Here is a 57,671-nt window from a genome sequence, read left to right on the forward strand (position 1 = left end):
ATAACCACAAAAGAGCGATTTGGGTAATAGGATAAATATGTATACCTGAAAAAGATAAGTCTATACTTACTGCTATAAGAGCTGGAATTACAAAATAATTTTCTTTAAAATTCCACTTTATTCTTTTTAAAATATTCCAAATGACTAAAATAAGAAAACCAAATCCAATTAACCCTGTTTCAGTTAGAATCTGTATAAATAAATTATGTGGATGCGCGGGAATTATACCTGAATACAAATCTAATTGATAAAATCCGCATCCAAAGAGTGGATTTTGTAACCAGCACTGAAATGCACTTACCCAAAGCTCATAGCGGCCACTCGTTGACTCTCTAGCAATTGATCTTACACCAGAAGCTGAATTGCTTGAAAAAAATAGAATAGAAAAATATGTTAACCATGTGGCGATATAAGTGAATAATATTTTCAGTCGTGCTGTACGGTTAAACATGCATATACATGCAATAAAAATACTATACGCTAAATTTGCTGAACGACCGCCATCTAAAAGAATAGATAAGAATGCCAAAAATAAAAAAAATAAATAAATATTTTTAAATTTTTCTTCTTTTAAGTAGAACCAAACAGAAAAAATAGAAAATACTAAAAAGTAACTATTATATATTCTAATATTCCATGGCATAGGATACCAATTTTGATAAACTCCACTTACTAAAAACTCAGCGACAGCAATGGGAAACATTAAAAAAATAGAGAAGCTTAGCCAAATTATAAGCTTGGATAGAAACTCATTGTAATTTAAATCAAAAAAAGCCTTATAAAGCAAATAGAATAAAATAAACTCATAAAGAATATAACTATAGTTTGACCAACATAAAAAACCCAACAGAATGAAAATAAAAAAACAAAATTCATACTTTGAAAAATATTTTTTTTTATGAGTTAAACCATAAAACCCTAAACCAATTAATAGAAAAACTTCAAAAATTCTTAATTCATTATAAAAATTAAAACTGTCTATAGAAAAACCCGCGATAAATAACAAAAAATAAAGAGCTATAAATAGCTCTTTATTTTTAAAATGTTTAATTAAATTAAACATTAGGTCCCACGACAATTAGCAGGAAGGAATTTACCTGGAGCTGTACCACCCTTACAAACCCATGATACACCTTTAGCTGTATCACCAGTGCCTTCTAAAACAATAGTTTTGGTATTTGCTTCACTATTAATATTAGCAAGAGTTGCAGAAATCTTTGATACTGTATCACTAGTTTTTGTATATGCAACAGCGCTAACATATTGACCAGCAGGTGCTGTATTAATTCCTGCTTGTGTAGCATTCGTAGGCATTACCCCTTGAGACGTAAAATATTCTGATACGCTTGTTTTCGCAGATGCTAATGCACCCACAGCTTCAGTTACTTTAGCACGCGCTGTATAGTCAGTGTATGCTGGAATCGCAATTGCAGCCAAAATACCGATGATCGCTACAACGATCATTAATTCAATGAGGGTAAAACCCTTTTGTACTGTATTCATAACATTCTCCACAAATGTTTTTGTTTATTTATAAGCCTGAAGAAAAAGCTCATTTAGCTTAATTTTATATTAAGCACTAAGTGTGCCAAGTTTTATTATAATAATTTTGACAGAAAAAACAGCACTTTAAAAAAATATTTTTTATTTTTGTAATCATTGTGTTTTATTTTGTGTAACTAACTGACAAAAATTGTCAGTTAGTTGCCTAAAATCACCCCAGAATAATCGGTTTATTCCCCAATTCATTTTCTAAATCATCTATTTTACGGTCATAGTACTGATCTAGCACTTCTCCAATCTGCTTAACCCCTTCAATTACACCTTCTTTAAACTTCTGCTGGACTAAATGCTGAATAATATTTTGGCAGATTTCATCCCAGACTTGCTGGGTCGTTGCATTTTTAATTCCACGGTCAATCACAATTTCTACCTTATGCTCGCAGAGGTTCAAATACAGCAGTACCCCACTGTTATATTCGGTATCCCAAACCCCAATCTCAGCAAATAACTGTCGCGCACGGCAGAGCGTATCCTGATAATAAGCAGAACGAGAAGGTAAAGATCCTTCAATCACGACCTGAATTTCCCCCACATGCCCATGCTCGGCTTCTTCTACAGCTAATGCAATGGCATGCTGATCCTGCTTGGAGAAAAACCGCTTGGTTGCTGGCATATAACAGAAGTGCTTAAGCCAGCGCTTAAAACTTGGTTGGGCATGTTCTTCCAGCTTAGGCTGCGTGACAATTTCTGTCGTATCTGTTGTTGTTACCATGAACCTGATGCTCCTCCCCCACCAAAACCACCGCCGCCTCCACCGAAGCCGCCGCCTCCAAAACCACCACGCCCACTACCACCGCCACGGCCTCCACCTGCCATAAAGGCATGCAGGATTAACTGAGCAAGTGAGGTCACGAGCAAAAAGAAAACTCCAGCACCAATTAATAGGCTAGCGACCAATCCCATACCATTGACTAACCCGGCTGCGGTACCCGCTACTGCAGCAGTGGCCGCACTCAACTTCCTGCCAAAAATCATGGAACCAATGACACCAGCGACGATAATAAAAACAACCGAACCAAAAGTCGCTTGAGAGGCCTGTTGCGCTTTGTAAGCCTGCTCCTGACGTTCTTTAAGCTCAGCTGCTGCTTGAGCTGCAATTTCTGGATCCAGATTTAGAATACGCTCAATTTCTGCCAGCCCAGCATCTATCCCTTGCGCATACTGACCCTGCTTAAACAAAGGTGTAATTTTGTTATTAATAATCCGTCCAGCCACAATATCTGGCAGAACGCCTTCCAACCCATATCCAGTTAAAATCTGAATACGATGATCATTTACCGCAATGGTCATTAACAGACCATTATCATGCTCTTTTGATCCTAGTTGCCAGCGATCTGCCACACGCATGGAATAGTCAAAAATATCTTCCTGACCCGTGGTAGGTACAATTACCACGCCGATCTGAGCCTTACCTGCCTGATAGAGGTTAATGATTCGTTGACTAAGTTGCTGTTTTTCTGCTGCCGTTAATAAATTTGCCTGATCAATGACTGGCTCATTCATGCTGGGCAAGTCGCGCTGAACCTGACCTTCTGCCATATCATTGGCAATTTGGGGCCGCGGTGCTGTAGCTGCAGATTCTACATTTTGATCCGTAGTATTCGTTTTAGGCTGCAAAATTTCACGTGCAACAATGATTTCTTCTGTATCGGTTGCCGTTGCTGTTTCACTCCAAGCAGGGTTCATCAGGCTCATAATGAGGCTAAGAAATATCCCTGTACAAAGTTTTACAGCGCTTATATGCATCATTGCAGCCACCTTATTAGCAGATTACCCAAGATTAAGCTTAGTCAAATGAAACCTTAGGTGCCTGTTGCGCACTCTGCTCTGCACTAAAGTTTGGCTTGGTATCCATCCCAATGACTTTGGCCGTCATTACCTGCGGGAACTGACGTGCATAAGAGTTAAAATCTTGTACAGTGGTAATATAGCGGTTACGTGCTACCGCAATACGGTTTTCAGTACCCTCAAGTTGTACCTGCAGATCACGGAACTGCTCATTGGCTTTCAGATCAGGATAATTTTCAGTTACTGCTAGTAAACGTGACAAAGCACTCGTCATTTGTGCCTGAGCTTCCTGATAACGCTGGAACAGTTCAGGATCTTCCAGCACTTCACGATCGACTTTCAAACCTGCAACATTGGCACGTGCCTGAGTCACTTCAGTCAATACCTGCTCTTCATGCGCCGCATAGCCTTTGACGACATTGACCAGATTCGGCACCAAGTCAGCACGGCGCTGATACTGGTTCTGCACTTCAGACCATGCCGCAGTTACTGCCTCATCCTTGACTTGTAAGGTGTTATAGCCACAACCTGTAAGTGTCAGGGTACTGGCTAACATCAGAGCAATGAAAGATTTTTTTAATTCAGGGACCATCTTTTATCCTCAATTCTTTATTGATATTTATTTAATTAATTTGATTTTAAACAGTATTTTCTAAAGTTTTGTTACTTTTTATAATCTTTTTAATGCTTCCTATTTTAAGTTTGGAAATAATTAAAGATTAAAAAACCCGCAGTAGCGGGTTTTTTGAAATGCAGAACTAAAGTAGATTAAACATTAAGATAATCTAGAATACCTTCTGCAGCCTGACGACCTTCCCAGATCGCAGTCACGACCAGGTCAGAACCACGGACCATATCACCACCAGCGAAGATTTTTGGATTTGAAGTCTGGAATTTGTACTGCTGCTGTGCAGCTGCAAGTACGCGGCCTGAACCATCCAGGTTGATTTCTACATCAGTAAACCAGTCTGCTGGGCTAGTACGGAAACCAAATGCCAGCAATACTGCATCTGCAGGTAGAATTTCTTCTGAACCTGGAATTGGTTCCGGACTACGGCGGCCACGGCTGTCTGGTTCACCCAGTTGAGTCGTTACCACTTTTACGCCAGTCACTTTGCCATTTTCACCCACGATTTCGATAGGTTGACGGTTGAACTGGAATTCCACGCCTTCTTCACGCGCATTTTTTACTTCACGACGTGAACCCGGCATGTTCGCTTCATCACGACGATAAGCACAAACCACTGACTCAGCACCTTGACGGATTGAAGTACGGTTACAGTCCATCGCAGTATCACCACCACCCAGGACAATCACTTTTTTGCCTTCAACGCTGATGTATTCTGATGGGTCTTTTTCCCAACCCTGGCAACGGTTCACGTTAGCAATCAGGAAATCCAGTGCATCATACACACCATCCAGATCTTCACCAGCAAAGCCACCTTTCATATAAGTGTATGTTCCCATACCCATAAAGACAGCATCGTAGTCAGCGAGTAACTGATCGATGGTGACATCGGTACCAATTTCAGTATTCAGACGGAATTCAACCCCCATACCCGTGAAGATTTCACGACGGCGTTTCATCACGTCTTTTTCCATCTTGAATTCTGGGATACCGAAAGTCAGCAGACCACCAATTTCAGGACGTTTATCAAATACAACTGGCTTCACACCATTACGTACCAGAATATCAGCACAGCCTAAACCAGCAGGACCCGCACCAATGATGGCTACTTTTTTATCAGTCCATTTCACATGAGACATGTCTGGACGCCAGCCTAAGGCGAAAGCAGTGTCATTGATATATTTTTCAGCATTACCAATTGTGACTGCACCAAAACCATCATTTAAGGTACAAGCACCTTCACATAGACGATCTTGAGGACAAACACGGCCACAGACTTCTGGCAAAGTATTGGTCTGGTGACATAGTTCTGCTGCCTGGAAAATACGGCCTTCTGCAAGTAACTTTAACCAGTTTGGAATGTAGTTATGAACCGGACATTTCCATTCACAGTACGGATTACCACAACCTAGACAACGATGTGACTGATTTGCAGCCACTTCTGTTGTGAAAGGTTTATAAATTTCCACAAATTCTGCTTTGCGGACGTCAATCTCTTTTTTCTCTGGATCTTGGCGTGCGACATCCAGGAATTGAAAGTCATTATTTAGGCGCTCTGCCATCTCTCTCTCCGTGGGTAGACCCAAGGCTTTATTCGCATTACCTTAGGTCTGCCTATATCTGCAGTAGTGGAATTATTGTGGATCAGCTTGAGTTGTTTTCAACAAGGTCAATAAGTTAGCTGCTTTTGGTTTTACCAGCCAGAACTTACGACTATAGAAATCAAACTCATGGCGGATCTTGTACGCCCAAGCACTACCTGTTTCTGCAATATGTTCATCTAAAATGCGAAGCAAGAAGGTCTGATGTTCCTCCATCGCTTCAGTTGAGATACGGTTCAGCTCAATCAACTCATGGTTGTAATGATCTACGAAATCATTGTCCAGGTCCAATACATAAGCGAAACCACCGGTCATACCTGCACCGAAGTTATGGCCTACTTTACCTAGGACTGTCACGATACCGCCAGTCATGTATTCACAGCAGTGATCGCCTGCACCCTCAATCACGGCAAAGGCACCTGAGTTACGAACTGCAAAACGCTCACCTGCAGTACCCGCAGCAAACAATTTACCACCAGTCGCACCATACAGACAGGTGTTACCAATGATGGCAGTATTTTGGGTCTGGAACGGAGAACCTTTTGGCGGGAAGATCGAGATACGGCCACCAGCCATACCTTTACCCACGTAGTCGTTCGCATCACCTTCAAGACTAATGTGCAGACCACCGGCATTCCAAACACCGAGTGACTGACCCGCTGTACCAGTCAGATTTACTTTAACGGGATGTGCTTCCATACTCAGGTTGCCATAACGTTTGGCAATTTCACCTGACAAACGTGCACCAATCGAACGGTCACAGTTACCTACGGTAAAGCTGTATTCACCACCTGTACCTGCTTCGATTGCTGGAAGAATTTCTTCTACCATCTTCTCAGCCAGAATACCTTTATCGAATGGTTCATTACCCTGTACTTCACAGTACTGTGCTTTACCTTCTGCTGCTGGATGTGACTCTAGCAGTTTGCTCAGATCAAGGTGAGCATGTTTGTCAGTTTCACCTGGCAAGATTTCCAGCAAGTCGGTACGACCGATCAGGTCTTTCAGGCTAGATACACCCAATGCAGCCAACCATTCGCGAGTTTCTTCAGCAATGAAAGTGAAGAAGTTGATCAGCATTTGAGGTTCACCGATGTAGTGCTCTTGGCGCAGATGATCCTGCTGAGTCGCAACACCGGTCGCACAGTTATTCAAGTGACAGATACGCAGGTATTTACAGCCTAAAGCAATCATTGGAGTCGAACCGAAGCCAAAGCTTTCTGCACCCAAGATCGCTGCTTTTACCACGTCAAGACCAGTTTTTAAACCACCATCAGTCTGAACGCGTACTTTGCCACGCAGGTCGTTTACACGAAGTGCTTGATGCGCTTCACTTAAACCTAATTCCCATGGAGAACCCGCATGGTGAATCGAAGACAATGGAGATGCTGCTGTACCACCGTCATAACCAGAAATGGTAATGAAATCGGCATACGCTTTCGCAACACCTGCCGCAATCGTACCTACACCCGGTTCAGATACCAGTTTCACCGATACCATCGCTTGTGGATTAACTTGTTTCAAGTCAAAGATCAACTGTGATAAATCTTCAATTGAGTAGATATCATGGTGTGGTGGTGGCGAAATCAGGGTCACGCCCGGAACTGAATAACGTAAACGGGCAATCAAGCCATTCACTTTACCACCTGGCAACTGACCGCCTTCACCCGGTTTCGCACCTTGAGCCACTTTAATCTGCAGTACTTCCGCTGATGTTAAGTAAGCAGGAGTTACACCAAAACGACCTGATGCAATCTGTTTGATTTTCGAGTTACGAATCGTGCCATAACGCGCTGGATCTTCACCGCCCTCACCAGAGTTAGAACGACCACCGATAGTGTTCATGGCAATCGCAATGGCTTCGTGTGCTTCAGGAGATAAGGCACCCAAAGACATCCCCGCAGAGTCAAAACGAGGCAAGATATCCTCTACAGACTCAACCTGATCCACCGGAATTGAATTGTCAGTTTTCAGCTTGAACAAGTCACGGATGGTTGCAATCGGACGATTGTTTACCAGCTCTGCATATTCTTTAAAGTCAGCATAATTACCAGAACGTACTGCTTTATGCAGTGAGTTAATCACATCCGGGTTAAACGCATGGTATTCCTTGCCGAAGACGAATTTCAGCATACCGCCCTGATCAATTGGCTTACGGTTTTTCCAGGCTAAATCTGCCAGTTGCTTCTGGTCATTTTCAAGGTCAGCAAAAGTTGCACCCTGAATACGACTCGGAACACCTACGAAGCATTTGTTCACAACTTCATTGGATAGGCCAACTGCTTCAAACAGCTGACCGCCACGGTAAGAAGCCACAGTTGAAATACCCATCTTAGACAGGACTTTCAGCAAGCCTTTTTCAATCCCCTTACGGAAATTGTTTTGGGCATATACTGGATCACCCAGCAATTCACCTTTAGCCACCAGATCATTGATCACGTCATATGCCAGGTACGGATAAATTGCTGTCGCACCAAAGCCAAGCAGAACGGCAAATTGGTGTGGATCACGTGCAAAACCGGTTTCAACAATCAGGTTCGCATCAGTACGTAGGCCAGTATTGATCAGATGATGGTGTACTGCACCAGTGACCATCACAGCATTGGCTGGCAAGAAACCTTCACGGATTTTCTTGTCTGAAAGTACCAATAAAGTTTTGCCGTCACGAATCGCTTGCGCTGATCCTTCGCAAATACGAGCAATCGCAGCTTCTAAGCCTTCGGTTTCAGCATAGTTCAGATCAATATCCGCAATCTCATAACCTGTACGGCCTAGCGTGCGGATCTGATGCATTTTTGAGTTAGACAGGACCGGACTCGAAATAATCAGACGGTCTGCATGTTCGGGGCCCTGTTCAAAAACGTTTTGTTCACGACCTAAACAGGTTTCTAGCGACATCACAATCGATTCACGTAATGGATCGATTGGCGGGTTGGTTACCTGTGCGAACTGCTGACGGAAATAGTCTGAAACATGACGTACCTGACGTGACAGAACCGCCATCGGGGTATCATCACCCATAGAACCTACAGCTTCCTGACCGCTTTCAGCGATTGGACGCAGTAACTGGTCACGTTCTTCGAAAGTTACCATGAACATTTTCTGTGCCGCTTTCAGGTTGTCACCTTTTAAGCCTCGCTCACATAGATATTCTTCCAGTTCAGGGCTACCTTGTAGACGTACAGCATTTTCACGCAACCATTCACGGTACGGACGCATACGTTTCAAGTGATTATTCACATCCTGAGTGTCTAGCACTTTACCAGTATAAGTATCGATCACCAGCATTTGGCCAGGACCCACACGTCCTTTAGAAATAACATCTTCAGGTTCATAGCCCCATACACCGATTTCTGAAGCCAGTGTAATGTAGCCATTTTTAGTGATGACCCAACGTGCCGGACGCAAGCCGTTACGATCCAGCATACAGATCGCATGACGGCCGTCTTGGATAACTAAACCTGCAGGGCCATCCCATGCTTCCATATGTTTAGAGTTGAACTCATAGAATGCACGTAAATCAGCATCAAGCGTTTCAACGTTCTGCCAAGCAGGTGGAACCAGCATACGTAGTGCACGGAACAGATCCATACCGCCACCCACTAGAATTTCCAGCATGTTATCCAGACTAGATGAATCTGAACCAGTACGGTTTACGATTGGATTCAGCTCAGTCAGACCTGGCAGTAATGGGTTTTCAAATTTAGGCGTACGCGCCATTGCCCAGTTACGGTTAGCCGTAATAGTGTTGATCTCACCATTATGTGCCAGGTAACGGAATGGCTGAGCCAGTGGCCAGCGTGGCAATGTATTGGTAGAGAAACGTTGATGGAAAACCACGATATGTGATGCCAGACGCTCATCAGCCAGGTCAGTATAGAAGTCAGCAATGGCTGCCGGCATCATCAGACCTTTATAGCTGATTACAGTTGAGCATAAGGTCGTCACATAGAAGTATGGATCACTGGTTAACTGCTGTTCAGCACGACGACGCGCAAGGAACAATTTACGGTTGAATTCAACCTCAGTCACACCGATTGGGCAGTTAACAATCACCTGTTCAAAAGCTGGTAGAGACTGCATTGCAATCTCACCAAGCGCATCATTATTCGTCGGTACAACACGCCATGCGATAACACGACAGCCTTCTTCTTCAATTTCTTTCGTCAGGACTTGTTTTGCATGTGCGGCTAATGCTGGATCCAGATTCAGGAATACTGTACCCACAGCAAAAATCTCACTTAAGGTAATGTCGCTTAAGCGTTTGGCCTCTTCACGGAAGAATTCTTTAGGCATTGCCAGCAATAGACCACAACCATCACCGGTCTTGCCATCAGCAGCAATACCGCCACGGTGGGTCATACAACTTAGACTATGAATTGCGGTCTTGACCAGATCATGACTGGCATCACCCTGCATATGGGCGATCAAACCGAAACCACAGTTATCTTTAAACTCATCCGGTTGGTATAAACCTTGAGCGGGAGCTACATTATTAGGCGATGGCATGTGCATAGCGTACCCTTCTTTTCACTAAGCCCGATAGGCTATTAAACAATCTAAATTCTGCTGTGCGTGACTGTCTGATTTGCTCCGCAAGCTAAGCAGCTTTATAGAGCAAAATATCATTGAGTATCTTTTCAACATAATCCTTTTTCAGACGGAATGCATGAAAAATAACATTCATTTTGCTGATGGATAAGATAAAAATAAGCAACAAAGATGACAATTACGCCTATTCATCGAATCATTTTCGCGCCAAAACAGGGAGATTAATTCAATTCATGCACCAATAAAGCAAATTTCATGCCAACTTAAGGAGCAAAAATCAAAACAACACAAATGACAAAGATTTAGCCTACAAAAGGAAAATTATGATTATTTATGGTGCGTATTTTTTGCACCAAAAGCGCACATTTATAATAAAGATAAAGTGTCTGTGCGCTATTTTAGACCGGCCTAGTTAAATGGATCACTAATCTCGTTTTCTTGAGGTCGAGAATTGCCATTTGATGAGCGCGGACTTCCTTCGACATGACTTTGAGATTTCTGTACATCCACTACATTACCTTCCTGATCACGACGAACAATCGTGGTACTTGTGGTGCTTTCTTTAGGAGTGACCACAGGCGCTGAAGGTTGAACTTTCGGTCTTATCTGTACGGATTCATCAACTTTCGGTAAAGGTACATTTTTCAACTGAATTTCATAAAGTTTTTGATTACTTGTCAGTTCTTCCGAACCCATACTGTTGACCAGACTGGCATATTGTTGCATGGCCACAACTTTAGGCTGGACGGATTTAGGCAGATTGAGGTTGAGCGCTGATAAAGCCTGTTGAGCTTCTGCTGCGGTTTTATACAAACCATATAACAATACATATTGTTCAGGCTGGTTCTCACCTGAAAGCCTTAAATAAACAAAAGGCTTACGATCCTGCTGCTTTTTCAGGAAGGTTTTTAGAATGGCTTCATTACCTACTCGAAATAACTCAATCGCATGCTGTTTCTTTACTTCACCAATATATTTGGTTCCACGGAATTCAGGCTCATGGCTAACATTGACAACAATGCGAGTATTGAGATCAAGAGGTTTAACTTCATCAGAAAGTGCACCAAGATGGGTCATTGAGGCCACTTTTTCCGGTTGAATCTGTAATTCAACTTCGGTTTCCGGCTTCTTCTCTACTTCTACAACTTCATCTGTATCAGTGATAGCCCAAAAAACCAAGGCAGCAAATAGACAGCATACGCCACAGACCAGCCAGAAGTAATGCTGAATCTTTTGCCAAGGGGTACGTAATGCTGTCATAAAAATTTAAACCTATGCCTGATGAGCTAAAATCGCCTGTTGCATCAACTCGACATCAAAGTCTCGAGTAATGACCGCTTTTCCAAGTTGCTGCAATAATACAAGACGAAGCTGCCCATTTAAAACTTTCTTGTCGTGAGCCATATAAGCCAGGAAATCGTCAAGTGGAATTTTAGGACAAACAATAGGTAATTGCGCACGAGAAATGATTTTTTTTGTACGCTCAAGGTCTTCTAATGAAATCCAGCCCACGCGATGGGATAAATCTGCTGCCATCACCATACCGGTTGCTACCGCTTCTCCGTGCAGCCATTCACCATAGCCCAGATAAGACTCGATCGCATGACCAAAAGTATGACCGAGATTAAGTAAAGCACGCTCACCCTGCTCTTTTTCATCATTCGCTACAATACGGGCTTTATGCGCACAAGAACGATAAACCGCTTCGGCCAGCAATTGCTCATCACGAGCAATAAGACCTTTCATATTGGCTTCTAACCAGACCAGAAATTCTTCATCACCGAGCAAGGCATATTTAATCACTTCAGCCAAACCGGCAGATAGCTCACGATCTGGCAGCGTAGATAGCTGCGACATATCTGCCAGCACCACTTGTGGCTGCTGGAAAGCACCAATCATGTTTTTACCCAGTGGATGATTAATCCCGGTTTTACCTCCTACACTAGAATCCACTTGAGAAAGTAACGTTGTTGGCACCTGAATAAAATAGACACCACGCTGGAAACAGGCAGAAGCAAAGCCGGCCATATCTCCAATTACCCCACCACCGAGTGCTAGAACTGTACAATCGCGATTAAAACCTGCCTCAAGCAATGCATCAAAAATTAAGTTTAGATGCTCAATATTTTTGTATTTCTCACCATCCGGCAAAATACAGGTCGCCACAGTTTTACCCAAATTTTCCAATGTAGCCTTATAGCGATCCAGATAGAGTGGTGCCACCGTATCATTACTGACAATCATCACCTGTTTGCCATGAATATAAGGCTCAAGCAATTCCTGAGGATTCAAGTTACTACCAATAAAAATAGGGTAACGACGTTCACCGAGTTCGACATATAAGGTTTTCATGAGGGGATAACCACTTTTTCAACTGAACTTATTTTTTTGGAAGGATGAGATTCAGAATACGCTGCGCCAAATCTCGTGCAGCTCCCTGATTGGTCTCAATGATGTAATGTGCGACTTCCCGGTATAACGGATCCCGTACTGCAAGCAAATCTCTGAGTTTCTGTTCAGGATTTTCGACTTGTAACAAGGGACGGTTTTTGTCACGATAGGTTCGCTGAAGCTGAATTTCAACTGGAGTGTAAAGATAAACAACGATGCCTCGCTGCTTTAAATAATCCCGATTAGGAGCCTGAGTAATTGCACCACCACCAGTCGCAAGTACCAGCTGTGGACGTGAGGTTAACTCATCAATTACAACAGTTTCACGATGACGAAAACCCTTTTCACCCTCTTTTTCGAAGATCCAGGGAATCGTAGCCCCTGTTTTCCGCTCAATTTCATGATCGCTGTCCAGAAATTCTCGTCCTAACAGTTCTGCTAAATGTCGTCCTACTGTTGTTTTACCGGCCCCCATCGGCCCTACCAAATAGATATTTGGCAGGGTTTCAAACTCTTTGCTTGGCAAGGAGTCACCTATTCATTTTGTTAAATTCAAAATATATTAATGATTTCTTGAAACACTGTCATTAACAATTCGAGGTGTAACAAAAATCAGCAACTCACGCTTGTTATCTGATTTAACATCTTTACGGAACAAACGACCTAAATAAGGTAGATCACCCAAGAAAGGAACTTTAGTTTGCGCATTTCGAGTTTCTTGCTCAAAAATACCACCTAACACCACTGTTTCACCATTATCAACCAGTACATTAGTATTGATCTGGTTTTTATTAATGGTTAACTGTCCAGTTGGTGTCGGATTTCCTGCTGAGTCACTGGTTATATTCAACTCCATTTGCACCTTGCCATCTGGCGTAATACTTGGTGTAACGTCCAAACTTAAAGTTGCATCAATAAACTCTGTAGTCGACACTGCATTAGCACCACCACCTTCTGAAGACTGATAAGGAATTTGCGAACCAGATGCCACAGTCGCTTTTTGCTTGTCAGCAGTGAGCACTTTTGGCGTAGAAATCACTTCACCATAACCGTCTGCCTGTAGCGCAGAAAGTTCAAGATCCAGCATAAAATCCGAAAGGCTAATTAAGCCAAAAGCAATACGGCTAGCCCCTTCACTGGTTACCCCTAAATCTACATTTAGATTATCTGGTCTTTGGATGTCATACTTCCATCCACCCAATTCTTCATCCAACTCAGGGGTTCTTAAATCCCATAAGGTTGTATCGCTGCCACCGACAAGAAGATGATTATTATTTGTAACCCCTTGCGATAGAATCCCCCATTTTACCCCCATCTCTTTGGTAAAATCAGTCGTTGCCCGCACAATACGCGCTTCAACCATTACCTGTTTCACCTGCACATCGAGTAAGTCCACCATATTGCGGATTTTATCGATAAAAGGCTGAGTATCATTTACAATAATGGTATTGGTTCGTGCATCAACAGACACAGAACCACGTGAACTTAATAAACTTTCTTTATCGTCGTTATTAGTACTATTACTTGAATTACCTGATCCTGATGCACTTTTATTTTGAGTAATCAGCTTTTCAATATCTGCTGCCTTTGCATAACTGAGTTGCATATATTCAGTTTGAATTGGCGCAAGTGCAACGCTTTGTTTTAAAGCCTTAGCTTCTTCTTCTTCAGCCTTAATTAGTTCTGCCACCGGTGCAATCCAGATCACATTACCATTACGGCGTTTATCCAGATTTTTAGTTTTTAACACAATATCTAAAGCCTGATCCCAAGGCACTTCTTTGAGGCGTAAGGTAATATTACCCTGTACGCTATCTGCAGCAACCATATTGATATCGGTAAAATCGGCTAATAACTGTAGAACTCGACGGACTTCAATATCCTGAAAATCTAGAGAAATCTTCTTACCTGTATAAGCGACTGATTTAGGACGTAAAGGCCCTTTAACTTCTGGACGCTTCAAACTGATAGTCAGCTTATTATCTGTCTGGAAAGCCATATATTCATAGCTTTCCGCAGACTGAATGGTAATCACGCCTGATCCATTCTGGTTGACTGCATCTACGGTTGAAACGGGCGTGGCAAAATCATTCACATTCAAACGTCGGGTCAAATGTGCCGGAATCTTGGAGCCCAGAGTCCGCACAATCACTTTGGTTCCCTGCTGCTGTACATCGACTGGTGTGTTCTGACCTGCCAGATCAATTACCACCAGTCCTTCACCTTGCGCCCCCCGCTGGAAACCAATATTGGTAATCCCTTGAGCGACCTGCTGTTGTACAGGCTGAGCAATAGAGACTGGAGTGGCAGAATTAATTTTTAAAATAAAGGTATTGCCTTCCACACGCGTCGTAAATGCACCTGCATTAGCAAGATTCACTGTCAGTCGAGAACGCTGTGTATCTGAGCTAACATCCACTGAACTAGCTTCAGCAGTTGCGACTGGAATACTAGACTGTTTTAGATTTTGTTGTGCCTCATTAAAATCCAGAATCAGGCGTGATGGAGATTCAAGCTGATAAGCTTGAGGCTGAGGTGGCAGACCGTTAAACATCACTCGGATTTCAGTTCCCTGTCCAGGAATCTGCATGGGTACCACATTGGTCATTGAAACCTGCGCACTAGCCGCTTGCATCACAGCAATCGCGACAGCTCCCATAGAAAACTGACGAAACACATGATTCATTGTATTAGCATCCCCAAAAATAAATTCTTTAATACTCTTATTCATTTTTATTCCTTAAAACTTATGGCGCTGGCCCAATCAAAACCAGACTTCGTGGACGTTCCACATATCCCTCACGGCCATCTGGAATAATCTCAATCAAGTCAATCTGTGTCGGTGTAATTCTCGTTACACGACCGTGATTAAGTCCCATATAGCTGCCACGTTGTATCCGTTCAATTTCCCCATCAGGCGTTTGAATCAAAGCCAGAATCTGCCCCGCCTGATTCCGCATACTGCCTTTCATGCTTAAAGTTTCCAATGGATAACTCTCTAAAGGCTGTAATTGGCGTGACAAGTTTGGATAAACCCGCTTACCTGCCATAATTTTCAATTCGGCTGCTAAAGAGCTTGGCAGGAAAGGACTTTTCAGCTGATGAGCTGCATAATTAAACATTTCTGTCGGAATAAAATCCGGTGCCGGCTCAATCGGTAATGGCGGTTGATTACGAATATTGGCCATTTCCTGATTGACTGCATCAATTCTTGATTCACAGCCCACCAATAAAAATCCGAGCGTTAAAGCTGAAGTAATTTTAATGATATTCATTACTGAGCTCCCTGCGTATCAGTTGTGGCTGAAGTAGATGAAGCATCTGCATTACCAACATAACGATAGGTTTTCGCTTTTACCACATAATCAATGACAGGAATTTCAGATTTCTTTTCTTTATTTTCAGTCCCTGTAATGGTGAAGTCATGCAGTGTAACGATGCGCGAAAGTCCTGCAATACTGCTCACAAAAGAACCAAAGGCATGATAATCCCCAGTGGCTTCAATAGCGATTGGCTGTTCAATAAAGAATTCCTGCTTGATTTCAGGTTCCAGACGAATATTTTTGAATTTCAGTCCGGAGTTCACTCCACTCAGGTTAATATCTTCAACTAGACCAGGAATTTCAGTTTCTTTCGGCAATTGTTCCAATTGCTGATTAAAACGTGCTTCCATCTCCTGCAACTGAATCTGATACTGCTGTAAATTACGCAGCTTTGATTCCTTTTCCCGGAATTCATTTAACAGGTTTTGTTCTTGAGCACTGGCTTGTGAAATTGCTTCTATCTTGCCGCGAATAAACCCGAAATACCCCAGCATAAAAACCAGAATAACAATAAATATCCAGCAGGTAATTTTGACTGATAATGGCCAGCTACCATAATTATTTGGATCTAGTGTATTGAATTGTTGAAAGAACTTTTCAACTGTCATTTTTTTTCTAGGAACAGTCACTACGTCTTGGCTTAATTCATCGAATCCGTCATTACTCATGATGATGCCTCCGCTGTAGTTGTGGCTGGTGTTTGTCCTTCTTTAAGTGTTGGCTCAGCGATTTGATCCAGATCAACCGTGACCGTAAAGCTGCCATAAGATTCTTCCACTCGAGGAATCACTGATGATGGCGCTTTATCTTTTGGTTCTTCAGCAACCAGGAAAGCATTCATAAATGCATTACGATACCAGGTAGAAGCCTCCAGATTACGTAGCAATTCAGCCACTGTATTCGGACTTTCCGCCTTACCTTCAATGGTGAATTTATCGCCGGTACGCTGGAATTTGGTAATGTACATATTGCTTGGTGTGACCCGTACAATTTCATCAATCAGGTGAACTGCGATCGGCCGTTGAGTCTGTAAACCCTGAATCAGCTTCATACGTTCAACAATTGCATTACGCTGGTCTTGTAAACCATCCAATGCTTTCAGCTGTACATCCAGATTCTGGTTAGTACTGATCACCAGCTGATTGGCCTGTTCCTGATCCTGAAGTTTTTGATCGTAATAGAACCAGGTTGAACCTGCTGCTGCCAATCCTAGAAAAAGTGCCCCTGCACAAATCGCTACAAATTCATTATTTCTTTTAATTCTTAGCTCATCGCGCCAAGGGAGTAAGTTAATCTTTGCCATTAATCAAAACTCCTCAATGCCAAACCACATGCAACCATGAGTGAGGACGCGTCATTTTCAATTTTTTTAATATCAATTTGAGGAGAAAAGCCCATTTGCAGGAACGGATTGGCAATCGTGACCCGGTAGCCGAGTTTTTGCTGTAATAGTTTTGCCAGGCCTGGAATATTGGCATTCCCCCCTGCCAATAAAATATGGTCAATCTCGTTAAACTGAGATGAAGAGAAGAAGAACTGTAATGAACGCGCTGCCTGCTGCACGACTGCATCTAGAAAAGGTTCCAACACTTCGATATCATAATCATCGGGTAAGGCACGGGTTTTTTTAGCACGTCCTGCTTCCTCAAAAGACAATCCATAACGGTTCTGGATTTCCTGAGTCAGCTGTTTGCCACCAAAAACCTGCTCACGGGTATAAATGATCTTGTTATTCTGCATGACGGATAAGGTCGTCATACTATGACCAATATCCAGGATCCCGACAGTATTTACTCCCATCGGTAAGGTATCCGAAAACACCTTGAATGCATTTTCTAATGCAAAACTTTCGACATCTGCAATTTTTGGATTGAGATTGGCAATTTGCAGTACTTCAGAACGCGCTTCAACATTTTCGATTCGGGTTGCTACCAACAGGACATTGACCCGGTTCGGATTGGTTAAACGGTCTGGCAGAGCTTCAAAGTCCAGGCTGGCTTCATCAAGTGGGAAAGGAATATATTGCTCAGCATCTTCACGAATCTGAACTTCACGTTCATCATCCGACATATCGGCATCCATTTCGATGATCTTGGTGATGACCATAGAAGTTGGAATCGCAAAGGCTGACTGACTGGACTGGGTATTGGCCAAATTAATCGCACGCCCCAACGCATCACCCACCGCTTCTGGATTTAAAATGTTTTTTTCAACGACACTACTTTCTGGTAGTGGGACCAAAGCATAACTTTCTACCCAGTACCGACCGTTCTTTACAGAGAGCTCTAAAACTTTAACAGAAGTCGAACTAATATCGACTCCTATTAACCCCTTATTTGGCTTACGATATAACCTGCGCACAATACAATTCCTATTATTTTTTTATCCCCAATAAAAACAAACTCACCAATCTGTGCCGGCCTATAATTTTATACAGATACAATAACTCATCTAACAATATGTATATCTAAAGGATATACTGACCGGTAATTAGTTTGCCATTAGCTCTTATTAAAACTTACTTGTTATGAAAAAGCTATCTTGTTCAGGCCTTGTTCATCCATTTTTTTTGATCATTATCATTATTTTGATCTCAATTCCGATGGGTTTCTATGGCATGTATCTCTATATTGCCCCATCTTTGCCTGAAATGTCTACGCTTAAAAAGGCACCTTTATTAAAGCCTTTACAAGTTTTTAGCTCAGATAATAAGCTCATTGCAGAGTATGGTGGCAAGCTTTCTGTTCCTGTGAATTATGAACAGATTCCGAAAGAATTTATTCACGCCTTCCTCGCTGCAGAAGATTCTAGTTTCTTCGAACACAGCGGGATCAGCTTTAAAGGTTTAGGACGTGCAGTCAGTGAAACCATTACTGGCTCTGATGTACAGACTGGTGGTTCGACCATTACCATGCAGGTCGCCAAAAACTACTATTTAAGTCCCGAACGTACTTTAAAGCGTAAGCTGACTGAAATTTTCCTGGCACGTAAAATAGAACAGAATTTAAGTAAAGAAGAAATTCTGACTTTATATGTCAATAAAATTTTCTTGGGAAAAAATGCTTACGGCATCGCGGCAGCAGCCAAAATCTATTACAACAAAAGTTTAGATGAGCTTTCGATTGCGCAAATGGCAATGATCGCCGGTCTTCCTAAAGCACCTTCTCGCTACAATCCGGTGGCCAATCCTAAACGTGCACTGGAACGCCGTAACTGGATTTTAGGTCGTATGCTGCAATTGGGTTATCTGAATCAAAGCCAATATCAGGAAGCCATTGCTGAACCGATTAAACTGGATATGCCTGACCGCAGTACGCGTAACAAATTTCCCTACGTCGGTGAAATGGTTCGCTCTGAACTGGTAGAAAATTTTGGTGAACAGGCCATAGATTCAGGTTATAAAGTTTACACGACGATCCACAGTGAACGTCAGGCTTATGCTGAACAGGCGGTACAGGATGGTTTAGAAGCTTATGATCGTCGTCATGGCTGGCGAGGTGCTGAGGCTCATGATCAGCCCCTGCAAAATTTCCGTGTCTATGCCAACACTTACCCTGCTGAAGTGACTAAGGTCAACAATAATAGCTTTGAAGCATCGATGCAGGATGGTACAACCGTAACTGTGCCTTGGTCAGGCATGTCCTGGGCTCGTCCTTATCGTAGTGCAAACAGTGTAGGTGCTGCACCAAGCAGAGCATCACAGATTGTTAAAGTTAAAGATATTGTTCGTTTAAGACCTAATGAGAATAAAAGTTCCTGGGCACTGGTACAAACACCTCAGGTACAGGGCCAATTAATTGCATTAAACCCGAATAATGGTGCGATTGAAGCCATTGTCGGTGGTTATAATTTTTATCAATCCAAATTTAACCGTGCGACTCAAGGCTGGCGTCAGCCGGGTTCAACTATTAAACCCTTCGTTTACGCTCTGGCTTTAGAACGTGGTATGACTCCACACACCATGGTCAATGATGCACCGATTACTATTGGTAAATGGAGTCCGCGTAATTCGGATGGTCGTTATTTAGGGATGATTCCTTTACGTCGTGCTTTATATCTGTCACGTAACACGGTTTCAGTTCGCCTATTACAAACCGTCGGTATTGAGCGTACACGTCAGTTATTTATGGATTTTGGCTTGCAGGATAACCAGATTCCACGTAACTACACCATTGCTCTAGGTACACCTCAGGTTTTACCAATCCAAATGGCTACTGGTTATGCTACGTTCGCCAATGGCGGTTATCGGATTCAGCCACATTTTATTACGCGGATCGAAGATTCCTATGGCAAGACTATTTTTGAGGCTAAGCCTGAATATGCCTGCATCTCGTGTATTAATGCTCAGGAAGAAAGCCCTCAACCAACAGGTGCGCTCACTCCTGATGATGAAGCAATTCAAATCAATAACAAAACCTTAGCACAGAAACCAGAGACACCAAAAATCTCGGCTGAAGACAGTAATTACCGTCAGGCAGAACGTATTCTAAAATCTAGTTCTGCTTATGATATGGCCAATATCCTGCGTGATGTGATTCAGCATGGTACAGGACGTGCTGCTTTAAGAATTGGTCGTAGCGATATTGGAGGTAAAACCGGTACCACCAATGATGCTAAAGATGCCTGGTTTGCAGGTTTTAATGGCAAGCTAGTCACCGTTGCCTGGGTCGGTTTCGACCAGCCAAAAACTTTAGGTCGCCGTGAATACGGTGGCGTGGCAGCCTTACCAATCTGGACCGACTTTATGGGGAATGCCTTAAAAGGTACACCAGAAGCTTGGGTTCGCCTGGATCGTAATGCTAAAGCACCAATTAACCGTAATAAAGTAGTGCAAGGTGAGCAGGAACAATATGATCCGTCTTCTCCACCTTTAGCGACGCCTCTGTATCGCCCTGCCCCGGTTGTAGCACCTAAACGACAAAGCAATGATTTTGAAGATTTGCCTGATCAGGAAATCCGCATACCGGATGATGAAAGAGTGGCGCCAAGAGACCAGCCACCACAGCCAAATCGGGTGGTGGATCCTTTGGAAAACTTGATTGAAGAAATTGAATAATCTGAACCAATAAAAAATCCCTCATTATTGAGGGATTTTTTATTTCTGGATTTTAAATTTATTTCTTCTGAAATACATAAATCTGGAATTGGGCCATTAAATCAAATTGATCCTGCTGCTCAAGTGCCAAACGGCGTTCAGCTTTAGCTTTATAAGCATAGGGAGTCATAGCAATCAGGTTTTTTAAATCTGCTTGAGCCAAAGTCATTGGCGCATCAATCACCTGTTCACTTACCAGATTAAATGCATCCTGCAACTTCTCAACAAATTTATGTGGCTCGTGTGCTTTCACTTCCTCAAATAAGGCTTCCCGCATCGCGTACAAATGTTGTGGTGCAGGCGTCACTACCATCAAATAAGATTTTGCCTTTAATACCCGTAAGATTTCTTGTTTCGGAATTGGGCTAAATAAGCTGGTACACAGATCAATAGATTGATCCAGCACTGGCAAGGTCGCCCCTGTCCCTACCACCCAGGTAATTTCTTTATTCAGTTTAGCTGCAACCTGAACTGCATTTTTGGCAATATCTACGCCGACACATTGCATCACTTCCTGCTGCATAGCATCGGTGTAATAACCTTCGCCACAACCAATATCGAGCAAGTTTTCAATCCGCAGTTCACGGATTTTCTTGACCACAGCCTGTTGCAGAGGCGCATAGTGACCTGCACTCAGAAATGCACGGCGTGCCTGCACAGATTCAGGCGTATCACCCGGATTTTTACTATGTTTATGCTGCACCACATGCAAATTCACATAACCCTGCTTGGCCACATCATAGCTATGCTGATTGTCACAGCGCCATGTACGTTCATTTAAGCGTAACTGCTCACGACAAACAGGACACATCAGTAAGTTCATTTTTTAATTTCTCCAAAACAAAAAAGCCGGCATGCGCCGACTTTTTCAAATGCATTTCTTAGCGTAATTTTAAGGTCATTAGGCCAAAAACTACCAGCATAATTGTAATAATCCAGAAACGAATGACGACTTGAGTTTCACGCCAGCCTTTCTTTTCATAATGGTGATGTAAAGGTGCCATTAAGAAAACGCGTTTATTACGCATCCGCAGTGAACCAATCTGCAAGAATACAGAAATTGCTTCCACCAGGAATACACCTGCCATAATCGCAAACACGATTTCCTGACGCACCATCACGGCAATTGTACCCAGCATTGCACCTAAAGATAACGCACCCACATCACCCATAAAGACTTGGGCTGGATGAGCGTTATACCAGAGGAATGCCAGACCGGCACCGATCATCGCAGCGCAGATCACCACCAGTTCAGAAGAATATTTCACATAAGGAATATGCAGGTAATTCGCAAAACGTACATCGCCTGCCAGATAAGCAAATACCCCTAAACCTGCCGCAACCAGAACAATTGGCATGATCGCCAAACCGTCTAGACCATCGGTCAGGTTTACGGCATTGGATGCACCATTAATCACGAAGTAAGTGAAGATAATGAAACCAATTCCCAACGGAATCACGGACAATGGAATGGTGTGATCCTTAAAGAATGGAATCAGCACATCCAGCATATTGGCAGTCACTACCGGATTCGGTTGCTGCTGTGCGATCACATACAGTGCAATACCAGCACCGATTGAACCTACAGACGTCCAAAAGAATTTCTTGCGTGCAGGTAAACCGGCATTGTCCTTATAACGGATTTTAATCCAGTCATCCGCCCAGCCCACGGCGCCGAAAATCACCATCACCGAGAGCACAATCCAGACATAAGGATTCGTCAGGTCTGCCCACAGTAAGGTGGAGATCCCGATCGAGAGCAGGATTAACACCCCACCCATGGTCGGTGTACCCATTTTCTTGGCATGATTCTCAGGAGCAAACGAACTTACTGCCTGACCATATTTTAGTGCCTGCAATTTACGGATCATGATCGGACCCAAGACCAAACCGATAGTCATAGCGGTCAAGACGCTGAGCAAAGCACGTAAAGTTAGATAACGAACCACCTGAAACGTGCTATCAAAGCCCGCCAGATGATCAAATAGCCATAACAGCATTTAGAGTTTCTCCATCAATGCAGCCATCAATGTTTCCATATGGGTAAAACGTGAACCCTTGAACAGGAAAGACATTGGCTGGGGATGATGTGTTTCAATCAAATCAATTAAAAACGGTAAAGCCTGCTCTTGATTCAGGAAAGCCTGCATTTTCTTACCATATTGCGTACTACGTGCACCTTCTTGTGCAGCTGGAGCAAATTCACCCACAGCCACCACAAAATTAATGCCTTTGACCGATACCAGATCCCGACCAAGTTTATAATGCTCGATTGCAGCAGATGAACCCAGTTCACCAATATCGCCGGCCACCATCACCCGAATACCCTGCTGCTGCGCTAAAACTTCAGCCGCTGCACGCATCGAGCTTGGATTGGCATTATAGGTATCATCAATAAATAAAAAATCTTTGTGCGGAATAAAGTTCAAACGACCTTTGGCACCAACAGCCTGTTCAAGGCCAGCCACGATATCATCCAGACTAATGCCAATTGCCAAAGAAAAAGCCACCGCTGCAGTTGCGTTTTGCACATTGTGTTCACCAGCAAATGGTAGATTTACGGTTTTAGTGCCTTGTGGTGTATTTAGCGTGAAAGTCGCAGATTGCGGATGTAGTTCTACGTCAGTTGCATAGACGTCACCACCCTGACCAAAACTCAAAGTTTTCTCGGTTTTGACGGCTGCACGGATCTGCTCGGCATAGTCATCTGCTGCAGGCACAATCGAAGTTTCAGAAATATGCGAATAGATTTCAGACTTGGCGCGACAAATCCCATCACGGCCACCAAACTCACCTAAGTGTGCGGTACCAATATTAATGATACCGGCCACATGCGGCTGTACCAGATTGGAAGTGTAATCAATTTCACCCTGATGGCTCGCACCTAGTTCCATCACTGCATACTGATGTTCAGTACGTAGTTCCAGCAACATCATTGGCACACCTAGATCATTATTCAGGTTACCGCGAGTGACTAAAGTCGGTGCCAGACGCGACAGGATACTGCCCAGCATTTCTTTGGTCGTGGTTTTACCGCTACTACCTGTCAAAGCAATGACCTTGAGCTGTGGATTTAGCTGACGACGATAAGCACCAAAATGACCCAGTGCCAGACGAGTGTCTTCAACTACTAGCTGGCAAATATTTGCATCAACAGGTCGACTGACAATTGCGATTCCACAGCCCTTCTCAGCCACTTGAGCAATAAAGTCATGCGCATCAAAACGCTCACCTTTAAGTGCTAGGAAAACATCCCCTGCTTCGGCATGACGGGAATCAGTTAAAATCCGCTTAATCTTGCCTTCAGGTTTTTTATCATTCAGCCAATAACCATGAGTGGCTTGCTGTAATTGTTCAATTGTCCATGGCTCTAGAGGCACGGTACTTGTTGTTGAAGTATGCATGTAAAATCCTAATGCGCTGGAAATGCTAAATCAAGGTTGTGATGCTGGGCATCAATCGCGGCCTGTACCTCGACCACATCATCAAACCAATGTCGCACCCCATCAATCTCCTGATAATTTTCGTGTCCCTTACCGGCAATCACTACAATGTCACCTGGCTGCGCCTGGTCGACTACAAAGCGGATTGCTTCACGACGGTCATGAATTTCATGATAGCTTTTGTCTGAAAAATCGACACCCTGCTTCATGTCAGCGAAAATCTGGTTTGGATCTTCAGTACGTGGGTTGTCCGAAGTCAGCACTGCAATATCAGCGCCCTCAAGTGCAGCCTGTGTCATCAACGGACGTTTGCCACGATCACGATCACCGCCACAGCCAAAAGCAACCCAGAGTTTTTGGCTGACATGACGCTTCAGCGTAAGCAAGACCTGATTCAGGGCATCTGGAGTATGCGCATAATCCACGACAAATAAACGCTCATCATCACGAATGACCTGCATACGGCCTGGTGCACCTTTCAGCTCAGGTACAGTTGCGATTAAATCGGCTAATGTAAAACCAGCTTGCTCTGCCACAACCAAGCTCGCAACCAGATTTTCGATATTGAAATGACCCAACAAAGGACTATGCACAGTAAATGTATCTTGTGCAGTGATCAATTTAAATTCAGCACCGGAAATACTGTACTGGATATCCTGAACCTGATAATCGGCTGCTTGTGACAAAGAATAAGTTAGAATTTTCGGCTGATTTGGATTGGCTTTCGCAGCATTCAACATCACTTCTGCATGTGCATCATCAATATTGATGACGGCAACTTTCAGAGATTCATAGCTGAATAAACGCGATTTTGCTTCTGCATAAGCTTCCAGCGTACCGTGATAGTCGAGATGATCTCGACTTAAATTGCTATAAGCCGCAATTTCAATCGCACAACCATTCAGACGACCCTGCTCCAGACCATGCGAACTCGCTTCAATTGAAGCAAATTCCGCACCTGCCTGTGCATAGGCATGCAAGGCATTTTGCAATTGCAAGGCATCGAGTGTGGTATGAGAAGAGGCTTCCAGATTCGGTAAAATACCATTCCCTGTAGTCCCCATAACTGCACAGGCTTTGCCTTGCAGCATCAGCAACTCAGCAACCAGACGGGAAATTGTGGTTTTACCATTGGTACCAGTTACGGCCAGAATACGGGCAGTATTGACTGGCTGAGTCCCTTGCAGATAGTGCTTCTGCCATTCGCCCATCAGGTGACGGACATTGGGTACTACCAAAGCTGGAGCAATATCCAGATCTTGTTCTGAAATCACGGCCAGTGCACCCAATGACAAGGCTTTCTTGGCATATTCTGCAGTTTTTTCAGGTTGAGACAAGCTGGTCAGGGCAATAAAAATTTGCCCCAGTTTAACTTTGCGGCTGTCCAGTTCGAAACCCTGAAAGGATTGTCGCATCCATTCAGCAGGTTCTTGAACGGCGTAGAGATCTTGAAATGTAATGAACATTGATCACCTATTTACTGGACTTTGGGAGATTCTAAAGGTTTGTCCAACGGGACATTCAGCAGGCGTAAAGACTCCTGCATCACACGGGCAAAGACAGGTGCAGATACCGTACCACCATAGTAAGTGCCTTGTGGGTTTTCTACCACCACCACCATAGCGATCCGTGGGTCACTGACTGGTGCTACGCCAGCGAATAAAGCACGGTATTCATTGGTCGAATAACCTTTACGGTCGGCACGCAATTTATGCGCAGTACCCGTTTTACCTGCAACACGATAACCAGGTACAGTTGCACGGGTTGCTGTACCACCAGGCAAAGTTGCTGTTTCCATCATCAGCAGAACCTGTTCTGCGATTTGAGGATCAATCATCTGCTCGCCTTGTGGCTGTTCTTCTAACTTATATAGACTTAAAGGCACTTTCACACCTTTATTCGCCAGCATGGCATAGGCATCAGCCAATTGCAGCACAGTCGCATTCAGACCATAACCATAAGCCATGGTTGCTACTTCAGACACATTCCATTTACTTGGCGGCAGAATTAAACCAGAACTTTCACCCGGAAATTTCACTGCGGAACGCTGACCAAAACCAAGACGTTTATAGAAAGTCGGTAAGGTTTCATACGGCAGTGACAAAGCTAATTTAGCTACACCGACGTTTGATGATTTCTGGATAATGCCACCTAGTGTTAACTGACCGTAGTTATGCGTATCACGAATAGTGTGATTCCCGACCCGCATACTACCTGGAGTCGTATTGATCACCGAATTGGCCGTATATTTCCCACTCTCTAGAGCCATCGCCACTGTTAGCGGCTTCATGGTTGAACCCGGCTCGAAGGAATCGACAGCGCCACGGTTACGCATTGCATCTTTATTTAATAAGCCATTCTTGTCATTCGGGTTATAAGAAGGCCAAGAAGACATTGCCAGAATTTCACCAGTTTTGACATCGACTGCAATCGCCGTTGCGGAGCGGGCATTATTGGCGACACCCGCTGCAGTGAGTTCACGGTACATAATGTACTGTAAACGTGAGTCGATACTCAGGGTAATATTTTCACCCGGCTCGACTTCTTTAATCACTTCCGGTTCTTTAACCCGGTTGCCTTTTTTGTCACGGATAATCTGCTGTTCACCATCCTGACCGGCAAGACGGGTATTCAGCTGCATCTCCAGACCTTCGATCCCAGTTCCTTCACTATTGGTCAGACCAATAATCTGGGAGTTTGGCTGTGGCTGCGGATAATAACGCTTATAGTTCTTCTCGGTATAAACGCCTTGGAAATTACGCTTCATGATCAGTTCCGCCTGTTGTGGCGGCACTTCTTTTTTCAGGATCAGATAACGTGAACGTGGACGCTCTTCCATTTTTTTGCGCAATTCAGCACGATCCATACCCACTGCATCAGCCAGCTCATCGAGATTCAAGTTTTTATCTGGGAGTTGACGTTTCAGTTTACGGCTATTCGGCTCTTTCTGTAGCGCCAGCATGGTCTCATCATAAAGTTTTTTATTATCAAAATAGTCACGTGGGTCAATCACGATTTTCATAATCGGCGTACTGATCGCCAGCGGAATACCATTACGATCATAAATTACTCCACGCATAGCCTTGATGGTATTGGTTCGCAGAATATTGGCATTGGCTTTATTTTGCAGAAAATCCTTATTAATAATCTGCACATAAAAAGCTCGGCCGATCAGTGTCACAAAACACAGCAGCACCACGGCCCACATGATGTAAAAACGGTTGATATAAACATTTAAGGCATTTTTCTCGGTGACGGACTGCTTTTTACGTACCGGTTGCTTCTTTCTCTTGTCTACCATGTTCGAGCGCTAGCCTTATTTTTTCTCATCTGAAGGTTGTGGTAAGGAAATTACGACACTCTGTGAAATCGGAGGTGAATACATCCTTAACTGGGTCACTGCACGGGTACCAATCTGCGCGGTCGCACCAAAGGTCTGCTGTTCAATCAGCAAACGTCCCCACTCTGCATTCAGGTCATCCCGTTCACGCAGATAGGTACTCAGTTTGCGGTTATCCTGACGGTATTCAAAGACCTGGAAGACGACAAATACCGCACTGATGAAGACCATCAACATTAATATGAGGTAAACAATGACTTTTTTCAGCCATAACTTTTCTGTTTTTTTATCAACCACTTCAGTTTTCATGATGTGCCTATTAAGCTAAACGTTCTGCCACGCGCAGCCATGCGCTACGTGAACGAGGATTGGCTTTAACTTCCTCATCACTTGCCTTGACCCGGGCGATTTTCTTTAAACGTCGCGTATCCTTTTGTTGTTGCGGCATTCCCCAGCCTGAATCTTCTTCAAGCGTTGATTCTTTTTGAATAAACTGTTTAATCAACCGGTCTTCTAATGAATGAAAGCTGATCACAGCCAAACGTCCCTCTGGTTTTAAAATTTCAACCGCTTGAGGGAGGAAAGTTTCAATATCTTCTAATTCTTTATTAATAGCAATACGAATTGCTTGGAAAGTTCGAGTGGCAGCATGTTTATTTTTTTCCCATTTTGGGTGGGCAACTTTCACAATTTCCGCCAGTTTGGCTGTGGTATCAATATATCCGGCAGCCTTGATTGCTTTAGCAATACGGCGACTATAACGCTCTTCCCCATACTGAAAAATCACATTGGCCAGTGCTTCTTCTTCAATATTCACTAACCATTCTGCTGCAGTCGGACCTTGCGAGTTGTCCATACGCATATCCAGCGGGCCATCTTTCATAAAGCTGAAACCGCGTTCTGCCTGATCCAGCTGCGGTGAAGACACCCCTAAGTCAGCCATCACACCATCTACACTTACAATACCCTGCTCAGCTAATGCCTGTTTTAAATCAGCGAAGCTGGCATGGATAATTTTAAAACGTGAATCTTCCTGTTCCAGTTCTGCGGCAACAGCCAATGCTTGCGGGTCTTTATCGAAGGCGTAGACGCGTGCATTTTCATCCAATTTGGAAAGCAATAAACGTGTATGCCCACCGCGACCAAAGGTTCCATCCACATAAATTCCCGTATTGCGACCAGCCAGTAAGGCATCAATCGTTTCGTGAAGTAATACAGAAATATGTGACATAAAAACTCAATCAATAGGGCGAAAAATTTAACTGCACATTATCACTCTGTTTAGCTAAAGCTCCAAACGACTTTTTGTAGATAAATATTAATTTCTATAGAGAAAACCGTTTTTATTTTTCGACAGCCGATAAAAAAGCCTCCATCGAGGAAGCTTTTTTATATTTTAAATTTATTTTCTAATCAACAGATTAACGCTTCGAGTTGTAGATCTGGTCGAAGATTGCGCCATTCACAAAGTGAGTTTTCTGTGCATTGGCCCAGCCACCGAATACTTCATCAATGGTAAAGGTTTTAATTTTCGGGAACTGTGATGAATATTTGGCTAATACTTTCTCATTACGTGGACGGTAGAAATGTCGTGCTGCCATGTCCTGACCAAGTGGAGAGTAAAGATAGTTGATATAACCTTTAGCTAACCATTTATTGCCATTTTTATCCACTGTACGATCTACGATGGCTACAGAGGGTTCAGTCAGAATGGTCAAAGATGGATAAACGATATCAAACTTATTTTTACCGAGAGTTTTTTGTGTTACTAGGGCTTCATTTTCCCAAGTTAACAACACATCACCAATATTACGTTCAGCAAATGTGGTCATCGAAGCACGTGCAGCAGAGTCCATCACTTTTACGTTTTTATAAAGCTTGCCGACAAATTCTTGGGCTTTGGCTTTGCTACCACCCGGCTGTTTCTCTGCATAACCCCAAGCTGACAGATAGACCCAACGTGGCAAGCCACCAGTTTTCGGATTTGGTGTAATAATTTCTACACCCGGTTTAGTCAGATCTTTCCAATCTTTAATTCCTTTAGGGTTACCCTTACGCACCATGAAGACAATCGTTGAAGTATAAGGTGCAGAATTGTGCGGGAACTCTTTTTGCCAGCCTGGCTGAATCTGACCAGATCTTACGATCTCTTCAATATCGTTTGCCAATGCCAAGGTAACTACATCACCTTTTAAACCGTCAACCACAGAACGGGCCTGTTTACCCGAACCGCCGTGTGACTGCTTAAAGTTCACATCGATACCGGTTCGTTTTTTCCAGTAGGCCCCAAAAGATTTGTTAAATTCATCATAGAATTCGCGAGTCGCATCATAAGAAACGTTCAGGAATTCACGATCCGCGGCTTGGCTCGCAGTTGCAGTAAATGTCAGTCCTGTTGCCAATAAGGCAGCGCTAACTAGTGATTTAAATTGAGTTTTCATAAGAGTATCGGGAGATTATCTTCATTAGATATAACTATATGAAATAAAGTTATTTTTCGCAATTGAGCAAACAAAGTGCATACAGGGTAATATTTAGTTATTTTTTGTTTTAATTTCATGTTTTATATAATAAAAATATCTAGATTAAAGGCTTATCCTATTTTTATAGCATTTTATGCATTAGATATAAAAAAAACGGATAATAAATTATCCGTTTCTGATTTTGCTTCAGTAATTAAAATTATTTACGGTTTTCCGCAGAGATCTGATCGTAGATCGCCCCATTCACAAAATGGGTTTTCTGCGCTTTTGCCCAGCCGCCAAAGACTTTATCAATGGTAAAAGTCTGGATTTTCGGGAATTGCGCCGCATATTTTGCTGCTGCTTTGGCATCACGTGGACGGAAGTAATATTTCGCTGCCAGCTCCTGCCCTTTTGGTGAATATAAATAGTTTAAATAACCTTTGGCTAAATTGCGGTTGCCATTTTTATCCACGGTCTTGTCGACAATCGCTACTGATGGCTCAGCCAGAATGGAAATTGAAGGATAAACAATTTCATACTTATCTTTACCCAGACCTTGCGTAGCCAATAATGCTTCATTTTCCCAAGAGAGTAATACATCGCCGATCCCGCGTTCAGCAAAGGTCGTTAAGGAACCACGCGCACCTGAATCCAGTACTTTGACATTGGCATAGAGTTTTTTCACCAGTTCTTTGGCTTTGGCATCATTACCACCTGGCTGTTTTAGGGCATACCCCCATGCAGAAAGATAAATCCAGCGCGGTGCACCGCCAGTTTTTGGGTTTGGCGTAATAATTTCAACGCCTGGTTTGGTTAGGTCATTCCAGTCTTTAATCTGTTTTGGATTGCCTTTACGAACCAGAAATACAATTGTAGAAGTATAAGGAGCCGAATTACTTGGGAACTCTTTCTGCCAGCCCTTTTTGATTAAGCCTGCATTGACAATTTCTTCGATGTCATTGGCCAGTGCCAATGTGACTACATCGGCCTGCAAGCCATCCACCACAGAGCGTGCCTGTTCGCCTGAACCGCCATGTGACTGTTTAAAGTTGACCGCTTGCCCGGTTTTCTGTTTCCAGAACTTACCAAATTCTTCGTTATATTCCTGATAGAATTCGCGGGTCGGATCATAGGAACCGTTGAGAAAGTCTTTTGCAGCATAGCCAGGAATGACACTTCCGCCAAGTAATACTAAAATAGTAGAAGTTATTATCTTTTTCATGATTGGAGCTCATTGCTAATTTATCTTTATCCAGCACTATATAAATAAAAAAGTACTTAACAATCATGCGCTTATAATATTTTATCCGATCATATTCTATTTTTGATATATATGCTCACAATTCATTTCGGATACATTTTCCCCTAAAAATTTAATATCCTGCTACAATTTAAGACAGTTCTTCACGATCTCTACACAGTTATCTGTTACAAATAGGCAACTTAAATGTGGAAATTCTGAAATTTAGTAATTTTCCACAGAGAAATATTAGTTTTTTGTAAAAAATGTGACCTGGTTCTACTTTTTTATATCCGAATGTGATTAGATTGTAGCCAGTATTATAACAACATTTTTAACAAAACAAGATTAACCAGAGCTAAGGAGGAAGTTTGGATATGAAATTTAAAATATTCACAGCCAGCATCCTAAGTCTTATCATGCTGTTCTCGATTCAACTTGGCCATGCTGTAGTTGTAAAAACAGAGCTATCTAAAGCCTCTGTAAATGCAATTGAAGTGAAAACCTCACCAATTGAAAAAGCAATTCAGCAACATAAAGCTGATAAAAATGCTTTTCATACTGAGGATGAACTTAAAGCGCTGACTGCGTTCAAATCAAATCCGACTCAAAGCTTTTTTGCAGCTCAAAACCTGCGCTTTACCCGTTTTGTGCAAAGTATTTTTTCTCCGAGCAATTCATAAGACTTAGTTTTAGTTCTCCACCTTCGTTATATTTTGCTCATCCTGAAAAGTCACATCATTCAATGTTGAATAAAGCATTAAGTGATGTGGCTTTTTCGTTATAATAGCTGCAATTTTATATTTAAGATTAGATCCGGCTATGACTGTTCGTACTCGTATTGCACCTTCTCCTACCGGTTTCCCGCATGTGGGAACTGCCTATATTGCCCTGTTCAACCTGTGTTTTGCCAAACAGCACGGTGGTGAATTTATTCTTCGTATTGAAGATACGGATCAGCTGCGTTCTACTCCTGAATCTGAAAAAATGATTCTGGACTCACTACGCTGGTTAGGCCTGAACTGGTCAGAAGGCCCAGATGTCGGTGGTCCACATGCACCATACCGCCAGTCAGAACGGATGAGCATCTATAAAAAATACGCAGAAGAACTGGTAGATAAAGGTCATGCCTTCTACTGTTTCGCAACAGCGCAAGAACTGGATGAAATGCGTGCTGAACAGCAGGCGCGTGGCGAAACTCCACGCTACGATGGTCGCGGTCTAAAACTGTCTAAAGAAGAAGTGGCACGTCGTCTGGCAGCTGGTGAACCGCACGTGATCCGTATGAAAGTGCCGACTGAAGGGGTATGTACCTTTAATGACATGCTCCGTGGTGAAGTAGAAATTCCCTGGGCGCAAGTCGACATGCAAATTCTGCTAAAAACGGATGGCCTTCCAACTTACCATCTGGCAAACGTGGTTGATGACCACCTGATGCAAATTACGCATGTGATTCGTGGTGAAGAATGGATTCCATCTGCACCGAAACATCAGTTGCTGTACAAATACTTTAGTTGGGATATGCCAGTCCTGTGCCACATGCCGCTACTGCGTAATCCGGATAAATCAAAACTGTCTAAACGTAAGAACCCGACTTCAATCAACTATTATAAAGACATCGGTGTATTGCCAGAAGCTTTGCTGAACTATCTTGGCCGTATGGGCTGGTCAATGCCAGATGAGCGTGAAAAGTTCGCTTTGGCTGAAATGATTGAACACTTTGATATTAACCGTGTCTCTCTGGGTGGTCCAATCTTTGATGTTGAGAAACTGAACTGGTTAAATGGTCAGTGGATTAAAGCCCTCTCTCCTGCCGAACTGTTAGATACCCTACTGACCTGGAAAGCAGACCGTGCCAAACTGGAAGAAATCGCTGCTGCGATTCAACCACGAATCAATCTGCTGTCTGAAGCAGTAAACTGGTCAGCGCATTATTTCAACCATTTCCCGACCTTGACTAAAGAACAGTTCGAAAGCAAAAAACTTTCTGAAGAACAAGTTCGTCAAAGCCTGCAATTTGCGATCTGGCGTCTGGAAAGCCTGTTCACCTGGAACAATGACACTGTCAGCCAAACGCTGATGGATCTGGCGAATCAGATGGGCGTTAAATTACGTGACTTTATGCCAGCGTTCTTTATTGCCATTGCCGGTTCAACCGCTTCTACCCCAGTCATGCAGACCATGGTTACCATTGGTCCGGATCTGACTTTTGCCCGTCTGCGCCACGCGCTGGAAGTGGTCGGTGGTCCTAGCAAAAAGGAAGTAAAAGCTTGGGAGAAACTGAATGAGAGTCTGAAACTGCCGAAAAATGAAGCAGTTGATCAAGCTTAATTTATTTTTTAGTTGACGGCTGAGCGTTATATCCATAATATAGCGCTCACACAGACTGGGGTCATAGCTCAGTTGGTAGAGCGCTACAATGGCATTGTAGAGGTCAGGAGTTCGATCCTCCTTGACTCCACCAAATAAGTCTTGCTTTACCTGTGTATTTGCCTCATTTGTCCCTATCGTCTAGAGGCCTAGGACATCGCCCTTTCACGGCGGTAACCGGGGTTCGAATCCCCGTAGGGACGCCATATTCAAGATGGCAACATCTTAATAAAAAACCCAAGCATTGTGACTTGGGTTTTTTATTGTCTGTCTGTTTTATATTGGCGGTATTTCGGTTTTTGCGTATCTTCCGATAAAATAATCAGTAATTTAGAATTTTGGAGTTGTAATGCAATATCGTTGCCCTAAATGTCAAAGCCCAAAAATCATGCCCGTGGCTCAGCCAGGTCAACCGGCGGCGCGTCCTGTCGTGCCTAAAAGCCTGATCATGCTGGTGCCTGCCCTGTTTGTATTATTGCTATTGGTCATCATTAGCATCGCGATGTGGATTTTTGGAGATGGTGCAGGTACGACTTTACAGACCGCTACTGTGATCGTGTTTATAATCTGTCTGATCGCAGGCTTCATGTTCTATAAAGATTTACCTGATTTTAAAATTTCCATGCAGGCTTTCATGCAAAGTCAAAAAAAATGGAAATGCCGTGAATGCAATCATGAGTGGGAAATCTGATTTCTATAGTTTACTCATTTTCAAAGCCGAAAAATCTTGCATGCTTATGCAAGATTTTTTTATTAGTAAAACTAAATCTTCTAACCCCTAATATCAAAATGTCGACTAGAACAACAAATTCATATTTCTTCCAATTTGCTTCACTTTTAAAATGAAGTTTTTTTATTTCTACTGCTTGTTTTTGCTCATTAAATACACAAAAATATCAACATGAGACTAAAAGCATGCAATTCATTACCGAAATAAAACCGCTTTATATTGTAGTCTTTAGTGGATAGTTTAATTAATTATTAATAATGGCAAAGGTGAGGAATAAAAATGCTTAAACTTAAAAAAGTCATACATTTTCTGTTTTCTCACGATGAGTCAACAAATTCAGACATGGAAAATTCTATATCTGAAGCAGACACCTGTTATCTGGAAGCTGTGCAACTTGAAAAGCTTTGCCATGCTTTAAAGCAACGCCAAGTCGAACATTTTCAAATTGCGCAACTAGAGCAGCAAGAAAGTTATCAACGCAATGCTTTCTGGAACTACTTAAGTGCAGCAACACGTGGACACGTCGAAGCGCAATACAAATTAGGTAAACACTTTCTTAAAGGTAGTCTAGGTTTAAATCAGAATTATTTTCATGCTGAAGAATGGCTGAATAAGGCTAAACAGCAAGGTCATTTAAAAGCTGCGCGGCTGTTATCAAATACTTATAGCCAAATGAGTGTCCAATATTAAATAAAAAAACCAGCCCAAAGGCTGGTTTTTTTACGCGCTTTGATTAAGCACCAATTTTGCGGTATTTCTGACGCTTCGCTGCCAGATCATCACCATATTTCTTACGGCGATATTCTTCAAACTCGGTATAGTTACCGGTGAAGAACTCTGGAGTCTCATCTTCAAATGACAAGATGTGAGTCGCAATACGATCCAGGAACCAACGGTCATGCGATACCACCATCACACAGCCTGGGAATACCAGAATTGCATCTTCTAACGCACGTAAAGTTTCTACGTCCAGGTCGTTTGATGGTTCATCGAGCAGGATTACGTTAGCACCTTGTTGCAGGATTTTCGCAAGTTGTAAACGGTTACGCTCACCACCTGACAATTCACCTACGCGTTTTTGCTGATCTTGGCCTTTAAAGTTAAAGCGTCCAATATAAGCACGAGATGCAATTTCATAATCACCCACTTTCAGGATGTCCAGACCGCCAGACACTTCTTCCCAAACGGTTTTATTGTCGTCTAGGGTGTCACGGATCTGACCCACATAAGCAACTTTTACAGAATCACCTAAAGTTACCGTACCGGTATCGGGTTGCTGTTCGCCCGTCATCATACGGAACAGTGTAGTTTTACCTGCACCGTTTGGACCTACGATACCGACAATCGCTGTTGGTGGTACTGTGAAAGACAAGTCTTTATACAGCAGTTTGTCACCAAACGATTTGCTAATCCCTTCAACTTCAACCACCTTGTTGCCCAGACGTGGACCAGGTGGAATGTAGATTTCAGAAGTTTCGTTACGTTGCTGGAATTCACGAGAGTTAAGCTCTTCGAAACGTTCCATACGTGCTTTGTTTTTCTTCTGCTGGCCTTTCGCATTTGAACGAACCCATTCAAGTTCTTTTTTCAATGCTTTAGCAAAAGATTCTTCCTGTTTGTTCTCTTGTTCTAAACGCGCATTTTTCTGTTCCAGCCAAGAAGAATAGTTACCTTGGTAAGGAATACCATGTCCACGGTCAAGCTCCAGAATCCACTCTGCCACGTTATCCAGGAAGTAACGGTCGTGCGTAATCGCCACGATGGTGCCCGGAAAGTCTTTCAGGAAGCGTTCCAGCCAAGATACAGATTCTGCATCCAAGTGGTTGGTCGGTTCGTCGAGAAGTAGCATGTCTGGTTTAGACAGCAGTAAACGACATAATGCAACACGACGGCGTTCACCACCTGAAAGCATGGTTACATCTGCATCCCATGCTGGCAGGTTCAATGCTGCTGCAGCCTGTTCCAGCTGGTTATTCAGGTTATGCGCATCCCAAGTCTGGATAATTGCTTCCAGTTTTTCCTGTTCTTTCGCCAAAGCATCGAAGTCTGCATCCGGATCTGCATAGTCTGCAAATACCTGATCAAGGCGTTCTAATGCATCAAGTGCTTCACGTACGCCGTCTTCAACGTTGCCACGAACGTCTTTGGTTGGATCAAGTGGTGGTTCTTGCTCGAGGTAACCGATTTTGATACCCGGTTGCGCACGTGCTTCACCAGAGAAATCTTTATCTACGCCCGCCATAATACGAAGCAAAGTAGATTTACCTGCACCGTTCAGACCAAGCACACCAATTTTTGCGCCTGGGAAAAATGATAAGGAGATATCCTTGAGAATTTCGCGCTTTGGCGGAACCATCTTGGACACTCGGTTCATCGTATAAATATATTGGGCCACGTAGGACTCCTCAATTGAAAAACCAAATGGGGAAGAAACAAACTTCCCCTGCTCAATCATGAGCGAAAAAATAATCGGCTATTATACGCAGAAAGTCTTCAAAACATAAGCCATTCACGTGAAGTTAATGCCTTGTTACAAGTTTAATCCTGTTTATTTTTCAAACAGTATTTCTGACACCTAAACTTGCATTATTTTGCTGATGCTATATCGTTAATTAAGATATTTATTTGAATAAATATGCACTTTTCTTCATATTTCAAGTGCTAATATTTGAGCAGTTTCAATACAGCAGAAAACACAAGAAGACCAACGATCATGACTTATAAAGCAGAAACTTTAGCGATTCACGCAGGCTATAGCCCGGAACCTACTACTAAAGCTGTTGCGGTTCCCATTTATCAAACTACCTCATATGCTTTTGACAATACTCAGCACGGTGCAGACCTGTTTGATTTAAAAGTTCAGGGCAATATTTATACCCGTATCATGAACCCAACCACGGCAGTGCTGGAACAACGTATTGCAGCTATGGAAGGCGGGATTGGTGCGCTGGCATTGGCTTCGGGTATGGCTGCGATTACCTATGCGATTCAGACCATTGCTGAAGCGGGTGACAATATTGTTTCAGTGTCTACTTTATATGGCGGCACCTATAACCTGTTTGCGCATACACTGCCTAAACAAGGGATTGAAGTTCGCTTCTTTGATTATCAAAATCCAGAGGCATTACGTGGCCTAATTGATGACAAAACCAAACTGGTTTTTGTGGAATCGATCGGTAACCCGCTGGGCAATATCATTGATCTGGAAGCGATTTCCAAGATTGCCCATGAATATGGCGTACCAGTCATCGTTGATAATACAGTTGCCACCCCAGTCCTACAGAAATCTTTTGATTTCGGTGCCGACATCGTGGTGCATTCACTGACCAAATATATTGGTGGTCACGGGAATTCGATTGGCGGCATTATCGTGGATAGTGGCAAGTTCCCATGGGGGCAACATGCCGAGCGTTTCCCTGCTTTGAATACACCGGATCCGAGTTATCATGGTGTGAATTATGTCGAAGCTTTAGGTGAAGCGGCGTATATAGCGCGTGCTCGTGTCGTACCTCTGCGTAATACCGGGGCAGCGATCAGCCCACAAAATGTATTTTTAATTCTGCAAGGCTTGGAAACTTTGAGCTTGCGTATGGAACGTCATACTGAAAATGCGCTGAAGGTTGCAGAATATTTACAACAACATCCGAAAGTAAAATGGGTCAATTATGCCGGTCTGAAAGATCACCCGCAGCATGCTTTGGCACAAAAATATGTGAAAGGTAAACCGTCTGCCATTCTGACTTTTGGTGTAGAAGGTGGTCGTGAAGGCGGTGCCCGTTTTATTGATGCCCTGCAACTGTTCACCCGTCTGGTCAATATTGGGGATGCCAAGAGTCTCGCCTGTCATCCTGCAACCACCACCCACCGCCAGCTCAATCCTGAAGAGCTTAAATCAGCAGGTGTGAGTGAAGATATGGTTCGTTTATCAATCGGGATTGAACATATTGATGACCTGATTGCGGATCTGGAACAATCTCTCACAGCAGTTTAAGCGCCATTTTAAAGCAGAAAACTCCAGCAAAAATGCTGGAGTTTTTTTATTTATTTTTTGAATACAATCACTTGCTTTGTTATTTATTTTCATGATAAAAATCAATTGAAACGGCGAACATAAATAGAGCAATTACTCTAATTTTTATTTTATTTTCAATAGTTTAATGTATAGATTTTTTTAAATAATTAGTTATCATATTAGTACTCATCTTCGCTCTTATCTCTGTTAGAGCCATCTTTGATTTTTTAATAAAAATAATTTGAACGCAGTCTTCAAATTAGGGATAACAAACGTGAAAACTAGACTACAGAAACAATTGGAAAAACGTATTGCAGGTAAAACTGTTCTTATTACAGGCGCATCCAGTGGTATAGGTTTAACGACAGCACATCAGCTGGCAGATGCTGGCGCACATGTTTTACTGGTCGCGCGTACCAAAGACACCCTAGAACAAGTAAAAAAAGAAATTGAATCCAAGGGCGGTAAAGCTTCAGTATTTCCATGTGATCTCAACAACATGGAATCCATTGATGAAGTGTCCAAACAGATTATTGCTTCAGTCGACCATATCGATATCCTGATTAACAATGCGGGCCGCTCGATTCGCCGTGCAGTGCATGAATCAGTGGATCGTTTTCATGATTTTGAACGTACCATGCAGCTAAATTATTTTGGTGCAGTGCGCCTGGTGATGAATATCCTGCCGCAAATGATGATTCGCCGTGCAGGTCATATCATCAATATCAGCTCGATTGGTGTATTGGCGAACGCCACCCGCTTCTCGGCTTATGTCGCATCTAAAGCGGCACTGGATGCTTTCAGCCGCTGTCTGTCTGCAGAAGTCCATTCACATAAAGTTGCAATCACTTCAATTTATATGCCTTTGGTTCGTACACCAATGATCGCACCGACCAAGATCTATAAATATGTGCCTACCCTGTCTCCGGAACAGGCAGCTGAACTGGTTGCTTATGCGATTGTGAAACGTCCGAAGAAAGTCGCAACCAATTTGGGACGTCTGGCTTCGATTACCTATGCGATTGCACCAGACATCAACAATGTCCTGATGTCGATCGGTTATAACCTGTTCCCAAGCTCTTCAGCATCAGTGGGTCAGCCACAAAAACTGAACTGGGTGCAAAAGGCCTATGCACGGATCTTCCCGGGCGAGCACTGGTAATTTCTTCAAGAATATTCCGGCCGCCTACTGGCGGCTATTTTATTTCTGTACTTTAGAGATTCAGCCGCTCAGGTTTATAATCTGAATGCGCCCAACGACACATCCTGTCTTTTCAGGTACAGATTTTTGCCGCAAATGCGACGAGATCACGTACACTATGGACGGATATTTCCTATCCATCTTTTTATATTCTGATTTAATTAATGGAAACCCTTATGAACAACGTGCAATGGCTCGATGAAGTAAAATTTAACGAACAAGGTCTGATCCCTGCCATTGCCCAGCACCATCAAACTGGTCGTGTATTGATGGTCGCCTGGATGAATCGTGAAGCGCTGGCTTTAACTGCTGAAAAAAATCAGGCGGTATATTTCTCCCGTTCACGTAACAAGTTATGGCATAAGGGTGAAGAATCTGGTCATTTCCAGACTGTGCATGAAATCCGTCTGGACTGTGATGCGGACGTGATTATTTTACAGATTGAACAGCATGGTGGTATTGCCTGCCATACCGGCCGTGAATCATGTTTCTATCGTAAACTGACACCGAATGGCTGGGAAATTGTGGATGCACAAATCAAAGATCCTGCTGCAATTTACGGTGAAAAATCAACAAATCCACATACTCTTGTCATGAATGCCTCAACCGCTCAGTCTGAACAGGTTGAAGTATTGTCATACTTGGGCGAGATGATGGCAGAGCGTAAGAAAGCTGATCCGGAATCCTCTTATGTGGCCAAGCTGTATCATAAAGGCCTCAACAAGATTCTGGAAAAAGTCGGTGAAGAAAGCTTTGAAACTGTGATCGCGGCTAAAGATTTTAAAACTGAAGCCTCTGAAGACAACAAGAATGACCTGATCTATGAAGTGGCTGATCTGTGGTTCCATACCATTGTGATGCTCGGTTACTTCGACCTGGATCCACAACTGGTCCTGAATGAACTGGCACGCCGTCAGAGTCTATCCGGTCTGGTTGAAAAAGCCAATCGTCAACATTAAGTCGTGAATGAATCTACCTGTGTCTGATCTGCAAAAACCCAAAGCGACCTATGAGCAGGCAACTGCCATTGATAACGCACGTCTGGGAAAATCTTTTAAAGTCATTGCCTATGCGGGCACAGGTAAAACTACGACCCTGCAAATGATCAGTGATGCCATGCCGGAACGGCGCGGTATGTATCTGGCATTTAATAAATCCATTGCCTCAGAAGCACAAAACAAGTTTCATCGGGGTGTGGACTGCCGAACGTTTCACTCCCTGGCTTTTCGCAGTGTTCCACGTGGAGTCACGGATAAGCTACGCCTACCGCGTTTAAGTCCAAGCTTTATTGCCAAGGAATATCGTCTTGAGCCCATGACCTTGCGCCGGATGATGGGCGGACGTTATGAAAAATATGTGCTGATGCCTTCGCGTCTGGCCAGTCTGGTTGCGAACGCAGTCGGCTATTTCTGCTCGACCAGTTCGCAATATCCCGCCCCGCGACATATTCAGGCACCGAGCTGGCTACACCCAGATGATATTGAAGCATTGCAAAAGAAACTTTATCCAGCAGTTGAACGGCGTTGGTTAGAGTCAACTGATCCCAATCATCAGGCCGGGATTGGGCATGATATTTACCTGAAACTTTGGGCATTGTCTGAGCCCAATATTCCTGCCGACTATGTGCTGTTTGATGAAGCACAGGATGCCGACCCACTGATGCTGGGAATTTTGCTGAAACAGCGTAGCACTCAGGTCATCTATGTCGGCGATGCGCATCAGCAGATTTATGCCTGGCGTGGCGCAGTGAATGCCATGCAGCAGCTGCCGCTACCCGAATCTCGTCTGACCACTTCATTCCGTTTCGGGCCTGAAATTGCGTTAAATGCTAATGCGATTTTGGGAGCATTGAATGAAACCGTGCCCCTACTCGGTAATCCGCACTTAAACTCCAAAGTCGTCAATAAACCGCACACTAAATTACGCGATGCGATTCTATGCCGGACCAATGCGCGTGCTATGGAACTATTACTTGCCGGTTTAGTACGTGGCGATAAAGTGAGTCTGCAAGCGGATCATGTTAAATTAAACCGTTTTGTTGATGCGGCTGCCATGCTGAAACAGGGCAAACGTGTAGTTGATGTACCTGAACTGGCCTGGTTTAATTCCTGGCATGATGTGCACGAATACTGTGAGACTAATGAAGGTAGTGATATCAAGCCTTTAGTCAAACTGGTCGATGAACATGGCACTGATCCCCTGAAAACTGCCCTCGCCAAAATCACCCCAATCGGACAAGCGGACTACATCATCTCTACCGCGCATAAGGCCAAAGGTCTGGAATGGGATCGCGTTCATATTGAAGATGATTACCAGTTCAAGCTGAATGAGAAAGACCATAAAATTAGTGACGAAGAGTTACGTCTGCTGTACGTGGCCTGTACTCGTGCTAAAGTAAGCTTAAATATTCATCACATTTATGACCTCATTCAACAACTGAAAATCGGGATGCCACAGTCACTGCGCCAAGCCGTCGGCTAAGGTAAAACATAGATGTAAAAATCACGCTACAGGTGATCCATGCACATCGAAAAAATACAACTCAAACATGCTCTGCACTTTTCTAATATCCAGCTCGATTTTGATCTGCAAAAATCACCTGTGACTTTAATTTTGGGTGATCAGGGTTCTGGTAAAACCACCTTGCTGCGCTTGAGTTATCAGGCTTTAACCTGGTTTTCTGCACGTTTTCGTGACTTGCGTACCGCAGGTTTAAGTATGCTGGATCAGGATATCCTGCAAAATCGTCTGCAATCCAAAATTGATATCCAGGTGCGTTTTCCTGATGATTTGGGACCATTACCTGAATCAGCACAGGGAGAAGCAGATCTTGCCCAATCCTGTTCCTGGCAGTTATACAAAACTTTAAATAGTCAGGGAATTGGCTTTGCCAAAGCGGAAACCCAGCAACTCGATACCATGGTGAATCTTTATCAGAAGGCAAGACAACATGACCCTTTGCTCGGCTTGCCTATGGTCGCCTATTATCCGGCTGAACGCTTCGTCAATGAAATCAATTTACTCAGCAAAAATAATCAGGCCATTTTTCAGACTGCGCATGCCTATGAAATTACTGCTATCCCTTTTACGACTTTTGCACGTTTCTTTGAATGGTTTCGTGAAATCAGTGATATCGAAAATGCACAAAGTGCCAAGATCATTGACCAGATTCTAGATCAGGCGCTACAGCAATCGGATGATATACAAGCAGATCAGCTGGTCCAGCAAATTGAAAAAGCTAAAGCACATATGCATACACCGAGCCTGACTGCCTTGCGTGAAGCTTTATCCATTGTACTACCAGAACTTAGCCAGATTTATCTGGACTATCAGCCCAAGCTGCAATTGATGGTGCGTTATCAGGATCACACCTTTAGCTTTCAGCAGTTGTCGAGCAGTATCCGGAACTGGATTGCACTGGTGGGAGATGTTGTACGGCGCCTTTGTCTGCTTAATCCGCACAGCTTATTTCCCTGTCAGGAAGGTACTGGCATTTTACTGATTGATGAAATTGATCATCAACTGGATCAGGACATGGCCGCCGTCATTTTACCGCGTCTGCATCAGGCGTTTCCTAACTTGCAGATTATTGTGACTGGAAACCGGCCGGAATTGCTGGAGCAGGCTCAGGATTTTCAGTGTCTAAAACTGGAAAATAAACAGTTGCATCCCATCCATCTAAATCCAATGCAGGTTCAGTATGATCATTTTTATGCAGAGTTGCCGCTTGAGATGAGCCAGAATCATTCAGAGATAGAAAAAGTTGAAGATGCACTTCAGGAACCAGAAATAGTCAACCTGACGGCTCAGTCTGTTTTGCAACTGATTCAGGAACAGCTAAGCACAGAACAGCAGCAAGAACTTTTACAACTGTTGAGTCAGGATAATTCACAAAGCCTGCCTCAATCTTCTTAAATAGCGCTGAAACGATAATGCAATTTAAAAACTAAAATCAGGATGCAAGAATAGGTTTTGATTTTCTGCATTTCTGATCAAGAAGTTATAAATTTTTATCAATAAATGCAGGGAGTTTGATCTTTATTTTCGGTCAAATTTGTACGAGATGTTCAAGCATGCACCCCATATCAAAACCAAGCTTACGTATAATCTACAAGTTCTACATAAAAACATTGATGTTGTGGTTATCCTGTAATATGATCGGTTTTACTTGCAATTTTCGTTGTAAAATCGGAATTTGCTATCGTTTATAAGTTGCGCAATACAACTGTTTTATTCTGTTTGAATATCATTCTGGCTTTCAAGATCGAGAAGTTTTGGGTCGCTCTTTGCGGTCCTGTAATCCTTGAAAGATAAAGATTCACCCTAGGTTGACCTTAACCTATATCACGACAATGGATACGAGTGTGCTGCCAATTATTATATTGTTACCGTTAGTATTAGGCACAACCCTTGTCTCGTGGCTGAAGCAATTTTCACGCGGGGTAACGGCTTTAGGAGCAATTGCCGTCAGCCTCAGCAGTTTCTTATTACTGTTGAGTCAGGCGCCTGCTGTATTTAATGGAACGGTAATTACCCAGACCTGGTCCTGGCTACCCCAGCTTGGAATCGACTTCAGTTTCCGGCTGGATGCTTTGGGCATGCTGTTTGCTCTGCTGATTAGTGGAATTGGTACCCTGATTTATATCTATGCCTATTACTATCTCAGTCCTAAAAACTCCCTAAGTAAACTCTATTTCCTGCTGATGCTGTTTATGGCAGCGATGCTCGGTATTTCATTGTCTAATAATCTTCTGATTCTCCTGATTTTCTGGGAACTCACCAGTATTTCTTCCTTTCTGCTGGTTGGTTACTGGAGCAATTACGAAGCGGCCCAACGCGGCTCACGCATGGCTCTAACCATTACCGGCATGGGCGGCTTATCTATGCTGGGTGGTTTTATTCTACTCGGACAGATTACGGGTACCTATCAGATTGACCAGATCCTGATGATGGGCGAACAGATTCAGGCACATGCCCTATTTGTACCGACATTATTATTAATTTTACTCGGTGCTTTTACCAAAAGTGCGCAGTTCCCGTTTCACTTCTGGTTACCAAATGCCATGGCAGCACCGACGCCGGTGTCTGCCTATCTGCACTCTGCCACCATGGTTAAAGCGGGCCTGTTTTTAGTCGCACGTTTATTGCCAATTTTTGCAGGCGCGGCACTGTTCCATAATATTGTTACTTTTATCGGGTTATTTACCCTGTGTGTGGCAGCGTTCTTTGCCATCTTTAAAGAAGATCTGAAAGGTCTGTTGGCCTATTCAACTATTAGCCATTTAGGCCTGATCATGTGTCTGCTGGGTATTGGCTCACCACTCGCCGTCGCAGCAGCAATTTTCCATATCATTAACCATGCAACCTTTAAAGCTGCTTTGTTCATGATTGCCGGGATCATTGACCATGAATCTGGTACCCGGGATCTGCGAAAATTGTCCGGTCTTTGGCAAATGCTGCCTTTTACCGCAACGCTGACCATGATCACTGCCGCCTCCATGGCTGGTATTCCATTAACTAATGGTTTCTTGTCCAAAGAGATGTTCTTTACCGAACTGGTCGCAAACTTAAGTGGCCCAGTCATGATCGGTGCAGCTATTGCAGGAACATTGGCCGGGATTTTCGCTGTCACCTATTCGATTCGTCTGGTACATGGCGTGTTTTTTGATGGTCCATTAGGCCAGCAAGTCCCAAATAAAGATGCGCATGAGCCACCATTTGGTATGCGTGCACCGGCTATTTTACTGGCTTTCCTGTGTATCGCAGTCGGCCTGTTACCAGGATTACTGGTCGAAAAGATTGTAAATAGCACCACACAAGCGTCAACCCAGAATTTTGCCTTTGAAGGCACTCATCTCGCCCTTTGGCACGGTATTAATCTACCTTTGGTGATGAGTATTATTGCGATATTCGGCGGTGCGATTTTCTATTTTGCACTGGCCAAAGGTGGCGCAATCCGGGAAATTGATCTGGATCCAAAACTCGGCAAACTTCAAGGTCGTGTACTATTTGATCTGTTCCTGAAAAATCTGTTACTGAATTCAAGACGTTTCCGCCGTGCGACTGAAAATGGCAAACTGCAAAGTTATATTTTATGGATTGTACTGTTTACCATTGGTCTGGTGGGCTACCCTCTTGTAGTCAATGGGATTGATACCGGTAGCCGGGAACTGACCCATGCTCCAGTGCTTGCCATCGTTCTATGGCTATTACTATTCTCAGCCTGCTGGATGATGCTCTGGTTCCATCATGAACGGATTAAAGCCATCCTGATCAGTGGTGCGGTCGGTCTGGTCGTCACCATGGTTTTCATTGGTTTCTCGGCACCCGATCTGGCTTTGACCCAGATTACAGTCGATGTAGTAACAACTGTTCTGCTACTGATGAGCCTGTCACTCCTGCCACAATTGACGCCTTATGAATCTAGCCCGACCCGACGCTGGCGAGATGCAGTGATTGCAGTCTGCGGGGGTCTAGGAATTGCAACAGTTGCCTGGCTGGTTATGACACGTGACCATAATTCAATTTCTTGGTTCTTTATCCAACAATCGATTCCGCTTGGTGGCGGTACAAACGTCGTCAACGTAATTCTGGTCGATTTCCGTGGTTTCGATACCTTCGGCGAGATTACTGTACTCGGGATTGCTGCAATTGGGGTGCTGAGTCTGATGGATGGTATGCGTGCTCATGGTACCACCATTACCCAAGGCCTGACTTACCGTTTTAACCCCTCCCCTTTGATGCTGCGTATTACCGCATCGTGGATTTTACCGGTAGCACTGGTAGTTAGTCTGTATATCTTTATGCGCGGCCATAATCTTCCGGGTGGCGGTTTTATTGCCGGTCTGGTCACCTCATTGGCCTTGATTATTCAATACGTTGCCATTGGTCAGGATCATGCAGAAAAAATGCTGGGAGCTAAATCTGGACGTCTCTATGAAATCTGGATTGGCGTCGGCCTGACTATTGCTGGCCTGACTGGCATCGCAGCCTGGTTCTGGTCACGTCCTTTCCTGACCAGTGCCCATATTCATGTTCATCCACCATTACTTGGCGATATGCATCTGGCTTCTGCCGCGCTATTTGATGTCGGTGTCTATGTCACCGTAGTCGGGGCGACCATGCTGATGATTTCCGTTCTGGGTGACTCCCGTCACTCAAGTATGACTGGCCCAGTACCAAGAGGATAATAGAATGATTAGTTTAGAACTTTTATTAGCCTCAGCAATTGGCCTACTCACTGCCACCGGGATCTATCTGATTCTGCGGGCACGTACCTTTCCGGTCGTCCTTGGACTGGCCATGATTGGTTATGCAGTGAACCTGTTTTTATTTGCCATGGGCCGTATTCAGATGAATTCGCCTGCAGTGCTCACCGAAACCACGCAGGTCACCGATCCTTTACCTCAGGCCTTGGTTTTAACCGCAATTGTAATCGGTTTTGCCACCACCGCCTTTATTGTACAGCTGGCCTTACGTAGCCGTTATGAATCAGGAACAGATCACGTTGATTCCAAAGAAGAGATACCGCAACATGACCCACGTGAGGATGAGCCGTAATGACTGATCTTCTCAACTTCTTGAATCAACACACCCCTATTTTCAGTATTCTTTTACCGGCTTTTACTGCCTTTATTCTAGTACTGTTGGGTAACCCAGGTTCTGGTTCTCTGATTACCGACTGGCGTCAGCCTTGGCGTCGTGGCGTGAGTCATATTTCGACCCTATTGGGTTTGATTATGGCGATTGGCTATCTGATCAATAGCAGCCAAGGGCAAATTAGTGTCTACACTTTAAGTGAATGGGCCGCCCCTTTTGGTATTGTGCTGGTCCTGGACCAGCTCTCTGCCTTGATGCTGGTACTGACCTATACACTCGCTTTGCCAATCGTTTGGTATGCCAGCAAAGAATGGGATATTCGCGGGCGCTATTTCCACGCCATGGTCCATTTTCTGTTAATGGGGCTTAGTGGTGCCTTCCTGACCGGTGACTTGTTTAACCTGTTCGTGTTCTTCGAGATCTTGTTAATGGCATCCTATGTCCTGCTTTTGCATGGGCAAGGCAAGGCACGCTTCCAGCTCGGTGTGCATTATGTGGCTATTAACCTGCTCGCTTCTGCCATGTTCCTGATCGGACTCGGGATGATTTATGGCAGTGTCGGCAGCCTGAATATGGCTGATGTTGCTCGTCTGATGCCAACTCTGGCAGGTGACGAACATAAGCTTGCCGTTGCAGGCGGACTGATGCTATTTGTGGTGTTCGGGATCAAGGCTGCCATGTTACCGGTAGGCCTGTGGCTTCCTAAAACGTATGCTGTTGCAACTACTCCGGTGGCTGCCCTGTTTACCATCATGACCAAAGTCGGGATCTACGCAATTATCCGGGTCAATGGCACTGTATTTGATGATGAATATAGCCATCAGATCCTGATGAACTGTCTGCTGGTCATTGGGGTGATTACCTCACTGTATGGCGCATTTGGTGCAATTGGAACTGAACGTCTACGTCGTTTTGTCGGCTTTATGATCCTGTCTTCAGTCGGGACTATTCTTATTGCGATTGCCATGAACAGCACCCAGGCTTGGGCAGGTGCCTTGTACTATATGGTGCACAGTACCCTGATTGGCGCAGCCTTTTATATCCTGTGTGGCTGGATTACCTCACAGCGTGGCGAGTTTAAAGACCATTTTAAAATTGCCCCACAGATGAAACAGAATAAGCTGGTTTCCATTGTATATTTCATCATTGCCTTGATGATGGCCGGCTTGCCACCTTTCAGTGGCTTCTTCGGTAAAGTGTTTATCCTGCAAGCTTCAGGACAGTCTGAACATCAAATGCTGATTATCTTTACGGTTCTACTGGTCAGCTTACTAAGTATTCTGGCTTTTACCCGGGTCGGTTTTATTCTGTTCTGGCGTTCAAGCCGACCAGAACAGGATGAAAATTCTGAAGAATTCAGCAAATATGAATCCTTGCCCAGCAAGGCACCAGCACGGAATGACCGGGTTATTTATCTATTATTGCTCAGTCTGACAGCCTACGTTGTTTTTGCTGCACCGATTTATCAATATAATTATCAGACCGCAGCACAGATTAAGACCAATCCGATTTATGAAGCAGCATTATTAAAACGTGATGCTGAAGGTAAGTTCATCAGTGTACAGCCATTTGATCCGGGTTATTTACCAGAAACCAAATACGGTGGTGAAACGCCTGATCCAAATGCGCACCTGATTCCTTATGTCATTTCAGAAAATACCTTAAATGGCGATCATATTTCTGAATTTAAACAGCGTCAGATTGATAAGCAGTATATTGAACAGAACAAATACGACGACAATCAACTTAAACCGGCGGAGGGTCTTTAATGGCTGAATCATTACTTCAACGCTGGTTCCCACATCCTTTCGTTTCGGTCATTGTGGCGATGAGCTGGATCATGCTGGCCCATAATATGGAAGCCGGCACACTCCTTATGTCAATATTTCTGGCGATCTTGATTCCGAGAATGGTCGCCCCTTTTATTGATTACACACCGAATATCCGGTGGGTGCCAGCGATGCGCCTGTTTTGGGTCGTTGTTTGGGACATCATTGTCGCTAATATTAAAGTCGCGATTCTGGTGCTGGGACCGACCAAAAATCTGCATCCCAAATGGTTTCGTGTTCCTCTGGATACCGAACATGAAGAAGTGAATACTTTGCTGGCAATGATTATTACCACCACACCAGGTACAGTCTCTGCGGGGATTGATCAGGACCGGGGCGATATTCTGGTCCATGCCTTAAGTACGGATGATGAAGAGGCCGAAATCGAAACCATCAAACAGCGCTATGAACAACCTTTGATTAAAATTTTTAGCGCACAATCAGGAGCTGAAGCATGACCATTCTGCCTTATGCATTGCTGATTTGTCTGGGTGCTGTCACGATCTCCATGTTGTTGTGTCTGATCCGGCTGGTTATGGGCCCATCAATCGTCGACCGTCTGCTGGCACTGGACACCCTATTTTTAAATGCAACCTGTCTGGTGGTGATTCTGGGAATTTACTGGAGCAGCACTTTCATGTTTGAAGGTGCCCTACTGGTGGCCATGCTGGGTTTTGTCTCTACCGCTGCCCTTGCCCGCTATTTCACCACTGGCCATGTCATCGACTAGGAGTTTTTTAAATGCCTTTGATTTTAGAAATACTAGTTTCGATTTTTTTATTGATTGGCGCGTTCTTTATGCTGGTGGGTGGTATTGGAATGATACGTCTACCCGACCTGTTTATGCGTCTGCATGCACCGACCAAATCCAGTACCTTAGGATTGGGAAGCTTCCTGATCGCTTCTATTATTTTTTCAGCCATCTATGGCCGTTTAGGTTTTGCCGAAGTACTGATTACCCTATTTGCCTTCATTACTGCACCGGTATCTGCCAACCTGATGGCACAAGCTGCCTTGCATTTACGTTTACGCTCGATGAGTGGTGAAGTGCCAGAAACTCTGGAACGTCCATTGCCTTGGCAGAAAACCCGCCGTCGTGCATTTTATGAAAAGAAAATGAATGACCAGGATTCAAAGTAATAGTTAGCCAGTTCTACTTAAAAGTTCAACAATAAAAAAGCCACCCTAAGGTGGCTTTTTTATTGCGCTTTATAAAAGCTTATTCTTCATCTTTCTTGTCTTCAGCAGGAGGTAAGTCCTTCACTGCTTCAGCAATCAGACCAAACATATAGTTACCATATGCATTGGTTTTGTCGTAATGGAAACGTAGACGAGGTGTAATACGTGTCTTGATCCGACGGCTCAGTTCATGACGCAAGAACCCGGATGCCTTATTCAGGACATCGAGTGTTTCTTTATTTGCCGCTTCACTTTGCTCATCACCAAGTTCACGACCCATTACTGTGACATAAACTTCTGCATATCCTAAGTCTGGGCTCACTTTCACGGCTGAGATGGTCACCAGACCACCCAGACGTGGATCCTTCAGCTCCTGACGGATCAGTTCAGACAACTCGCGTTGTACCGTATCCGCCATACGCTTCAGACGTTGACTACCCGCCATTAAAGACTCCGTTTAATCAATTGCACATCATACACTTCGATTTTATCGAGAGGTTTGATGTCTTTATAGCCTTTCACCGCAAGACCACATTCCATACCGGCACGAACTTCTTCCACCACTTCTTTGTAGCGACGAAGAGATTCTAGCTCGCCCTGGAAGATCACCACGTCATCACGTAATACGCGAATCGGTTTATTACGGTGTAATACGCCTTCAAGTACCATACAGCCTGCTGCAGCACCAAATTTGCTTGAATGGAACACTTCACGTACTTGAGCAACACCCAAGATGGTTTCACGGTGTTCAGGAGCCAGCTTACCGCTCATCGCTGCTTTCACGTCATCAATCAATTGATAGATCACTGAGTAGTAACGAATGTCGATACTGTCTGCATCTGCTTTTTGACGTGCAGTACTGTCGGCACGTACGTTAAAGCCAAGAAGAACCGCTTCTGAAGATTCAGCAAGTGTTACGTCAGATTCAGTAATCGCACCAACACCAGAACCGATAATACGTACTTTTACTTCATCCGTTGAAAGCTCAGCCAATGCAACATGAAGTGCTTCCAATGTACCGCGTACATCAGTTTTCAATACTACATTGACGATTGGTACATCTTTTTTGCCCATAGACGCCATGATGTTTTCAAGACGCATTGCAGATTGACGTTCAAGACGTTTTTGACGTTCACGATCCATACGCGCATCGGCAACTTCACGTGCTTTCTTCTCGTCATTCACAACAAGAACTTCGTCACCTGCCATCGGCGCTTCTGGAAGACCCAGAATTTCGACTGGAATCGAAGGACCTGCAGACTTGATACGTTTACCGTTTTCATCAGTCATGGCACGAACGCGGCCATAAGACGAACCAGCAAGTACGAGGTCACCCACTTTCAACGTACCGTTCTGTACAAGAATAGAGGTTACTGCACCGCGGCCTTTATCAACACGTGCTTCAATCACAACACCTTGTGCCGCACCTTCTTCAGATGCTTTCAATTCAAGCAATTCAGACTGAATTAAAATCAGGTCAAGAAGTTCGTCAATACCCGCGCCAGTATGTGCAGATACTTTCGCTACAGGAACGTCACCGCCCCATTCTTCAGGTACGATTTCTTTGGTGGTCAATTCATTCAATACGCGATCTGGATCAGCAGAGTCTTTATCCATCTTGTTGATTGCAACAATGATTGGCGTACCCGCCGCACGAGCGTGATCGATTGCTTCTGCAGTTTGTGGCATCACGCCATCATCTGCTGCTACAACTAGAACTACGATATCAGTCGCTTTGGCACCACGTGAACGCATTGCAGTAAACGCTGCGTGTCCCGGAGTATCAAGGAATGTAATAGTGCCTTTATCAGTCGTTACATGGTAAGCACCGATATGCTGGGTAATACCACCTGCTTCGCCTTGCGCCACTTTGGCACGACGGATACGGTCTAGAAGCGATGTTTTACCATGGTCAACGTGCCCCATGATCGTAACAACTGGCGCACGAGTAGTTTGCGCACCACGTGCTTCTTCAGCCTGTTCAAGCAGGTTATCTTCGACTGCAGTTTCAGAAACCAGTACCGGGTTATGGCCCATTTCTTCAACCACAAGTGCCGCGATTTCCTGATCGATCGCCTGGTTTTGAGTAACCAGTTCACCCATTTTCATCAGTGACTTGATGACTTCACGAACCTTAACTGCCATTTTCGCAGCCAGGTCAGCCACGACAATCGTTTCACCGATTTCAACGTCATAAACCTGTTTTTTCACTGGTTTTTCAAAACCATGCTTATTCGCTTGGCTAGATTTCAAACCACGTTTATGTGAGTTATCACGGAAAGACTGCTCTTCACCACGACGACCACCTTTCTTTGGTGAACGTGTATTTGAAGTGTTAGTACCACGTTTAATTTCGCGGTCTTCTTTCGCAAATGAGTCTTCATATGCCTGGCCAACCAGACCAGCCGCAAGTGGAGAATCATCAATCACACGAATGGTTGCAGTGGTATCTTCAGAAGAATACTTCGACGCCATCTTGCGCATTTGCTCAAGAGTACGTTGTTGTGCTTCTTCAGCTGCCTTGCGACGTGCTGCTTCTTCAGCTGCTTTTAATTGAGCGGCTTGAGCTTCACGCGCTTTTTTCTGTTCTGCTGTTTCAACTTGTTTAACCGCTGCTTTCAGAATCGGTTTATTAGTTGATTTGCGTTTTACCACAACAGCGGCTTTAGGTGTTTCCTGTTTCTCAGTTTCTTGTTTCTGAGCTGCACGCATTGCTTCTAGTGCTTTGCTTGCATTGTTTGTACCTGATTTAGCTGCATCAGCAGGTTTTTTAGCTGGTGCTGACTTCTGTTCAGCTTCTGCTTTCGCTTGCTGTTCAGCTTGAGCCTTCGCTAGAGCTTCTGCTTTAATTTGTTCCGGGTCTGGCTTGACGAATGTATGTTTCTTGCGAACTTCTACATTAATCGTTTTCGCCTTACCTGAAGTACTTGCCACTTTAGCAGTACTGGTCGTTTTACGTTTCAACGTGATTTGTCCTGCATGGCCATCTGAACCTTGTGTCTTTTTCACATGATTCATTAAGCGATCTTGTTGTTCGGTGGTAATAATATCGTCAGCTTTACGCTGTGGTAAACCTGCCTCACGAACCTGCTCTAGGAGCTTATCAACATGGCGACCCACGCTGAGTGCTAACTCTTTAATCGACTTGTCCGTCATATACTACCTCCTAGTTAAACCATGATTCGCGCGCTTTCATAATAAGTTGACCGGCTTTCTCAGCACCGAGACCTTCGATATCTTCAATATCATCAGTCGCTTGGTCAGCTAAGTCATCTACGGTTACCACACCACGAGCTGCGAGAGCTTGCGCGATCTCTGCTGTCATGCCTTCCATTGCAACAAGTTCTTCACTTGGCGCTTGTACGTTTTCTTGCTGTTGTAATGCATCAGCAAGTGCAATTTCTTTCGCACGGCTTTGCAGTAGTTCAACCAGTTCCGCATCCAGTTCGATTTCATCAAACGTTTCTGGCGGTACGTAAGCAATTTCTTCAAGCGAGGTGAAGCCCATTTCTACCAACGCCATCGCCAAATCTTCAGCAATATCCAGACGTGTAACAAACATGTCCAGGTATTTTTGTGCTTCGCTCTGCTGACGTGCGTAGTATTCTTCTTCCAGCATCATATCCAGCTTGTAGCCAGTCAATTCAGATGCCAGACGAACGTTTTGACCTTGTGAACCAATTGCACGAGCTAGCTGATCACTAGTCGCGAAAATGATGTCTGCAGTACGTGCATCTTCATCGATCACAATACTAGATACATCTGCTGGTTCTAATGCGCTTGCGATATATTGCGCAGGATCATCAGACCAAACCACCACATCAATACGCTCGCCATTGAGCTCTTGCTGTACAGCCTGGATACGTGTACCACGCATACCAATACAAGCACCCACCGGGTCAATACGGTGGTCGTTGGTTTTCACTGCAATTTTAGCACGAACACCCGGTTGACGAGCTGCGGCCTTAATTTCAATGATTTCTTCAGAAATTTCAGGAATTTCTTTTTTCATCAATGCAATCAGCATTTCCGGTTTAGCACGTGACAACAATAATTGTGCACCACGGCCTTCACGGTTAACGCTATATAGAATCGCATTTACGCGTTGTTTCGGACGAAGGATTTCCTTCGGAATCATCTCTTCACGTGCCAGATACGCTTCTGCGTTGTCACCCAAGTCAATAATAAAACCATCTTTGGTTTGTTTTTTCACTTCACCATAGATCAGCTCACCGACTTTAGATTCATACGCATCGGCAACCAGCGCACGTTCTGCTTCGCGAATCTTCTGTACAATCACCTGTTTCGCGATCTGGGCAGCAATACGACCGAAATCGATTGATTCTACTTCCAGTTCACGGATATCACCAATCGACCATTGTGCTGGATCCACATCAGAGATCGCATCCTGACAAGCAGGCATTTCATGATCTTCATCAGCCACCACTTCCCATTGACGGAAAGTACGGTAATCCCCAGTTTTACGGTCAATCTCTACACGAAGACGAGCTTCTTCCGAGTGAGTCCCCTCGTAGAATTTCTTCTTAGTCGCTGCAACCAAAGCTTGTTCTAGCGCTTCAAAAATTGCTTCACGACTTACACCTTTTTCGTTACTAACCGTTTCAACCACGGTAAGAATTTCACGTGCCATAAGTCACCTATTCGTTCAGATTCTTATTAATTGAATTAATCTTGATAGACCAAGTTTGCTTTATCGATATTGTGACTGTCGATATCCAAAATCTGTTGCTTTTCTACTTCAACTTGAATCATTTCATTTTCAAGGTCGACTGCAACCAGTTTTGCCTGGAATTTACGACGGTTATCTACCGCACTGATCAGACGTAGTGCTACGGTATGACCAATATAGCCTGACATCTGTTCGAGCTGGAAGAATGGACGATCCCAACCTGGTGAAGACACTTCAAGCGAATATTCACCTGAGATTGGATCATGTACATCCAAGATCGCGCCGACTTGCTGTGTGACACGCACACAGTCCTGAACCCCAATACCACGACCCTGCTCTTCTTCGCCATCTTCATTGACAACAGGTGCTGCATTTTCATCGACCGGTTTGTCGATATAGATCCGTAGTAATGAACGTTTGCCTTGTGGCAGGAATTCAATCCCCCACAGGTTTACATCACAGGCTTCAACTGCTGGTGCAATCAAGTCCTGAAGTGCTTGAGTTTTATTTGATAGCTTCATTTACTCTCGTCATCTGGTGCGATTTTATGATCTATTTGACCACTACAAACCAATACAAACTATAGTAGTAGTGAAACATGGAGATTTGACCAAATATTGTCGACACTACACGATAGCCAATAAAAAAGGGCGTAAATCGCCCCAATTAATACACAATTTGAACTTTTTTCAAATCCCACTGTGCAAAAAGGCCCACCATAGTTGTGAGCCTCTTTTAAGAAACTTGGTAGCGGGAGCTGGATTTGAACCAACGACCTTCGGGTTATGAGCCCGACGAGCTACCAGACTGCTCCATCCCGCATCAACGTGCAAAAATTATATACAAAAGATGCGAACTTTTCAATCACAACCACATCATTCTGCATATTTGTTATCTGTTACTGAAAAATTGGTAGCGGGAGCTGGATTTGAACCAACGACCTTCGGGTTATGAGCCCGACGAGCTACCAGACTGCTCCATCCCGCATCAACATACAAAAATTATATACAAAAGATGCGAACTTTTCAATCACAACCACATCATTCTGCATATTTGTTATCTGTTACTGAAAAATTGGTAGCGGGAGCTGGATTTGAACCAACGACCTTCGGGTTATGAGCCCGACGAGCTACCAGACTGCTCCATCCCGCATCAACATGCAAAAATTATATACAAAAGATGCGAACTTTTCAATCACAACCACATCATTCTGCATATTTGTTATCTGTTACTGAAAAATTGGTAGCGGGAGCTGGATTTGAACCAACGACCTTCGGGTTATGAGCCCGACGAGCTACCAGACTGCTCCATCCCGCATCAACATACAAATAACATTCAGCTTAACATTCTATGATTAAACCGCCTTTAAAGTTTGCATCTTTAAAGGATTGGTAGCGGGGGCTGGATTTGAACCAACGACCTTCGGGTTATGAGCCCGACGAGCTACCAGACTGCTCCACCCCGCAACAACATGCAAATAATCCTTCTCAACTTAAATCAGATTTAAGCTGCCTTTTAAAAGTTTGCGTCTTTAAAAAAGGATTGATTGGTAGCGGGAGCTGGATTTGAACCAACGACCTTCGGGTTATGAGCCCGACGAGCTACCAGACTGCTCCATCCCGCAACAACAGAAGTTTTTTTAGCTGCATACACCAACTTATGTTCTGGATTATAAGTTGGTGCGGAAGGGGGGACTTGAACCCCCACGCCCGAAAGCACTACCACCTCAAGGTAGCGTGTCTACCAATTCCACCACCACCGCAGCTGTGACGCATTCTAGTCGCATCACTGAAAAAAAGAAAGGTTTAATTAAAATTATTCGGTCGTTTGTGGTGCAGTTGGTGAAGTTTCAACCGGTTGCGCAGGCGCAGTTGGAGCTGATTGAATTGAAGACAAACTGTACGCATCAGTGGTCTGTTTCTTGGCAAGAATCGCCAAAGTAATACTGGTTACAAAGAACAATGCGGTAAAAACTGCCGTCAAACGGGTCATGAAATTACCCGAACCCGAGGCACCAAAGATCGTTGCCGCACCGCCGCCACCGAATGATGCACCTGCATCCGCACCTTTACCATGCTGAACCAAAATCAAGACAATCATCAAAATCGCTAAGATAATATGTACTACCAGCACAAAAGTTTGCATGCTGAACTCCTAATTATTGTGTATTTGCAAATGCTTGAGCAATTTGATGGAACGACTCAGCATTGAGTGATGCACCACCCACCAATGCCCCGTTAATGTCAGGACAGGCTGCTAACTCTACTGCATTTTCCGGTTTTACACTACCACCATATAAAATCGCCATAGTCGCAGCATAACCTGTAATCTGACTCAAACCCTGACGGATCTGGGCATGCATGGCCTGCGCATCTTCTGGAGAAGCTGTTTTACCGGTGCCAATGGCCCAGATCGGCTCATAAGCAATCACGATATTTTTCCACTGCTCGCCTGTAACCACAGTCGCGACATCACAAATCTGTTGCAGGACCACTGCTTCCGCCTGCCCTGCTTCACGCTGTTCCAGACTTTCGCCCACACAGTAAATTACGGTTAAACCGGCATTTAAGGCATTCTTGATTTTAGCATTTAAGATCTGTGAACTTTCAGCAAAAATTTCACGACGTTCAGAG

General features: G+C 43.9%; 47 protein-coding genes and 9 tRNA genes (2 of these 56 cut by a window edge). 18 read left to right on the forward strand and 38 right to left on the reverse strand.

What is annotated here, in order from left to right; all coding sequences use genetic code 11:
* The 15 genes from RJ01_RS00635 to RJ01_RS00705 form a co-directional block, all read right to left on the reverse strand.
* Positions 1-1,063 carry the 5' portion of an O-antigen ligase gene (locus RJ01_RS00635; RefSeq protein ID WP_034169718.1) on the reverse strand. 215 nt of this gene lie to the left of the window's left edge, so 1,063 of the gene's 1,278 nt are visible here — the first part of the coding sequence; its start codon is at positions 1,061-1,063; the stop codon falls past the left edge of the window.
* Positions 1,063-1,503 (reverse strand): pilin, encoded by a 441-nt coding sequence (locus tag RJ01_RS00640; RefSeq protein ID WP_034169719.1) that lies wholly within the window; start codon positions 1,501-1,503, stop codon positions 1,063-1,065. Before RJ01_RS00640 ends, RJ01_RS00635 begins: the two co-directional genes overlap by 1 nt.
* Before the next feature lie 211 nt (positions 1,504-1,714).
* Positions 1,715-2,275, reverse strand: coding sequence for a TPM domain-containing protein (locus RJ01_RS00645; protein WP_034169720.1), 561 nt, complete (start codon positions 2,273-2,275; stop codon positions 1,715-1,717).
* A complete protein-coding gene (locus tag RJ01_RS00650) occupies positions 2,269-3,312 on the reverse strand; it encodes a TPM domain-containing protein (protein WP_152606021.1) in 1,044 nt (347 codons plus the stop codon). Before RJ01_RS00650 ends, RJ01_RS00645 begins: the two co-directional genes overlap by 7 nt.
* 37 nt (positions 3,313-3,349) lie before the next feature.
* Complete coding sequence (locus tag RJ01_RS00655) at positions 3,350-3,943, reverse strand: LemA family protein (protein WP_034169721.1); 594 nt, start codon at positions 3,941-3,943, stop codon at positions 3,350-3,352.
* A 176-nt stretch (positions 3,944-4,119) separates the two neighbouring features.
* A complete protein-coding gene (locus tag RJ01_RS00660; protein WP_034169722.1) occupies positions 4,120-5,541 on the reverse strand; it encodes an FAD-dependent oxidoreductase in 1,422 nt (473 codons plus the stop codon).
* A 72-nt stretch (positions 5,542-5,613) separates the two neighbouring features.
* Positions 5,614-10,089, reverse strand: a complete 4,476-nt coding sequence (gltB, locus tag RJ01_RS00665) for a glutamate synthase large subunit (RefSeq protein ID WP_171248442.1) — start codon at positions 10,087-10,089, stop codon at positions 5,614-5,616.
* A gap of 450 nt (positions 10,090-10,539) precedes the next feature.
* The gene (locus RJ01_RS00670; protein ID WP_034169724.1) at positions 10,540-11,391 is read right to left on the reverse strand and encodes a hypothetical protein; all 852 of its coding nucleotides are present in this window, start codon (positions 11,389-11,391) and stop codon (positions 10,540-10,542) included.
* Between the two features lie 12 nt (positions 11,392-11,403).
* Entirely contained in the window at positions 11,404-12,483 is a 1,080-nt protein-coding gene (gene aroB, locus RJ01_RS00675) for a 3-dehydroquinate synthase (RefSeq protein ID WP_034169725.1), read from the reverse strand.
* A 28-nt stretch (positions 12,484-12,511) separates the two neighbouring features.
* Positions 12,512-13,048 carry a shikimate kinase AroK gene (gene aroK, locus RJ01_RS00680; RefSeq protein WP_005233593.1) on the reverse strand — a complete coding sequence of 179 codons (537 nt, stop codon included), beginning with the start codon at positions 13,046-13,048 and terminating at the stop codon, positions 12,512-12,514.
* A 36-nt stretch (positions 13,049-13,084) separates the two neighbouring features.
* Positions 13,085-15,253, reverse strand: coding sequence for a type IV pilus secretin PilQ family protein (gene pilQ / locus RJ01_RS00685; RefSeq protein WP_034169726.1), 2,169 nt, complete (start codon positions 15,251-15,253; stop codon positions 13,085-13,087).
* A 16-nt stretch (positions 15,254-15,269) separates the two neighbouring features.
* A complete protein-coding gene (locus tag RJ01_RS00690) occupies positions 15,270-15,797 on the reverse strand; it encodes a pilus assembly protein PilP (protein WP_034169727.1) in 528 nt (175 codons plus the stop codon).
* Positions 15,797-16,513, reverse strand: a complete 717-nt coding sequence (locus RJ01_RS00695) for a type 4a pilus biogenesis protein PilO (protein WP_034169728.1) — start codon at positions 16,511-16,513, stop codon at positions 15,797-15,799. Before RJ01_RS00695 ends, RJ01_RS00690 begins: the two co-directional genes overlap by 1 nt.
* Complete coding sequence (locus RJ01_RS00700; protein ID WP_034169729.1) at positions 16,510-17,148, reverse strand: PilN domain-containing protein; 639 nt, start codon at positions 17,146-17,148, stop codon at positions 16,510-16,512. Before RJ01_RS00700 ends, RJ01_RS00695 begins: the two co-directional genes overlap by 4 nt.
* The gene (locus RJ01_RS00705) at positions 17,148-18,206 is read right to left on the reverse strand and encodes a pilus assembly protein PilM (RefSeq protein WP_034169730.1); all 1,059 of its coding nucleotides are present in this window, start codon (positions 18,204-18,206) and stop codon (positions 17,148-17,150) included. Before RJ01_RS00705 ends, RJ01_RS00700 begins: the two co-directional genes overlap by 1 nt.
* 166 nt (positions 18,207-18,372) lie before the next feature.
* Between RJ01_RS00705 and ponA the strand changes: the two genes are divergently transcribed.
* Positions 18,373-20,901, forward strand: a complete 2,529-nt coding sequence (gene ponA, locus RJ01_RS00710) for a penicillin-binding protein PBP1a (RefSeq protein ID WP_034169731.1) — start codon at positions 18,373-18,375, stop codon at positions 20,899-20,901.
* A gap of 58 nt (positions 20,902-20,959) precedes the next feature.
* Here ponA and RJ01_RS00715 read toward each other — a convergent pair whose 3' ends face one another.
* The 9 genes from RJ01_RS00715 to RJ01_RS00755 form a co-directional block, all read right to left on the reverse strand.
* Positions 20,960-21,763, reverse strand: coding sequence for a putative RNA methyltransferase (locus RJ01_RS00715; RefSeq protein ID WP_034169732.1), 804 nt, complete (start codon positions 21,761-21,763; stop codon positions 20,960-20,962).
* 58 nt (positions 21,764-21,821) lie between these two features.
* On the reverse strand, positions 21,822-22,940 hold the full coding sequence (mraY, locus tag RJ01_RS00720; RefSeq protein WP_034169733.1) for a phospho-N-acetylmuramoyl-pentapeptide-transferase: 1,119 nt from the start codon (positions 22,938-22,940) through the stop codon (positions 21,822-21,824).
* Positions 22,941-24,344, reverse strand: a complete 1,404-nt coding sequence (gene murF, locus RJ01_RS00725) for a UDP-N-acetylmuramoyl-tripeptide--D-alanyl-D-alanine ligase (RefSeq protein WP_034169734.1) — start codon at positions 24,342-24,344, stop codon at positions 22,941-22,943.
* Positions 24,345-24,352: 8 nt separating this feature from the next.
* Positions 24,353-25,849, reverse strand: a complete 1,497-nt coding sequence (locus RJ01_RS00730) for a UDP-N-acetylmuramoyl-L-alanyl-D-glutamate--2,6-diaminopimelate ligase (RefSeq protein ID WP_034169735.1) — start codon at positions 25,847-25,849, stop codon at positions 24,353-24,355.
* A gap of 11 nt (positions 25,850-25,860) precedes the next feature.
* The gene (gene ftsI, locus RJ01_RS00735) at positions 25,861-27,684 is read right to left on the reverse strand and encodes a penicillin-binding protein PBP3 (RefSeq protein WP_034169736.1); all 1,824 of its coding nucleotides are present in this window, start codon (positions 27,682-27,684) and stop codon (positions 25,861-25,863) included.
* A 15-nt stretch (positions 27,685-27,699) separates the two neighbouring features.
* Positions 27,700-28,032: a cell division protein FtsL gene (gene ftsL, locus RJ01_RS00740; protein WP_004787146.1), complete on the reverse strand. Its 333-nt coding sequence runs from the start codon at positions 28,030-28,032 to the stop codon at positions 27,700-27,702.
* Between the two features lie 10 nt (positions 28,033-28,042).
* The gene (gene rsmH, locus RJ01_RS00745; protein ID WP_034169737.1) at positions 28,043-28,954 is read right to left on the reverse strand and encodes a 16S rRNA (cytosine(1402)-N(4))-methyltransferase RsmH; all 912 of its coding nucleotides are present in this window, start codon (positions 28,952-28,954) and stop codon (positions 28,043-28,045) included.
* Positions 28,955-29,144: 190 nt separating this feature from the next.
* Complete coding sequence (locus tag RJ01_RS00750) at positions 29,145-30,164, reverse strand: sulfate ABC transporter substrate-binding protein (protein WP_034169738.1); 1,020 nt, start codon at positions 30,162-30,164, stop codon at positions 29,145-29,147.
* Positions 30,165-30,405: 241 nt separating this feature from the next.
* Positions 30,406-31,410 (reverse strand): sulfate ABC transporter substrate-binding protein, encoded by a 1,005-nt coding sequence (locus RJ01_RS00755; RefSeq protein WP_034169739.1) that lies wholly within the window; start codon positions 31,408-31,410, stop codon positions 30,406-30,408.
* Between the two features lie 395 nt (positions 31,411-31,805).
* On the opposite strand from RJ01_RS00755, the gene RJ01_RS00760 reads away from it, so the two are divergent.
* The 6 genes from RJ01_RS00760 (at position 31,806) to RJ01_RS00785 (ending at position 35,218) form a co-directional block, all read left to right on the forward strand.
* Entirely contained in the window at positions 31,806-32,111 is a 306-nt protein-coding gene (locus RJ01_RS00760; protein ID WP_034169740.1) for a hypothetical protein, read from the forward strand.
* A 139-nt stretch (positions 32,112-32,250) separates the two neighbouring features.
* The gene (gene gltX, locus RJ01_RS00765; RefSeq protein ID WP_034169741.1) at positions 32,251-33,759 is read left to right on the forward strand and encodes a glutamate--tRNA ligase; all 1,509 of its coding nucleotides are present in this window, start codon (positions 32,251-32,253) and stop codon (positions 33,757-33,759) included.
* A gap of 57 nt (positions 33,760-33,816) precedes the next feature.
* A tRNA-Ala gene (locus RJ01_RS00770) sits at positions 33,817-33,892 on the forward strand.
* Positions 33,893-33,928: 36 nt separating this feature from the next.
* Positions 33,929-34,004: transfer RNA gene (locus RJ01_RS00775), tRNA-Glu, on the forward strand.
* A 143-nt stretch (positions 34,005-34,147) separates the two neighbouring features.
* Positions 34,148-34,489, forward strand: coding sequence for a hypothetical protein (locus RJ01_RS00780; RefSeq protein WP_004787163.1), 342 nt, complete (start codon positions 34,148-34,150; stop codon positions 34,487-34,489).
* 381 nt (positions 34,490-34,870) lie between these two features.
* A complete protein-coding gene (locus tag RJ01_RS00785; protein ID WP_227504391.1) occupies positions 34,871-35,218 on the forward strand; it encodes a sel1 repeat family protein in 348 nt (115 codons plus the stop codon).
* A 43-nt stretch (positions 35,219-35,261) separates the two neighbouring features.
* Here RJ01_RS00785 and ettA read toward each other — a convergent pair whose 3' ends face one another.
* Positions 35,262-36,923 (reverse strand): energy-dependent translational throttle protein EttA, encoded by a 1,662-nt coding sequence (gene ettA / locus RJ01_RS00790; protein ID WP_005233568.1) that lies wholly within the window; start codon positions 36,921-36,923, stop codon positions 35,262-35,264.
* A 318-nt stretch (positions 36,924-37,241) separates the two neighbouring features.
* Between ettA and RJ01_RS00795 the strand changes: the two genes are divergently transcribed.
* The 11 genes from RJ01_RS00795 to RJ01_RS00845 all read left to right on the forward strand — a co-directional run bounded on the left by RJ01_RS00795 (position 37,242) and on the right by RJ01_RS00845 (position 50,309).
* On the forward strand, positions 37,242-38,519 hold the full coding sequence (locus RJ01_RS00795; RefSeq protein ID WP_034169743.1) for a bifunctional O-acetylhomoserine aminocarboxypropyltransferase/cysteine synthase: 1,278 nt from the start codon (positions 37,242-37,244) through the stop codon (positions 38,517-38,519).
* Positions 38,520-38,814: 295 nt separating this feature from the next.
* Positions 38,815-39,702 (forward strand): SDR family NAD(P)-dependent oxidoreductase, encoded by an 888-nt coding sequence (locus RJ01_RS00800; RefSeq protein WP_034169744.1) that lies wholly within the window; start codon positions 38,815-38,817, stop codon positions 39,700-39,702.
* A 215-nt stretch (positions 39,703-39,917) separates the two neighbouring features.
* Positions 39,918-40,700 (forward strand): bifunctional phosphoribosyl-AMP cyclohydrolase/phosphoribosyl-ATP diphosphatase HisIE, encoded by a 783-nt coding sequence (hisIE, locus tag RJ01_RS00805; RefSeq protein WP_034169745.1) that lies wholly within the window; start codon positions 39,918-39,920, stop codon positions 40,698-40,700.
* Positions 40,701-40,719: 19 nt separating this feature from the next.
* Entirely contained in the window at positions 40,720-42,222 is a 1,503-nt protein-coding gene (locus tag RJ01_RS00810) for an AAA family ATPase (protein WP_034169746.1), read from the forward strand.
* Positions 42,223-42,261: 39 nt separating this feature from the next.
* Positions 42,262-43,656 (forward strand): AAA family ATPase, encoded by a 1,395-nt coding sequence (locus RJ01_RS00815; protein WP_034169747.1) that lies wholly within the window; start codon positions 42,262-42,264, stop codon positions 43,654-43,656.
* Between the two features lie 437 nt (positions 43,657-44,093).
* Positions 44,094-46,931, forward strand: a complete 2,838-nt coding sequence (locus RJ01_RS00820; protein ID WP_034169748.1) for a monovalent cation/H+ antiporter subunit A — start codon at positions 44,094-44,096, stop codon at positions 46,929-46,931.
* Positions 46,932-46,935: 4 nt separating this feature from the next.
* On the forward strand, positions 46,936-47,301 hold the full coding sequence (locus RJ01_RS00825) for a Na+/H+ antiporter subunit C (protein WP_034169749.1): 366 nt from the start codon (positions 46,936-46,938) through the stop codon (positions 47,299-47,301).
* Complete coding sequence (locus RJ01_RS00830; RefSeq protein ID WP_034169750.1) at positions 47,301-49,109, forward strand: monovalent cation/H+ antiporter subunit D; 1,809 nt, start codon at positions 47,301-47,303, stop codon at positions 49,107-49,109. The genes RJ01_RS00825 and RJ01_RS00830 overlap by 1 nt, the downstream gene beginning before the upstream one ends.
* Positions 49,109-49,627, forward strand: coding sequence for a Na+/H+ antiporter subunit E (locus RJ01_RS00835; protein ID WP_034169751.1), 519 nt, complete (start codon positions 49,109-49,111; stop codon positions 49,625-49,627). The genes RJ01_RS00830 and RJ01_RS00835 overlap by 1 nt, the downstream gene beginning before the upstream one ends.
* A complete protein-coding gene (locus RJ01_RS00840; RefSeq protein WP_004787192.1) occupies positions 49,624-49,899 on the forward strand; it encodes a monovalent cation/H+ antiporter subunit F in 276 nt (91 codons plus the stop codon). The genes RJ01_RS00835 and RJ01_RS00840 overlap by 4 nt, the downstream gene beginning before the upstream one ends.
* A gap of 11 nt (positions 49,900-49,910) precedes the next feature.
* Entirely contained in the window at positions 49,911-50,309 is a 399-nt protein-coding gene (locus RJ01_RS00845; RefSeq protein ID WP_005233541.1) for a Na+/H+ antiporter subunit G, read from the forward strand.
* Positions 50,310-50,388: 79 nt separating this feature from the next.
* On the opposite strand, the gene RJ01_RS00850 is transcribed toward RJ01_RS00845, so the two are convergent.
* The 13 genes from RJ01_RS00850 to tpiA all read right to left on the reverse strand — a co-directional run.
* A complete protein-coding gene (locus RJ01_RS00850) occupies positions 50,389-50,793 on the reverse strand; it encodes a ribosome-binding factor A (RefSeq protein WP_004810065.1) in 405 nt (134 codons plus the stop codon).
* The gene (gene infB, locus RJ01_RS00855) at positions 50,793-53,504 is read right to left on the reverse strand and encodes a translation initiation factor IF-2 (protein ID WP_034169752.1); all 2,712 of its coding nucleotides are present in this window, start codon (positions 53,502-53,504) and stop codon (positions 50,793-50,795) included. Before infB ends, RJ01_RS00850 begins: the two co-directional genes overlap by 1 nt.
* A gap of 10 nt (positions 53,505-53,514) precedes the next feature.
* Positions 53,515-54,999 (reverse strand): transcription termination factor NusA, encoded by a 1,485-nt coding sequence (gene nusA / locus RJ01_RS00860; protein ID WP_004787201.1) that lies wholly within the window; start codon positions 54,997-54,999, stop codon positions 53,515-53,517.
* A gap of 35 nt (positions 55,000-55,034) precedes the next feature.
* Positions 55,035-55,559, reverse strand: coding sequence for a ribosome maturation factor RimP (rimP, locus tag RJ01_RS00865; RefSeq protein WP_034169753.1), 525 nt, complete (start codon positions 55,557-55,559; stop codon positions 55,035-55,037).
* A gap of 224 nt (positions 55,560-55,783) precedes the next feature.
* Positions 55,784-55,860: transfer RNA gene (locus tag RJ01_RS00870), tRNA-Met, on the reverse strand.
* 88 nt (positions 55,861-55,948) lie between these two features.
* A tRNA-Met gene (locus RJ01_RS00875) sits at positions 55,949-56,025 on the reverse strand.
* 88 nt (positions 56,026-56,113) lie between these two features.
* A tRNA-Met gene (locus RJ01_RS00880) sits at positions 56,114-56,190 on the reverse strand.
* Positions 56,191-56,278: 88 nt separating this feature from the next.
* A tRNA-Met gene (locus RJ01_RS00885) sits at positions 56,279-56,355 on the reverse strand.
* 72 nt (positions 56,356-56,427) lie between these two features.
* A tRNA-Met gene (locus tag RJ01_RS00890) sits at positions 56,428-56,504 on the reverse strand.
* An 81-nt stretch (positions 56,505-56,585) separates the two neighbouring features.
* Positions 56,586-56,662: transfer RNA gene (locus tag RJ01_RS00895), tRNA-Met, on the reverse strand.
* Positions 56,663-56,715: 53 nt separating this feature from the next.
* A tRNA-Leu gene (locus RJ01_RS00900) sits at positions 56,716-56,800 on the reverse strand.
* 53 nt (positions 56,801-56,853) lie between these two features.
* Positions 56,854-57,183 carry a preprotein translocase subunit SecG gene (gene secG / locus RJ01_RS00905; protein ID WP_004787204.1) on the reverse strand — a complete coding sequence of 110 codons (330 nt, stop codon included), beginning with the start codon at positions 57,181-57,183 and terminating at the stop codon, positions 56,854-56,856.
* 13 nt (positions 57,184-57,196) lie between these two features.
* On the reverse strand, positions 57,197-57,671 hold the 3' portion of the coding sequence (tpiA, locus tag RJ01_RS00910) for a triose-phosphate isomerase (RefSeq protein ID WP_034169754.1). Its footprint extends 317 nt past the window's final position; the window shows 475 of its 792 coding nt (coding positions 318-792); the start codon falls outside the window, past its right edge; its stop codon occupies positions 57,197-57,199.

The organism is Acinetobacter sp. YZS-X1-1 (genome assembly GCF_000804305.1).
Classification (GTDB): Bacteria; Pseudomonadota; Gammaproteobacteria; order Pseudomonadales; family Moraxellaceae; genus Acinetobacter; species Acinetobacter variabilis.

Bases quoted from the DNA above. Each gene is read 5' to 3' on its own strand.
- RJ01_RS00640 (WP_034169719.1), bottom strand. From the start codon at position 1,503: ATGAATACAGTACAAAAGGGTTTTACCCTCATTGAATTAATGATCGTT.
- RJ01_RS00645 (WP_034169720.1), bottom strand. From the start codon at position 2,275: ATGGTAACAACAACAGATACGACAGAAATTGTCACGCAGCCTAAGCTG.
- RJ01_RS00650 (WP_152606021.1), bottom strand. From the start codon at position 3,312: ATGATGCATATAAGCGCTGTAAAACTTTGTACAGGGATATTTCTTAGC.
- RJ01_RS00655 (WP_034169721.1), bottom strand. From the start codon at position 3,943: ATGGTCCCTGAATTAAAAAAATCTTTCATTGCTCTGATGTTAGCCAGT.
- RJ01_RS00660 (WP_034169722.1), bottom strand. From the start codon at position 5,541: ATGGCAGAGCGCCTAAATAATGACTTTCAATTCCTGGATGTCGCACGC.
- gltB (WP_171248442.1), bottom strand. From the start codon at position 10,089: ATGCCATCGCCTAATAATGTAGCTCCCGCTCAAGGTTTATACCAACCG.
- RJ01_RS00670 (WP_034169724.1), bottom strand. From the start codon at position 11,391: ATGACAGCATTACGTACCCCTTGGCAAAAGATTCAGCATTACTTCTGG.
- aroB (WP_034169725.1), bottom strand. From the start codon at position 12,483: ATGAAAACCTTATATGTCGAACTCGGTGAACGTCGTTACCCTATTTTT.
- pilQ (WP_034169726.1), bottom strand. From the start codon at position 15,253: ATGAATAAGAGTATTAAAGAATTTATTTTTGGGGATGCTAATACAATG.
- RJ01_RS00690 (WP_034169727.1), bottom strand. From the start codon at position 15,797: ATGAATATCATTAAAATTACTTCAGCTTTAACGCTCGGATTTTTATTG.
- RJ01_RS00695 (WP_034169728.1), bottom strand. From the start codon at position 16,513: ATGAGTAATGACGGATTCGATGAATTAAGCCAAGACGTAGTGACTGTT.
- RJ01_RS00700 (WP_034169729.1), bottom strand. From the start codon at position 17,148: ATGGCAAAGATTAACTTACTCCCTTGGCGCGATGAGCTAAGAATTAAA.
- ponA (WP_034169731.1), top strand. From the start codon at position 18,373: ATGAAAAAGCTATCTTGTTCAGGCCTTGTTCATCCATTTTTTTTGATC.
- RJ01_RS00715 (WP_034169732.1), bottom strand. From the start codon at position 21,763: ATGAACTTACTGATGTGTCCTGTTTGTCGTGAGCAGTTACGCTTAAAT.
- mraY (WP_034169733.1), bottom strand. From the start codon at position 22,940: ATGCTGTTATGGCTATTTGATCATCTGGCGGGCTTTGATAGCACGTTT.
- murF (WP_034169734.1), bottom strand. From the start codon at position 24,344: ATGCATACTTCAACAACAAGTACCGTGCCTCTAGAGCCATGGACAATT.
- RJ01_RS00730 (WP_034169735.1), bottom strand. From the start codon at position 25,849: ATGTTCATTACATTTCAAGATCTCTACGCCGTTCAAGAACCTGCTGAA.
- ftsI (WP_034169736.1), bottom strand. From the start codon at position 27,684: ATGGTAGACAAGAGAAAGAAGCAACCGGTACGTAAAAAGCAGTCCGTC.
- ftsL (WP_004787146.1), bottom strand. From the start codon at position 28,032: ATGAAAACTGAAGTGGTTGATAAAAAAACAGAAAAGTTATGGCTGAAA.
- rsmH (WP_034169737.1), bottom strand. From the start codon at position 28,954: ATGTCACATATTTCTGTATTACTTCACGAAACGATTGATGCCTTACTG.
- RJ01_RS00750 (WP_034169738.1), bottom strand. From the start codon at position 30,164: ATGAAAACTCAATTTAAATCACTAGTTAGCGCTGCCTTATTGGCAACA.
- RJ01_RS00755 (WP_034169739.1), bottom strand. From the start codon at position 31,410: ATGAAAAAGATAATAACTTCTACTATTTTAGTATTACTTGGCGGAAGT.
- RJ01_RS00760 (WP_034169740.1), top strand. From the start codon at position 31,806: ATGAAATTTAAAATATTCACAGCCAGCATCCTAAGTCTTATCATGCTG.
- gltX (WP_034169741.1), top strand. From the start codon at position 32,251: ATGACTGTTCGTACTCGTATTGCACCTTCTCCTACCGGTTTCCCGCAT.
- RJ01_RS00780 (WP_004787163.1), top strand. From the start codon at position 34,148: ATGCAATATCGTTGCCCTAAATGTCAAAGCCCAAAAATCATGCCCGTG.
- RJ01_RS00785 (WP_227504391.1), top strand. From the start codon at position 34,871: ATGGAAAATTCTATATCTGAAGCAGACACCTGTTATCTGGAAGCTGTG.
- RJ01_RS00795 (WP_034169743.1), top strand. From the start codon at position 37,242: ATGACTTATAAAGCAGAAACTTTAGCGATTCACGCAGGCTATAGCCCG.
- hisIE (WP_034169745.1), top strand. From the start codon at position 39,918: ATGAACAACGTGCAATGGCTCGATGAAGTAAAATTTAACGAACAAGGT.
- RJ01_RS00815 (WP_034169747.1), top strand. From the start codon at position 42,262: ATGCACATCGAAAAAATACAACTCAAACATGCTCTGCACTTTTCTAAT.
- RJ01_RS00820 (WP_034169748.1), top strand. From the start codon at position 44,094: ATGGATACGAGTGTGCTGCCAATTATTATATTGTTACCGTTAGTATTA.
- RJ01_RS00825 (WP_034169749.1), top strand. From the start codon at position 46,936: ATGATTAGTTTAGAACTTTTATTAGCCTCAGCAATTGGCCTACTCACT.
- RJ01_RS00830 (WP_034169750.1), top strand. From the start codon at position 47,301: ATGACTGATCTTCTCAACTTCTTGAATCAACACACCCCTATTTTCAGT.
- RJ01_RS00835 (WP_034169751.1), top strand. From the start codon at position 49,109: ATGGCTGAATCATTACTTCAACGCTGGTTCCCACATCCTTTCGTTTCG.
- RJ01_RS00840 (WP_004787192.1), top strand. From the start codon at position 49,624: ATGACCATTCTGCCTTATGCATTGCTGATTTGTCTGGGTGCTGTCACG.
- RJ01_RS00845 (WP_005233541.1), top strand. From the start codon at position 49,911: ATGCCTTTGATTTTAGAAATACTAGTTTCGATTTTTTTATTGATTGGC.
- RJ01_RS00850 (WP_004810065.1), bottom strand. From the start codon at position 50,793: ATGGCGGGTAGTCAACGTCTGAAGCGTATGGCGGATACGGTACAACGC.
- infB (WP_034169752.1), bottom strand. From the start codon at position 53,504: ATGACGGACAAGTCGATTAAAGAGTTAGCACTCAGCGTGGGTCGCCAT.
- nusA (WP_004787201.1), bottom strand. From the start codon at position 54,999: ATGGCACGTGAAATTCTTACCGTGGTTGAAACGGTTAGTAACGAAAAA.
- rimP (WP_034169753.1), bottom strand. From the start codon at position 55,559: ATGAAGCTATCAAATAAAACTCAAGCACTTCAGGACTTGATTGCACCA.
- secG (WP_004787204.1), bottom strand. From the start codon at position 57,183: ATGCAAACTTTTGTGCTGGTAGTACATATTATCTTAGCGATTTTGATG.